This window comes from Alkalimonas collagenimarina (genome assembly GCF_030717845.1).
In the GTDB taxonomy this organism is placed as follows: domain Bacteria; phylum Pseudomonadota; class Gammaproteobacteria; order Enterobacterales; family Alteromonadaceae; genus Alkalimonas; species Alkalimonas collagenimarina.
In genome coordinates this window covers 1-57,671 of sequence record NZ_JAUZVZ010000022.1, presented here as the reverse complement: position 1 = coordinate 57,671, position 57,671 = coordinate 1, and the positions used below count along the sequence as shown (strand labels likewise).

The window sequence follows — 57,671 nt, the reverse complement described above, 5'->3', positions numbered from 1 at the left end:
AGAACCAAGATTACACGAAGTACTGCATTAGCCGTTTAGGTTATTGAGCAACCTTTGCCAATTCTGCACGCATGGCACTGATGGTCGCCTGATAATCTGCACTATTGAAAATTGCAGAGCCAGCCACAAACATATCTGCTCCTGCGGCTGCTATTTCTGCAATATTATCTGTTTTCACACCGCCATCTATTTCCAACCGAATCGGGCGACCAGATTGATCAATAATACGCCTTGCTTGTTTCAGTTTGTCCAAGGTAGCAGGAATAAAACTCTGACCACCAAACCCGGGGTTCACCGACATCAATAACACCAGATCCACTTTATCTAACACATGCTCCAGCACATGCAGTGGCGTGGCTGGATTAAACACCAAGCCCGCTTCACAGCCTTGCTGCCGGATCAGTTGCAACGTTCGATCTACATGACGCGATGCTTCCGGATGAAAGCTGATGATACTGGCGCCTGCTTCAGCAAACTGTGGCACCAAGGCATCCACAGGCTCAACCATTAAATGCACATCAATAGGAGCGGTAATACCATAATCTCGAAGTGCCTGGCACACCATAGGCCCCATAGTAAGGTTGGGTACATAATGATTGTCCATCACATCAAAGTGCACAACATCGGCGCCAGCTGCCAGCACTTTGGCAGTATCCTCACCAAGCCGCGCAAAATCAGCAGATAAAATAGAAGGTGCAATTAAGTAGGGCTGCATTACAATTCGGTCTCCAACCAGTGAGCTAGGCGCTACTTTACTGAATTTGCGCATAAAAAGCACCCGAAACCGATGCACAAAAATCAGGCAGCCACGCACCAAAACAGCCCATAACCACACAAAGGAAAGTGTTAAATAACAAATAAACCATTGATTTTATTTTGGTAAATTTTGTGGCATGCATCTTGGTAGTTCCATGTGATAATCAAAACATAAGGGACAACTACCATGAAAAAAACGCTATGCGCCAGTGCACTCCTCCTTGCTTACTCCAGTTCATTTGCTTTACAAGCCAACGAGGTTGGTATAAGTGCTGAAGTCAGCGGTATGACGAAGTACGTGTTCCGCGGTTACCAACTGACCGATCACTTCCATATCCAGGGTTCGATTGAAGCTGATTACAACGGGTTTTATGCTGGTTTTTGGGGCACGACCGATCAAGAACTGGGATCGGAAACCAACTTATACATTGGTTACGGCTTCGACGTAAGCGACAGCATCAGTCTCGATGTCGGTGTGCTGCAATACCGGTTCGATGGCATTGATGAAGACTATCTTGAGTATCATCTGGGCATTGATTTTGGTCTGGCAGCAGTTACCTTTTATTACGATGAGTTTGATAATATCTATATAGAAGCAGGGACTGACTTTGATCTTAACGACCAATGGAATGTGGGCTTGCATGTAGGTTGGGAAGATTCAGTGTCTTTGTATGATGTTGGGATCAGCTTAAACTATGCCATCACCGATACACTCACCGCATCCGCCTTTGCCACCAAAAAGGAAGATGGTGACCGTGCTATTTTCTTTGGTCTGACTGCTTCATTTTGACTAGTCAGTCAGCAGAAAAGTAAATAACTTGTATCCCTGGGAGCTTTCTGATATGGTACATCTGTTAAAGGAAGCACCGAGGGTTCAGTGATGAAAGGCATTGTACAACAATATAAATTTGCTGGTCTGTTTTTGCTTGCCGCACTAGTTGCTGGCATCAGCTTCAAACTATTGCCTGCTCATCAATTAAACTGCAGTACCCAGCAGGCTCAACTTCAGTGCCAACAGAGTCAGGACTGGATAAGCTGGCTAAAGGGGCAGAGCCGTTCATCACAATTTCACTTTGTTGACTTTTTGGAATTGCTAGACAGGATGTTGCCCGCAAGCACCGGCAATTCAGATGGCAAACAGTAAATCTCCCCCCCTCAAGCAAGTCATTAAAGCTGTACTTGGAGCCTTTATCGGAGTCCAATCCGAGCAACAGCGCCAACAGGACTTTACCACAACCAACCCTCTACCCTACATTATCGTTGGTGTTGTTATGGCCATTATGTTTGTTGTAGCCGTCGTGCTTGTTGTATCTTGGGTACTGCGTTAATCACATCTGCCGTGCGTAACTTTGGCTGATACAAGGCAAAAATCTCTGCTACTTTCTTACGACCATGACCTTTTTGGCTAATAGAGCGCCCTACCTGAATGGGATAGAGTTTTGCCTGCTGATAGATCTTGCGGGTCAGAGTAGTATCATGGTTGCTGATTAAAACAGTGGTACCTTGCCGGCAAGCGCTTTCTGCCAGATTAGCCAACTGTGCCTGATCATCCAGGTTAAACCCTTCTCGCGCATAGCTAGTGAAACTCGCCGTCTTACTTAAAGGTACATAAGGAGGATCGCAATACATTACCGCATCTGATGGGACCTGAGCGAATACTTGCTGGTAGCTGGTGCAGTAAAACTCAGCTTTTTGTGCCTTTTCAGCAAAAAAATACAATTCTGCCTCAGGGAAATAAGGTTTTTTGTAACTGCCAAAGGGGACATTAAACTTACCGCTTAAGTTGTAGCGGCAAAGCCCGTTGTAACCATGCCGATTAAGATAGAGAAATAGTACCGCACGCTCATAACTATCGTTACTATCATTGAATCGTTGTCGTAAACTGAAATAACTTTCTTTTTGATTGCCTGATGCAACGAAAAAGGCTCTGGCATCGTCAATAAATTGCTTTGGTTGTGCTTTGACAATACGATACAAGCTGATCAAATCTTGATTGATATCGTTCAGTTGATAATGCTCATAGTCAGTATTTAAGAAGACTGAACCAGCGCCGACAAAGGGCTCCACCAGACAGCGTGCCTTTGGCAAGTATTGTGACAATGCATCGACTAAATTGTATTTACCACCGGCCCATTTTAAAAATGCTCGCTGCTTCTTTTTCATAAATTGCCCGAATCATCCTGCAGCCGTTGCTGAATTTCCTGCTGTAGCGTTCTTAGTGATTTTGCAAATGGCGTCTCAGCTTGCAACGCATCAGAGAGCTGATTACGCTGATTGCGAGCTGTCACGGCATCATCAAACGGAGCCATGACCACAACCCACTGCAGCTGATTGCCCTGCCTGCGCCGGTACAAATGCATGGTGAGTTCAGAGTAGCGGGTCATTAGACGCTGAGCTGCAGCCTCTGAAGAGAAAGCACCCAACTGCAACGCAAAAGCACCAGAATCCATCGCCAGTAACTCAGCCTCCTGATAACGATAAGGTGTAGAAGTATCTTCTGATGTTGACGTTTGGTCTGCCTCCATGTCAGCCGGCAGAGCTACCTGAGCACTCGTAGCAGCAGTATTTTCCGTCTCTTGTGTCTCATCAGGGCTAAGCACAGGCGCTTCAGGAACCACCTGTAGCGTATCCTGTTCCGATAACTCTGTTGCTATGATCTCCGGCGTATCTTCAGGTTCAGAGCTGACTTCAGATTGAGGAGCACTCTCTTCATCAGGCAATTGTGTCGCGTCGATACCATTGTCAGCAGCGACGTCAGTACGTCGAGGCAACGCCGATTGCTGGTGCAATGCTGGCGCTTGAAAACGTTGAGTCACCTCATTATCTGCTGGCGGCACATCGACTACAGATTCATTGCTATCATGCATCCACCAATAACCTGCAATAAACAAAGCTCCCACGACTGCAAGTGCCAATGAGGCTAGTCGATAGCGCATGGCACTATGGCCTGAAGTCTGCACATCAGAATCGGCTTTCGACTCAACAGCGATCGTATCTGGTTCTAGCAAACTATGCAGGTTGCCTGCGGCATGCACCAATCTATCTTCGATCGACCAAGCTGAAATAGCGGACTCAGGCAACAATAGGCGAACATCCGCAGCCGTAATTTCAGGTATCGTTAGATTAACATCCGCTTCGGTCAATACGTCAGGGCCGGTGGTAATGATATGCACTGGATGAGCACGCAGCATTGATAAGCAACTGAGTGGCAATTCACGCTGACTATCCAACACCCATGCCAGAGGTTGACTGTGAGGCAGCTCTAACTGCTCCATCAACGAGCTTTCGTAGTCACTAAGACCAAACCACTGTTGTAGAAGTTGTTTCTGACAATCTTGAGTGGTCATGCCTGGTTGAGCGGAGAAGTAAGCCAAGTTCATCTCATCGGATAATAGCTCTGCTAACACCAGACTCAAGGTTGTTTTACCAGAGCCAGCCTTTCCGACTAAATGGATGTGTTGAAAGCCATTAAACTCAAGCTGGAAAACAACTCTCTCCAACAACTCGCGTTGCGATGGCAGTAAGGTGGCATGGGCATGAAGCTTAGCGATTAAAGGCGAGTTTGGCATTCAGGCAAAAATACTCTGCAGTTCACTATCATTTACGTCATCAATCACCTTACTATAGCCAAAGGCCGTAGGTAACACAAACCGCATCTGACCCGCCCGAACTTTTTTATCGGTTTTCATAAACGGCATAAAATCAGCAATAACCATACCTTCAGGTGGTTCAATCGGTAGCCCGAAACGCTGCAATAAAGCGCAGATACGATCCAACTCAGCTTGTGTCAGCCAACCACGATGCATTGACACTCTGGCAGCCATCACCATTCCTGCAGCAACAGCTTCACCGTGCAACCAACGGCCATAACCCAGCCACGCTTCGATGGCATGACCAAAGGTATGGCCAAGATTTAATAAGGCGCGCTGCCCCTGCTCCGTTTCATCCATCGCCACAATATCTGCTTTCATCTGGCAACAGTGCTGCACCATGCGACCAATCACTTCAGAATCAAGTGCCTGAATCGTACTGGTATGCTGTTCCAGAAAGCTAAAAAAGTCTGCGTCAGCAATCAAGGCATATTTGATCACTTCCGCCATTCCAGCTGCAAATTCACGGCTGGGTAAGGTGGTCAACACATCAGTATCAATGAGTACCTGCTGAGGCTGCTTAAAAGCACCAATCATATTTTTCCCAAGTGGGTGATTGACTGCTGTTTTTCCACCTACAGAAGAGTCAACTTGAGACAATAAGGTCGTTGGGATCTGAATGAAGTCAGCACCGCGCTGGTAACAGGCAGCAACAAAGCCAGTGATATCACCAACGACCCCGCCTCCTAAAGCCACCAACAAACCATCTCGAGGAAACTTATGCTCCAACAAGAAAGTCATGATATGACCGAACTGCTCGAGTGTCTTATAAGCTTCGCCATCAGGCAATAAGAAGGTATGTAATTGGCTCACTTCAAAAAGAGACTTGACGGACTCAAGGTAGAGCGGTGCAACGGTATCATTACTGATAATGATCACATGACGATAAGTACGAAGTAAGCACTCTGGCTGCTGCAAGAGTGAGGGAGCGATATCAATCGGGTAGCTGCGTTCACCCAGTTCAACCTGAACACGATGCATAAGCAGCTACTCCCTTTTTAAATGCGATTAGAAACCTAACTGTTCAACAATTTGACTGGCAACTGCCCGAGCACTTTGCTCATCAGTACGCACGGTGAAATCAGCAATCTCTTCGTACAAAGGATTACGCTCTGCAGCAAGGCGAGTCAATACTTCTTCCGAATCTTCTTCGGTTTGCAGCAGTGGCCGACGTTTATCACGCTGCGTGCGAGCCACCTGTTTTTCGATTGGCGTCTCAAGATAGACCACAATACCACGAGCGGATAAGCGATTCCGGGTTTCTTTACTGGTGACTGAGCCACCACCGGTCGCTAACACGATGCCCTGCATTTCGGTTAAGTCTTGGATGACGTTCTCTTCACGGACCCGGAACCCCTCTTCACCTTCCAAGTCAAATACCCAGGCGATGTCAGCACCGGTTCTGCGCTCGATCTCCTGATCAGAATCATAAAAATCAAGATGCAGCATGTCTGCCAAATGACGGCCAATTGTGCTTTTGCCAGCACCCATGGGACCTACAAGGAAAATATTACGTTTTTCTGCCATATGTAGTAGTGCTAATTCGTTATCTTGGTGAATTACGGTCAGGAACTAAGGCTCCCACGAAGATTTTAAGCGCTGAATTATGTCAGTATTGGCAGCAGCTTGGCAAGCCTATTTGAAAAAAATAGCCATCCGGGCACAATTACAATGCTGACAGGCGATAAAACCGCCTGTCAGCTAAGATTACTGGCCTTCTGACAGGATACGAGGTGTGACAAAAATAAGCAGCTCGGTTTTTTCATTAAACTCGCTGGTATTTTTGAACAAGCGACCGACATAAGGGATATCGCCAAATAACGGCACTTTGGATACAGCAGAGATTGCCTGTTGCTGATAGATACCACCCAAAACAATGGTTTCGCCATTGTCGACTAACACCTGAGTTTGAATACGTTGAGTGTTAATTGCTGTGGCAGGTCCTGTTGGCGTTTGTACAGTATCGCCACGTGTATCCTGTGTGATGACCAGATCCAAAATAATACGATTATCCGGGGTAATTTGTGGCGTCACTTCAAGGCTTAATACCGCTTTTTTGAAGGTCACCGTAGTGGCACCACTCGAGGCGGCCTGCACATAAGGGATCTCAGTACCTTGCTCAATCCGCGCCATTTTTTGATTTGAAGTGGTTACTCGGGGACTGGCAATGATTTCAGCTTTGTTTTCTTGCTCCAACGCGGATAACTCTAAGTCAAGAATGGTCCCATCGGATAATTTAGCGACATGAAACGCAATGTTACCGGCGGGATTTTGTACCGGCAGATTCACATTCCATCGTTGATCCAAACTTGGAACCACGCCCCCGGCGATGGTATTGGCACCAGCGGCAGTACCCGATGTGCCTTTGGTACGCTGCTGATCGCTAAATCCCCACCGGATCCCCAAATCCTCTTGAACATTATCAGTCACTGTGACCATGCGCGACTCTATCAAAACCTGCCGTACTGGAATATCTAAACGTTCAACCAAACGACGAGCATTCTCGATTGAGCGGGTGGTATCACGAATCAGAATAGTATTGGTTCGCTCATCGACAGTAACCGCACCTCGTGAAGTCAGCAGACTGGTGTCTTGATTGCGCAATAAAGAAGCAATATCAATTGCTTTCGCATAGTTGATCACCAAAAAGTCTGAATAAAGAGGTTCGAGATTCTCTACATCCAGTTGCGCCTGTAACTCTCTGGCTTCACGACCAGCCAGTTCGTCCGTTGGGGCAACCATCAGGATATTACCATCCATTCGCTTATCAAGGCCCCGGACTCTTAGCACAATGTCCAGTGCCTGATCCCAAGGGACTCCATCCAGACGTAGCGTGACATTACCCGTTACCGAGTCACTGGTGACCAGATTAAACCCATTGTAATCCGCAATAATCTGCAACACGGTTCTTACCGGAATATCTTGAAAATTCAATGAAATAGCCTGGCCTTGATAGTCACGTCCACCCAAGATACTACGTTGGGTTTCATCCCGTTGCACATCTAAAGTGAAAATGTTATCAATTTGCTGATAGTTATGGGTAAAAGCCCCACTTGGCTCAATCACCAAGCGGCTGACACCATCCTCATGAAAGGTTTCAATTTGTTTGACGATCGTGCCAAAATCCATCACATCCAATAGATAGAGCATATCATCCGGGATACTGGTGTTGTGAAAGTCGACATGTAGTTTGCCAGCACGCTCAGATACGTTTACAGCTGCGGTATTATTGCGTAAAAACACCAAAACCCGACCTTCACCACGCTCGCCCCGGCGGAAATCAATGGCCTGAATGTCGTTCAAGCTACGCGGCTTGATGTCGCTTTGCTGACCAGGTACCGACACACCATCACTTTGTGTAATGTGAAGATAAAATACATTATCCTCTTGTCTGGTTTGGTAGAGGCTTAAGTGATCCAGATAAATCACAGCCCGGGTACCATTGTCTTCGTCATACGACTGGATCCGTTGGATCCCAGCACGCTCAACATCAATATTAGCCAGTGCATCATCTAAGCCTGTTTGTCCGAAGAACAATTCAATCCGGGCAGGTTGATTAAACACCTGAACTTCCGGTGTGGCTGTTATTCGGTCATTGAACACAAACTCTAGCTCAGTCTCTCCACTCATTAGCGGGCTGTACCGTACATCATTCAGTATGGGTTTCGCGCTCGCTGGAACCGCTACAAATAGCAAAAGCAGTGCAATCTTTTGCATGGCGCATATAAAATGGCTTGTCTTTGTTTTAGTAATTTTATCCATAATAATCTACACACCTGTTAATTGACAGACTCAACCATCTGCAGCATTGTTGTTCGTTCTTTCCAGCAGCCTGCGCCATCTGGGATCAATTCAAGAAGTTCAATATGAGTCGGCGCTACCGCAACGACCCGGCCATGATATAGCCCAACATGGTTATCGATGGTAATTCGGTGCAATGTTTGATCGGATGCTTGGATCAATGCCCACAGGTTACCTGCATCCCCCAGCGTTCCTCGCATCGCTAAGTTATCAAGTGCAAAAACCTCAAGCGGCTCTTTCCGACGACGAGGGTCTGGATGCAAACAATCTTGTTGCTGGACAAACTGTTGCTGCAGGGCTTCAGCTACAGGCATAGCAAAAGGGCTTCTCGACGTTGAGCCTCTGTACGCAACATGTTCAAAATCGGTAATTTCAGGCAAAGGCTCTACTCTTGGACGCACCCCTGATTTCACTTCATTTTCAAATTCATGCAAATCAGACATATCATCAAAACAGCCCACCAATAAAATAACTGAAGCAACTAACCACAATAGCCTCATTGGTCAGCCTCCTTGTAGCGGTATGTTTTTGCTACTACATTAAAGCGAAGCCGGCCGTTATCTTCTGCTTGAACCGTAAAGTCATGCAAACTCACAATGCGAGGAAGCTTAGCCACTTCACTGACAAAATTGCCAAACTGATGATAGTCGCCAATGACATGGATCCCTATGGGCAATTCGGTGTAAAACTCCTTTTCAATTTCAGGCATCCAGTGAATACGAACAAAGTTAAGCCCACTGGTCGTGCCTACATAGGTGATATCGTCCAAGAGACCTGGCGTCTCATGAGTAGCAGGCAGCTGTTTTAATAAGTCAGCAAAGGTTTGTTCCATTTCTGCCATTTGCTGCTTGTATGGCTCGAGATTCACTGCAGAAGCATACTTGGTTCGATAACTTTGTTTTAATTGAATTTCTTCATTTTGCGCTGCTTTTAGCGCATCAATTTTACTGCTAACCAGCATGTAGTAGCTCAACGCGGCGATCGCAATAGCCACCATCACGGCAAAAATCAGCTTGACCACCTGCGGCCAACTGCCCATGTTATCGAGGGTAAGCTCATTGACATCAATTTCAGATAAATTGAGATTTAACTTCATTGAGCTTCTCCTTGCAGCGCTTCGAAGCCTTGCACCCGCACATGCATTTTAAAGTCACTTAACAACCGCCCCGGAGCACGCCCGGTTTCAATAAACTCCAACAGCGGCTCACTGAGTAATTCAGAGTCTTCAACTTGCCGGATCATGTTGGACAAGCGATTATTCGACTCACTTTTCCCAATCAGCAACAAAGCCGAGCCTTTTTTCTCCAGGCTGGTCAGATACACCCCTGATGGAACAACTTTTACAATTTCATCCATAATCTGGGTGCCCAGATTTCGGCTACCTTGCAACTGTGAAATCAGTGACATACGTTGTTGCAGATTGTTTTTCGTTTCATTTAGGTTGCGGATTTCAGCAATTTTTCGGTCCAAAGCCGCAATTTCTGTTTGCAAATATTGGTTGCGCTTTTGTTGGCCATCTAATCGAGCGCTATAGATTGAACTGATCAGAAAGACAGTAAGAAAACTAAACAACGCCACTGCCGTAATAATGCTTAGATATTGAGTTTGCTGCTCTTTGCGTGCGGCCTCACGCCAGGGCAGTAAGTTTATATGTGCCATGACGAAAAACTCCGTAATGCTAATCCAGACGCCACCATCAGTTGGGGGCTTTGCTCGTTTAGTAATTCCTGATCAATAGCATTGGCGACTTTCATCGCACCAAACGGATTGGCTATCACCGTATGGATACCCAACTCATCGGTCAGTAACTTGTCAATCCCTTCTAACAAGGCGGTACCGCCAGAAATAACTAAATAGTCAATGCTCTCTTTACCACTGGTGGTTAAGTACATTTGAACGCCACGCCGGACTTGTTGCAACAACATAGTTTGAAACGGCGCCAGTACTTCAAAGGTGTAGTTTGGCGGAAGATCCCCACTGACCTTGGCCTGCTCCGCTTCATCGTAATTCTTATTGTAGTACGACAAAATGCTGCGAGTGTATTGTTCGCCACCAAACACCTGATCGCGGGTATACAGGGTTCGGCCCTTTTCAATGATCGACAGCAACGTCATGGTGGCGCCAATATCAACCATGGCCACTATTTTATCGGCGGCATCTTCAGGCAATTGCGCCATACACAGGTTGGCTGCTCGACTGAGCGCATAACTTTCAACATCAATAACCTTGGTAGCAAAGTGGCCATGATCGAGCGCAGCGACTCGCGCTTCAACACTTTCAGTCCGGGCTGCACTGAGCAGTACATTGACCTTTGATGGATCAGATTCATTGATATCGAGCTTTTCGAAATCCATGCTGACTTCATTCAATGGATACGGGATTAAACTATCTGCCTCTACTTCTATCTGGCTTTCCAGTTCAGCGTCGGTTAAGGAGACATCCATAAAAATGACTTTGCTAATCACCGTTGAGCCAGATACTGCAGCGGCCGCATACTTGATTGTTCGCGGGATTTTTTTACGGATTTTGTTGAGTACATTACCAACGGCTTCAATATCCTGAATCTCGCGATCCGACATAGCACCTTTGACCATAGGCTCAATGGCGAAAGCTTCCAGTTGATAGTGGTCTTGTTGCTGACTAAGCAACACGGCTTTTACCGAGTGGGAGCCGATATCGATGCCAACCATCATTGGAGACTGTTTTTGAAATAAGCGTTTCATCATAGCGAAAAGCAGCCGTAGTTATTACAATTGTTATTGTTATACAATCTAGCTTAGATCCTTTTTTAAGGAATAAAAAGAGTTTATTCAAAAAGAAACAACTATATACTAGAGATCTGATGTCAAAATTGACAGATGTAATAGAGGCGAATAGGTGTTCTGGCTTAAAAAAATTGTAATTCTGTGCCTGATAGGCTTGATGTTGGCAGTAGCGGCTGTTTTGCTTGCTTATTGGTATGTAAAAGATGATTTGCCAGATGTCAGCTCACTGCAGGACGTCCGGTTACAAACGCCGATGCGAGTTTTTACCGCTGATGGCGAGTTGATGTCGCAGTTTGGCGAGCAGCGCCGGATCCCATTAACATTGGATGAAATGCCTCCGCAATTGATCCAAGCCTTTCTGGCAACCGAAGACAGCCGCTTTTATGATCACCCCGGTTTTGATGTCATAGGTATGATGCGAGCAGCCATTGTCGTAGCCAGCACCCGCGATGCAAAACAAGGCGCAAGTACCATCACCCAGCAGCTAGCCCGGAACTTTTTTCTTACTCGTGAGAAAAAGGTTATTCGTAAAATTAAGGAAATTTTCCTGGCGATCCGCATTGAGCAACTGCTAAGCAAAGACGAAATTCTCGAACTGTACCTGAATAAAATTGAGCTAGGTCACCGCGCTTTTGGGGTTGGTGCTGCCGCTCAAGTCTATTTTGGAAAAACCATTGATGAACTCACTCTTGATGAAATCGCCATTATTGCTGGTTTGCCTCAGGCACCATCCATCTTAAATCCGGTACGCTCACCCAGCAATGCCCGCAATCGCCGTAATATTGTGTTGGGGCGTATGCTAAGCATGAATTACATCGATCAAACACAATATCAGCAAGCACTACAAGCACCTATTACCAGTCGACGTCATGGCGCACAAATCACGGCATCAGCTCCCTATATTGCTGAAATGGTTCGGCAGGAAATGGTGGAAAGATTTGGCGAGGAATACGCCTATAACGCGGGCTTGCAAGTCTATACGACTATCAATAAATCCACTCAGGATTCCGCCCGTAAGGCGCTCCAGAAGAACCTATACGATTACGATGAGCGCCATGGTTACCGTGGCCCTGAGGCTGTTTTATGGCAACAGCAAGACAATCCATCTGAAGAACAAGACGCCGACACACCATGGGATGAAGATCGCATTCTGAGTTATCTGGCAGAGCAGAGCTCCATTGAAGATTTACATCACGCCGTGGTGCTTGCTGTTGAAGCGCAGCAAGCTCAAGTCGTTCGAGCAGATGGCCAACAACTGACTCTCGACTGGGATGGCCTAAAATGGGCTCGTGCTTTTATAACAGATCACCGACAAAGCCATGCTCCTAAGCAAGCCGCTGATATTTTGCAACCTGGTATGCATGTACAAATCCGCCACAACGGTGATGACTGGCAGCTCAGCCAAATGCCCGAAGCAACCAGCGCTTTGGTTGCTATGGACCCTAGAACTGGAGCCATACAAGCACTGGTTGGTGGTTTTAGTTTTGCTCAGAGCCAGTTCAACCGTGCAACCCAAGCCAAGCGACAAGTAGGCTCTAATATCAAGCCATTTATCTATTCAGCTGCGCTTGAGCATGATTATACACTGGCATCTGTTATTAACGATGCCCCCATACATCACTGGGATCAGGGGGCCGGTATTGCCTGGCGCCCACGCAACTCACCCGCAGTTTATGATGGGCCTATCCGGGTTCGGGAAGCATTGGCTAAATCAAAGAACGTGGTCTCCGTACGATTAATGCGCGGCGTTGGTATCGATGATTCCATCCAGCACTTAAAACGTTTTGGTTTTGCAGAGACGGATTTGCCACGAAATGAAACTCTATCACTTGGCTCTGCCTCATTGACTCCTGTAGAACTGATGACCGGTTATGCCGTCTTTGCCAACGGTGGTTTTTTGGTGAAACCCTATGTCATCGAAAAAGTATACAATGAAGAAAATGAGCTTATTTATCAACATCAAGCGGTCATTGCATGTAGTGACTGTGGGTTTGATACGCCGGTAGAAACAACAGAAGTGCTGGATACCGAAGCGCAATTGGCGCAGCTCTTTGCTGAGCCTCAACTCGATGAGGCTGCCCCTGCTGCAACAAGCCCTAAACAAGCACCGCGAGTAATTTCTGAGCAAAATGCCTTTTTAATCACCGAAGCACTAAAGTCCAGTATTTGGGGTGGTGGCCACTGGAACCGGGGTACCGGCTGGAACGGCACGGGCTGGCGAGTACAAAGCTTAGAGCGCCGAGATATTTCAGGCAAAACGGGGACAACCAACGATTCAAAAGATACGTGGTTTACCGGCTACAACCGCCAGATTGTCACCACCTCGTGGGTTGGCTTTGACGATTCAAACCGCAGCCTTGGCCGGGCAACCTGGAATGCTAATTTTGATCGCAATCAAAGCAGTGGTGTTGAAGCTGGGGCGCGTACTGCGTTGCCCGCCTGGCTGGAGTTTATGCGGTTTGCGATGCAAGATATGCCGGTGGATCAGGCTGAAACCCCAGCCGGCATATCATCAGTCCGTATTGATCTGGAAACAGGCTTACTGAGCCGGGCGAATGATCATACCAGCCGCTTCGAATTTTTTGTCCGAGGTACAGAGCCTACTCAGTATGTACAGCCTGGTACGCCTGGTTTCTCATTTGATGACGATGAACCTGCAACAGAATTGCTGGAAATATTTGACTAACCGATACACTTAGCTGAGTACAATAAGCTAAAAAAGCCAGCAGAGATGCTGGCTTTTTTATGCAATAACTTACGAACAGCTATTGCTGAGCAGCAAGCCAGACTTTGGCGTGAGTCAAAGCAGACATCACCTGCGCAGGGCTGGTGCCACCCAGAGCATTGCGGCGCGCCATACCGGCTTCCAGCGTCAGGGCTGGGTAAACATCGTCACGAATCACTGGAGAAACCTGTTGCATCTGCGACAACGTCAATTGCTCAAGTGGTATCTGCTGCTCGGATGCAGTCAGCACCAATTGGCCAGAAAGATGATGGGCATCCCGAAATGGAATGCCTTTACCCACCAAATAATCAGCCAGATCAGTCGCATTACTGTAACCTAGTTCCGCCGCTTGGCGACAGACATCGACCTTTACTGTCAAATGCGGCAATACCGTTGCCAGCACCTGCAACGATTGCTGCCATTGCTGCATCAGATCAAAAAAGCCCTGCTTGTCTTCTTGCATATCCTTGTTGTAAGCCAGCGGCAATCCTTTCAAGACATGTAAAATGGCTACCAATTGTCCCAGGATACGACCGCTCTTGCCGCGAAGCAATTCGAACACATCCGGATTTTTCTTTTGTGGCATCAGGGATGATCCACTACTAATAGCATCACCTAACTTGAAAAAGCCAGCTTCCCCGGAACAGAAAAACACCACATCTTCCGATAAACGAGAGACATGCGTCATGCACAAACTCGCGGCAGCACTAAGCTCAACAACAAAATCACGATCAGAAACTGCATCCAGACTATTGGCGGCGGCACTGTCGAACCCCAGCTCAATAGCCAACCAGTTCCGATCGACCGGCACACCAGTTCCGGCCAAAGCCCCTGCGCCTAGCGGGCAAACATTTAAACGTGCTACCGCATCATCAAGCCGACCGACATCACGCTTCAGCATCTCCACGTAAGCCAATGCCCAATGCGCCACCATCACCGGCTGAGCGCGCTGTAAATGAGTATATCCCGGCATCACGGCATCACCAGCGGCTTCGGCAAAGTTGATCAACGCCTGCACACTGGCCAATAAGCTATGCCGAACCGCTTGCGCCGCATCACGAGCCCACAAACGCAGATCAGTCGCAACCAAATCATTACGGCTTCGCCCCGTATGAAGTTTTCGCGCAACGGCACCCAACTGCTCGGTTAACTGTACTTCAACCCAGCTGTGAATATCTTCTTCACCGCTATCGACTGGCAAGGTAGGATCTTGCTCAAGCTTCAACGCCAGCTTTTGCAATGCCTGCTGCAATTGCTCTGCTTCTTGAGCAGTGATCAAGTTGGCCTCAGCTAAACCTGCCGCCCATACTTTGGATGCAGCAATGTCCTGTTGTGCTAATTGATAATCGAAACCAATGGAGTCATTAAAGGCTTTAAACTCCGCCAGGCTAGCCTCGGTAAAACGTCCGCCCCACATCGCCATTACGGTTACTCCTGTGCTTTTTTATCGGCTGCATGCATCGCACGAATGCGGCTGGCTAAGCTGTACAGACGAATAAAGCCTGCAGCATCCTGCTGGTTGTAGACTTCGTCGTCTTCGAAGGTGGCAAAAGCTTCTGAGTACAGACTATTGACGGAACGGCGCTTCGCCACCGTCACCTGCCCCTTGTAAAGCTTCATCACCACATCACCGGTTAAATCCTTCGCCAAGCTACTCGCTGCAGCCAGCAAAGCATCTTTTAGTGGCGTAAACCAGCGACCATCGTAGACCAGTTGCGCAAACTGCAGGGCAATGTCTTCCCGGTAATTCAATGAGCTGCGATCATAAACCAAAGCTTCTAAGCCTTTCAGACCCGCCAGCATAATGGTACCACCCGGTGTTTCATAACAACCGCGTGATTTCATGCCCACCAAACGGTTCTCTACAATATCAATGCGGCCGACACCATGCTCAGCACCCAGCTCATTGAGTAATGTCAGAGCCTCTACGGGGTTCATAGCATGCCCGTTGATTTTAGTGAGCTCCCCTGCCTCAAAAGACAACTCAACATAGACGGGATGATCCGGTGCTTGCTCTGGTGATTTGGTCCAGGTCCAGACTTGCTCCGACGGCTCACACCATGGATCTTCCAGCTCACCACCTTCATGCGAGATATGCCATAAGTTCGCATCACGGCTGTAAATTTTAGTGGCCGACGATGTGGTCGGTATATTTTTTTCTGCCAGGTAATCCAACAACGATTGTCGTGAACTAAAGTCCCATTCGCGCCAGGGCGCAATCACTTTCAGTTGAGGCGCCAGTGCCGCAAAAGCACTTTCAAAACGAACCTGATCATTGCCTTTACCAGTGCAACCATGACTGAGGGCATCCGCGCCTACTTTTAACGCCAGTTCCACCTGAGCTCGTGCAATCACGGGTCGCGCCATCGAGGTACCCAGCAAATACTGGCCCTCATACACAGCTCCGGTTTTCAGCGTTGGGTACACCACTTCCTGCATCAGTTGTTCACGTAAGTCCACTACATAGCAGCTGGAAGCACCCGAAGCGATGGCTTTCTCTTCCACCCCAACCAGTTCATCGTCCCCTTGGCCGACATTGGCAACAAAAGCGACCACTTCACACTGATAATTTTCTTTCAACCACGGCACAATCGCCGACGTATCTAAACCACCGGAATAGGCTAAAACAACCTTCTTTACACTCATTGGGACCTTATGCATTGTGACCTCATGCCAAAAGTTGGACCAGCACGGCATTTTGCACGTGCATTCTGTTTTCTGCTTGTTGTAACACCAGTGATGCGTCGCTATCAAGCACTTCGCTGGTTACTTCTTGCCCTCGATGCGCTGGCAAGCAATGCATCAGATAAGGGACAGACAAACGTTGCAACAATTCGGTTGATACCTGATAAGCCGAAAAACGGCGCATCAGCTCCGCTGGGTCGGCTTGATCGCCCATCGATAACCAGGTATCGGTATACAGTGCTTGAGCGCCAGCCGCAGCCGACAACTCATGACTAAGCTGGATGCTTCCTCCCGTGCTTGCAGCAATCTTTAAAGCTCGCTGCAGTTCATGCCCATCCGGGCCGAAGTTTGGCGGCGTAATAATCACCAGATCCATACCGCAGAGCGCAGCACCAAGCATCAGTGAATGACAAACATTATTGCCATCGCCAACATAAGCTAGCTTAACCGTCGCTAAATCGCCACATTGCTCATGCAGTGTCAACAAATCAGCCAAAGCCTGACAAGGATGATACAAGTCACTGAGTGCATTCACTACAGGAATACCGCTACTGGCAGCGAGTTTCTCTAGTGTCTTCTGCTCATAGACCCGGGCAACAATGGCATCAGTCCAACACGCTAAATTACGGCCAAAATCTTCTACACTCTCACGTTGGCCAATGGCACCATTTTGCTGATCCAGATAGACACTATGACCACCTAATTTATGGATGCCTACATCAAAGCTGACACGGGTGCGCAACGATGGTTTTTCAAATAACAACGCGATACTTTTTCCGGCCAGAGCTTGCTGGTACAGCTGAGGCTGGTGCTTAATCTGTAATGCAAGCTGCAACAACTGATGCAACTGCTCTGGTTGCAACTGGTGCAACGACAATAACTGGTTCATCGGTTTCATAGGTGCACTCAATCCCTTTATTTCACGGAGATACGGGTACCAACCGCATCTCCGGTTACCAAAGCCAACAGAGCGTCCGGCTGCTGCCAACCCGCGACGATAATGCTATCGTTTAGTACTTTGGCCGTATCTAATGCAGCATCCAGCTTGACCTTCATGCCGCCTTGAATCTCGCCATTGCTTACCATTTCAGCAGCCTGAACACTGCTCAACTCAGCCACTACATTACCGTGACTGTCTAAAACCCCGGCAACATCGGTCAGCAATACCAGCTGCCCATGAAGCAGTTGACATAATGCTGCGGCAGCTAAATCGGCATTTATGTTCAATAATTGGCCAGCCTCATCATGACCAATAGAGCTGACTACCGGCGTCCAGTCTGCAGCGAGCAGCTGCTGCAATAAAGCAGGATCAGCCGGCACTGGGTGAGCAACGGCTCCGAGCCGGGAATTTCGTTGAAAATGGCAACTGCCTCCAGCGGCCAAGGTTAAGCCAACCGGGCGTAAACCTGCCGTATCGGCCAGACCAACCAGCTCAGCATTAACGGCGCCCGCCAGCGCACCACAAATCACCGGCATTTGCTCAGGCGGTGAAACGCGCTGGCCATCCAGTTTTTCTGTGGTAAAACCAAATTGCTGTAACCACTGATCAACCTGAGCACCACCGCCATGCACCAGCAACAAAGGCCGCTGCCGCTTTAACTGACGACAGATCTGCAACAAGGCAGTTAATGCTGAAGGATCCTGCAATAAGCGGCCGCCCAGCTTCAGCACTAAAGTTCGTGAATCACTCATAAGGATCACCTGCTAACAGACCTGAAGTTTCAGACCATTGATACTTTAAATTAGCCAGTTGTATGGCTTGCGCTGCCGCCCCTTTTAATAAGTTATCGATGGCGGCGACAATCACCAACTGCTGCCCCTGCTGCTGCCAGAAAAGATCGCAAAATGGGGTACCAGCGACATCAGCAACATTGGGGGATCTATTCAGCAAACGAACCAGAGGTTTGTGCTGATAACTATGCTGAAAAGCCGCATCGACCTGCGCCTTAGACACATTTTCTGCCAAGGTCACCACGATGGTCGCCAAAATACCCCGTTTAAAATTACCCAGATGTGGAGTAAAAACTACCGAGCGCCCAAGGCACTGCTCAATTTCGGGCCGATGTCGATGCGAAAAAAAGCCGTAGGCAGCCAAACCGACTTCACAAAACGATGTCGATAAGCTTGCTTTACGTCCGGCTCCCGACACCCCACTTACTGCGCTAATGACTGGTACCGAATACTCAGCCAGCAACTGTTGTTTAACCAGTGGCAGCAAGGCCAATGAGGACGCGGTTGGGTAACAGCCCGCCACCGCAAATAACGATTGCTCTAACTCATCTTGAGTGATCCATTCAGCCAAGCCATAAGGCGCTGAGACCAAATACGCTGGATGCTGGTGCTGGTAACCATAAAACTCTGGGTACAGAGCCGGATTTTTTAGCCGAAAGGCACCCGATAAATCAAAGACGGTTAAACCAGCCTGCACTAGTTTAGGCGCCAGTTGCTCACTGGCTTCATGCGGTAACGCCAGAAAAGCCACATCGGCTCTCTGTGCCAGATCCGTTAACTCGCTATCTCGCCAGGGTTCAACCAACAGGTCGACTTGTTGCTGAAACCGAGGATACAAGCTGGAAAAAGGTTCAGCTGTGCGCCCTTCGGATGCATAAGCAGCCACTAGCTGCATGGAGGGGTGTTGACTGAGTAAACGCACCAACTCTGCACCACTGTAACCAGCCGCACCCAGCACGATAGCCCGCTTTTTAACCGATATAGAAGAAGTGCTCTGTGACATGAAAAATATTCCGCTAAGTACAAGCGGCTAGTCTACGCAGGAGCACAAGGAAAAACAAGAATTTTTATGCTGATTTTGTGAATTTATATCCATATACCAGAAAGACTTTTCAATCACCCTGGCAGGAGTAGATGACCCGGTTATGGCAACCAAGCTCATCCACTTCCAATGGCTATATCGCCGAGTCACCTCAGGCTGTTTGTGCAGACTGAACCTGAGGACGTACTCCCAACATGTGGCAAATAGCATAACTCAGTTCACTTCGGTTGAGGGTGTAAAAGTGAAATTGATCGATGCCCTCCCGGCTCAGCACCTTAACCATTTCCATGGCAATATTAGCAGCCACCAGATTACGGGTCGTCGGGTCATGATCCAACCCTTCGTACGCCTTATGCATCCAGTTGGGCACGGCAACATTGGTTAGGTTGGCAAACTTAATCAGTTGCTGAAAGTTGGTGACCGGCAGTATGCCTGGAATGATGTCCACGTCGATGCCAATGGCCGCACAACGATCGCGGTAGCGCAGAAACTTCTCTACATCAAAGAAAAACTGGGTAATCGCTCGTGAAGCGCCTGCATCAACTTTGCGTTTCAAATTTAATAAATCAAATTGCGCATTCGGTGCTTCCGGGTGCACCTCTGGATATGCTGCGACCGAGATATCAAAGTCGGCCACCGAACGAAGAATCTCAACCAGATCTGAAGCATACAACGCAGGCTTCTCTGTCGCACTTGGTGGCAAATCGCCTCGTAATGCAACGATATGGCGGATACCGCTATTCCAGTAGTCACGGGCAATCGACTTTAACTCATCGACCGATGCATCCACACAGGTTAAATGTGGCGCTGCAATCAAGCCAGTACGCTGCTTGATGGATTTAATGATGTCATGGGTACGATCACGCTCGCCAGAGTTGGCACCATAAGTGACCGACACAAAGCTTGGAGCCACAGGAGCTAACCGCTCAATCGACTGCCACAGTGTCTGTTCCATCTGTTCTGTTTTTGGTGGGAAAAACTCGAAACTGACCTTCGCCTTCCCTTGAACATCGTGCAAATTACGATTGATTGCTTCTAAAAATTGCGCATGAGCAAATGACATGTTACGACTGCCTCTCGAGTAATAATTCGGTTTGAGTACATGGCTTTTCTACCACGAACTGACGCACTAAATGCGCTAAATCAGCGTGAACGCCACCAGCAGTGACCGTGCGTCCAGCGCCAGGCCCTTGGATCACCAAGCCAGTGTCCTGATACCACTCTGAGTGGATGACAAAAATATTGTCGCAAGGCTGAATACCGGCAAGTGCATTATCTGCCGACACGGCCACCAGCTTTACCTCAGCGCGTACACCGGCTGCCGTGATTTCTAGCTCACCGGTATAACGAAGCACCTGTTGTTGTTGCTGAGCCTGTTGCACGGTAGCTTGCATTAGCGCATCAAAATCAGCACGTTGTTGCCAAAAAGCATCCCAACTAGCACCTGCCATTGTTTCAGGCAACAACGGCGTCAACTTGATGTGTTCAAGATCCAACGACAAACCAAGCTCGCGCGCCAACACTAACAACTTGCGCTGGACATCACGACCGGATAAGTCTTCCCGTGGGTCCGGCTCGGTATAGCCTAGCTCCTTCGCTTGCAACAATAACTCTGAAAAGGGAGTACTGCCATCATACTTACAGAGCAACCAAGATAAAGTACCCGAAAAAATGCCACTGATCCGCTGAATACGATCACCGCAGCTGAGCAATTCCTGAATAGTTCGCTGCACCGGTAAACCTGCCCCAACCGTCGTATTACTCAACCATTGCAGCTGATGGTCAGCCAACTGCTGAACTATCGCCTGATACTGCGACTGCGGTAAGGTAACCCCTTGTTTATTTGCACTAATGATATGACAACCTGCAGTAATAAACTCAGGGTAACGTTCAGCCAATTGCTGACTGGGCGTTAAATCAATCAATACCTTGGGGCTATCGAGTTGCGCAATATATGCCAGTAGTGCTTGATGCTGCAGAGGCTCCGCCTGTTGCAATATTCCTTCGACGTCCAACGACTCCAATTCGGGTGCAAATAGCATCTGTCTGGAATTGAACAATGCCGCAACCTCTAATCTGGCTTTTATGCCAATTTTTTGCTGGTGGCCAGGCAGTAACTTTAGAAACTCAGCACCGACATTACCGGTCCCGGCCACGATGATTTGAATGCTTGGTCGGGGCTGCGTACAGCAATCATGTAATTCAGATAGACTCATGGTCGATAACTCCGTGTCAAACAGCCAAATGGCTAACACCTTTGTTTGATACACATGCAGTGGCTGCAATGCATGGATGCATGCTTGTACATCCGCAGGCAAATCCTCGCGCTGTGCCTGCTTTGGTTTCAACCAGGCCACCGCGTAATAAGGCTGGGTATCGTGGACGGCATGCACATCCAACTCAGCCAGCAATTGCACCGCTTTGCTTGCAACGGCCTGAGGAACGAGCCACAGATGTCCTTCCGCCGTATGCGATAGCTCAATAACCGGCTGATGCAACTCACGCGCCAACCAGTCTGCATCATAGCCATGGGTATCATGCACGCTTAGCAACACGACCTTTGACAAATCCGTGACGAAGCTGGCGGTACAATCTTGCTGTGGCACGATCTGGCAACCAGAGCGTTCAGGTTGAAAACTGGAGCGCACTTCTAACCGGGTCTGGCTGTTTTGCAGCGGCGCCAGCGTCCTGGCATGCAGCACTGGGTTGCCTAACTGAGCCAGTAAACAGGCTTGACGCCAACTCACTTGTCGATAAGGAATTGCGGCCGTCAAACGGCGGGGATCGCCGCTATAGATCGCATCAACATCCGTCCAGATATGGACCTGTTCGGCTTGGATTAGCCGTCCTAAAATAGTGGCAGAATAATCACTGCCATTGCGCCCTAAGGTTAAGCTATTTCCTGCAGGGTCACGAGCAATAAAGCCAGTGACGATTTGGATGCCATTGCCTCGTTGAGCTTGTAAGCGTTGTTCTGATTCATCCCAACGAATTTGATGGTGTTCTACTGTCAAGAAATGGCGACTATCGAGCCAGTCAGCACCCACGCCAAGCTGGCGCAATAAACGGCTGAGCAATAAGGCCGATAACGACTCGCCAAGTGCCAGTGCATCGACCTGTTGGCCTGTTTGTATCTGCGTGGGCAATGCTGCTAACCACGACTGTAACTGAGCTAACACTTCATCCGCCCATGCACCGGTTAAAGTATTCATCACCAGTTGTTGCAGACTTTGACCAAGTTGCTCAATGGCGCGTGATAAAGCAGAAGGAGAATCGGCTAATTCAAGCAAAGCACAAAGTTGATCGGTTGTTTTACCGGGCGCAGACACCACCACCCAACACTCCGATAGTTGCTGCTGTTTGATAATGGCAGCTACGGCCTTAAAACGGCTCGCATCCGCCAAGCTGGTACCACCAAATTTATGCACTTGGCTACCAGCAGGCCAATAGTGTCGTGGTTGTAGTTGAGTTGTCATCTGTTCACCATAAAGCAGTTAATGCCGGATTCAAGCGGCATTCGGCCGAGTCAGCATGGTCGCTTGATGGGCTGGCGGCTGTCGTCCCTGGCTTGTGATCGGCAGCATCCGACGCGTTCGTGTTGACAGAGGCCGCTAATTGCTGAAAAGCAGCATCTAAATCAGCCAATAAGTCATCAATGGCTTCAATACCAACGGACAAACGCAGTAATGTCGGACCTATACCTGCCACCTGCTGAGCTTCTGCACTCATGGATGCGTGCGTCATGCTACCTGGATGACAAATTAAGCTTTCAATACCACCCAAGGATTGCGCCAGAGTAAAGCATTGCAACGCATCGAGGAATACCGGCAACTGAGCAGGTTCAACCGCCAAGTCAAAACTTAGCATGGCGCCAAACCCTTGCTGTTGCTGCCTGGCAATCGCATGCCCGGGGTGATCAACCAGACCAGGGTAATACACCTTGCTCACCAAAGGCTGTTGCTGCAAATAAGCCACCACCTGCTCTGCGTTGCGCTGATGTTGTTGCATTCTGGGTAACAAGGTTCGCAGCCCACGCAAGGTTAAGTACGCATCAAACGCGCCACCAGTGATACCCAGACAGTTGGCCCACCATTTAAGTTCATCACCGAGCGTTTGATCGGCGCAAATTAAAGCACCTGCTACCACATCACTATGACCATTAATGTATTTGGTGGTTGAATGCACCACGATATCGGCGCCTAACGCCAAAGGCTGCTGCAATAAAGGTGATAAAAAGGTGTTATCCACCACTACAAGCGCGCTCAGTTGCTTCGCAAGCACGCAGGCAGCTTTAATATCGGTGATCTGCAACAGTGGGTTGCTTGGCGTTTCCAACCAAATCATCGCGGGCTTAATCGCCTGAATACGCTGCTGCCAGTCCGGTTGCTGAAAGTTGATAATTTCCAGTTTAAAACTACGCTTACGCTCAGCCAGATTGGTAAACAATCGATAGCTACCACCATAACAATCATGCGGTATCACCAGAGTATCTTCTGGCGTCAACAACTGCAGTGCGAGCACACAAGCCGACATGCCTGTATTTGTGACAATCGCCTTGCTCCCCCCTTCAAGCTCAGCCAAGGCTTCAGCTAACAGATCTCGTGTTGGATTGTTGGAACGGCTGTAATCGTATGGGCCAGCTTGCCCTAACGCTTTTAAACGATAGGTCGTCGTCAGATACAACGGTGGAGTCACGGCTTCATGTGCAGTATCTTGTGCAATACCCGCTCTGGCAGCAATGGTAGCAAATTGACGTTGTGTCATGACAGACCTCATAATTACACTTAGATGTTTAGACGTCTAAAAGTATAACCAGATAAGCGGCGATGTCAAAACTTTTCTCTGGTAAGCTTCGTATAAGCGAGTTATTTCTGTACCACTATTTGACTGTGGGTCAGAAAGAGTTAAAATTTCGGCACTTGCTGTCACCAAGGCGCTATGGATTTCTTTATTGGTGATTCAGCACTCGACAACAACAACTACAAGGTATTGTTATGGCTAAATGGAATGGTGAGTACATTCATCCCTATGCAGAGCACGGTAAAAAATCAGAACAAGTAAAAAAAATTACCGTATCTATCCCTTTGAATGTATTAAAAGTTTTAACCGATGAGCGTACGCGTCGTCAGGTCAACAACCTGCGTCATGCTACCAATAGTGAGCTGCTGTGCGAAGCCTTTTTGCATGCATTTACTGGCCAGCCATTGCCAACTGATGAGGATCTACGCAAAGACAGCCCTCACCAAATCCCGCAAGAGGTCCGTGACATTCTGACTCAAATGGGTAAACCTATCCCAGTAATCATCGAAGCCGATGATGCAGAAGAATAAATCAGCCTTAAAGTGGCAATAAAAAACATAAAAAACCGCAGTGTTTAAAGCCACTGCGGTTTTTTGTCTTGACAGCAAAGCTTGATTTAATGCGCCGTTCTACACGTCAGCACGTTTAATTCTGGCCACTCCTGATGCAATCGCCGCATCTGACACCGCTTTTGAGACCCGAGGTAACAACCGTGGATCCATCGGTTTTGGAATAATGTACTCAGGACCAAACACCAGTGAGCTTACCTCTGCCGCTTTCAACACCGACTCTGGTACTGGCTCCTTGGCAATGCTTCGAATGGCATGCACCGCAGCAATTTTCATCTCATCATTAATTTCACTGGCGCGCACATCCAGAGCACCGCGGAAAATAAATGGAAAGCACAATACATTATTGACCTGGTTAGGGTAATCAGAACGCCCTGTGGCCATAATAATATCCTTACGGGTGGCGTGAGCCAGTTCAGGTTTAATTTCCGGATCCGGGTTGGAACAAGCAAAAATTACGGGCTTTTCTGCCATCAACTTTAATGCTTCTGGCGGTAAGACATCAGGCCCTGATACTCCAACAAAAACATCAGCACCTTGCAACGCATCTTCCAGTGTCCGTTTATCGGTATTGTTAGCAAAGAGCTGCTTGTATTCGTTCAAATCGTCTCGACGGGTATGGATCACGCCTTTACGGTCCAGCATATAAATATACTCGCGCTTGGCACCACACTTGATCAGTAGTTCCATACAGGCGATAGCTGCAGCCCCTGCTCCCATGCACACGATAGTGGCATCGGCAATATCTTTGCCCTGAATTTCTAATGCATTCAACATACCTGCGGCGGTAACAATGGCCGTACCATGCTGATCGTCATGAAAGACAGGGATGTTACAGCGTTTAATCAGCTCTTTCTCGATTTCAAAACATTCTGGTGCTTTGATATCTTCTAAATTGATCCCGCCGAAGGTATCAGCAATATTGGCGACCGTATTGATAAATTCTTCAGTGGTGCGGTGGCTCACTTCAATATCAATCGAATCAAGGTTAGCAAAGCGCTTAAACAATAAGGCCTTACCTTCCATCACTGGCTTAGACGCCATAGGGCCAAGGTTACCCAACCCTAAAATGGCCGTGCCATTAGAGATCACTGCTACTAAGTTTCCTTTGGCCGTGTATTTATAGACATCATCCGGATTTTCAGCAATGCAGCGTACTGGCTCAGCAACGCCTGGGCTGTATGCCAGCGCTAAGTCGCGAACCGTTTCAGCTGGTTTGCTGATTTCAATGCTGATTTTTCCTGGGGTAGGTTCAGCGTGGTATTTGAGTGCTTGCTCTCTAAAATCGGACATGATGTTCAGTTCCTAAACAGTTGTAGGGTGCAAAAATGTTCACTATCGGCTATGTATGGCGGGACTGCAAAACGGTACTTTGTTGTATGGTATTTTATAGGGAGTCGCCACAGAAGAGTATCTCTGTCACGCACCTCGTACCAGTGCAAACCTTACCCATTAGATTAGTATATATACTCTAGAAGTAAAGCCATCCAAAACTGTTATAGCAAGTTTTACTGCCGACGCCAAGCACCCCAGACACGACAACGTTTGGCGAGTACCATAAGATGCAAAACGACTGAATGAAGATGCAGTTCAAACTAAAGAAAAACCAGAGTCTATAAGACTAGCGCTCTGGTTTGGGTGCATAAAACTTTTTTTTCATCAATCAAAGGTAGGTTCACTTTCTTCGACCCGAAAAAAGCGGATAGCTAGTGGATAGTTTTTGACGATACCCTCTTTTGCTTTCAAAGCACCTATAATGGTAAATACAATGGAGCATATAACAAGAGCAAATAACATTGGAATGCCGATCAGAATCATCGTTAGTGTCAAAGCGATAAAGAAATACACCAACACACTTAAAACCCAATTGAAAATGACCTTGCCTTGCTGATCGATGTAGTCATCATCTTTTTTCAGTATCCACATCACTAAAGGCAGGACCCAACCCAAAAAAGGTAGTATAAAGGCACAAAACTGAGCTAAGTGCATCAACATGGAGTAATTATAGCTATTCTCCATGATCTGCTCGAAACTAGTTGTTGGTTGGTTAAGCAGCTTTTGCTTTTGCTCAGTAAACTCCTGCTCCGTTAAAATACCCTTTTCTTTTAATGCATTTAACTTTTCAAGCTTGTCTAGATCCATGGCAGTATCCTCGCAGCAATCAGGCTAGCTACCACGTTAACCAATCACCAGATAAACAGCAACTAAAAGTTAACGTTCCCAATAGGCCTCTTCCAGACTATCTTCGCGCTCAGGCAAGCCTCTACTCAGTCGTGAGGCATATTGCACTAAGATTTCATAGCTCACCCGGTTGGCGTACTTACAGATCTGGGCAAAGGAGGAGTAACAAAGATAAGGCAGTTCATGCTTGCTGGACAGTGGTTGTAGCTGTCGGTGGTGGTGGTTGGCAGCCATATCGTGCAGTACAGCAGCCAGTGCCCCGTCACCTGCACCATTGGTATTCGCGATACGCTCAGGGCCACCCATGTAGGGATCAATGTGCGAATAAACCTTCACCGGTTGCTGACAATCGCGTCGCAGCATGGGCCGGCTGAACTCATAGCGATTAAAGTCGGCTAATGCCCCTGATTTAATAGGATGCGTGGTCTCACGTTGCACCGAAGCATCGGTATAACCACACAAGTAAAGCCCCTCAGCTCCTGCGGTAATCAGCACCATATCAACCCAATCCAGAATTTTCTCTGCCGCCAGCAAAGGCTCAGACAATCCGGTCAGGGCTTCCGCTTCCTGTTCGTTCATCGCTAAAATTTGAATATGATGTTCAGCCGTCTGCTGAATGGTCGTTCGTAACTCTTCGACCAGATGTCGGGTGCCCAAACTCATCACTACCGGCACCTGCTGTTGATTCGCAAGCTCTAAACTATGCTGCATAGCAGCAATGATGGGTTGGCCAGTGGCTCGAAGCGGATAAGCACTCAGCACCAAAGCAGATGCATTGGTCACCAAATCGGCCGGAATAGACGTCTGCGTCAATTGATCCATGTCACCGGGATCAATCACAAAGGTACGCTCGCCATCAGGCGTGATCAGCGTGATCCCACGGCCAATGTCGCCTGCCACGCCATGCAAATGATTCAGATCGACTTTGCTGCTGGTATGACATAAATAATGATAGGCTGGTGAGCCCAAAGTAATATTGGCCGACATCACACCCAGCAATACCGACTTGTCATCGGCCAAAACTGAGTAGTTGTGAATAGTATTACCAATGGTGCCACCAGCAAAATGATCAGAAATCGCCTGACAATGCAGTAATTCCTGATAAATGGCATCAGCCTGCTGATGCTCAACCAAATTGGATAACCCTTTGCCGATACCATAGCGCTGCAAAAACTCATCACTGACTTTGGCCACGACATCAACAATAACTTGATCCAGACCGACCACATAGGTATCCAGTGCTGGATCTACCTCAAATCGAGGTAACTCAGGCTTAGGAGCAGATACCGGGAAATAGTGTTTTATTTTTCGATGGCCTGGAAACTTCATCCGTTGACTCAACTCTGCCGCTGACAAAAAGGGCGCTAGTGTACTCGATTGTCAGTATTCAAGCCACTTGTTCACGCTGGAATAGCAGCTCAGTATCACTGGAAGCCTCTTCATTGATGCAATAACCAGCGCGATCAAATGCTTTTAACTGCGATACCGAGCTGACTTGATGTTCAATCACATAGCGTGCCATCAAACCACGGGCCTTTTTGGCATAAAAGCTAATGATTTTATAGCGATCATTTTTCCAATCTTTAAACTGCACGTTAATCACTGTGCCATTCAGCTTCGCAGGCTTGACCGCTTTAAAGTACTCCTGTGAAGCCAAATTCAGTAACAGGTCAGTATTCAATACATCCAGTTGCTGATTCAAATGATCGGTAATGCGCTCTTGCCAGAACTCATACAGGTTTTTTCCCGCAGCAGTCTCCAGGCGGGTGCCCATTTCCAGCCGATAGGCCTGCATTAAATCCAGCGGTCGGAGCACACCATACAAGCCGCTTAAAATCCGTAAATGCTGTTGCGCGTAATGCAACTCATCGGCAGACAAGCTGGCAGCATCGAGTCCCTGATAGACATCGCCATTAAACGCATAGAGTGCTGCGCTGGCATTATCGGGCGTAAAAGGCAGCTGCCAGTCACTAAAGCGGGCGGCATTTAAGCCAGCTAATTTATCACTCAGCTTCATTAGCTTAGCAATATCCAACGGCGTCAATTCGCGACACACCTCGATCAATTGTTCACTTTGAGGCAATAAATCCGCCTGAGTGTAATCGGTAACTGGCGCCTTGCGCTCCATATCTAGATCTTTTGCCGGGGAAATCACCATTAACATTATTATCTGTCCTTCCGATAAAAAAGAGGATTTAACTTGCTGAATTTGCAGTGCTGCCATTTAACTGTGGCAATTTATAGGGCACCGCCAGTTTCTGATACACCGAAACAAAGCGCTGCTGATTTGCACCTTGTAATGTCGCAGATTGCAGCAGTTGGGCGATAAGTAACACCGCATGTTGCAGACTACTGGCATAGGGTAACTGTGCCAGCGTTTGCCATAAGCTCAAGGCTAAACTCATATTAGCTGGCATGTACAAAAAGCTTTGCCATAACCGACTAAAAGCATGGTTATACGCTTGCTGTCGATAATCATCTTGCCCTTTTTGCATCTGTTGTTTTATTTTCTGACGCAGAACCTTACCTTGCTGCATAGCATGCTGACTGTACTGCTGTTGCAAGGCGCCTATCAATGAGGGATCGACTCTAGCCTGCGTAAGTTGTTGCAATACTAGTTCGTGCTGCTTCGTGTCGCCAAGCGCCAGCTGCAACATTGCCAAGTCCATCACAGCTTCCATCGGTAGTTGTGCTAAATGTTCTGGTGTTGCCGATGCAACCGCTTGCTGTGCCGGTACCGGATCGCCTTGCAACACAGCAATTCTGGCTTGTAGCCATTGCAGCTCAAGCTGAAGCTCATCCGTTTGGAAGCGCTTGGGCAGCTGCTGCAGGCACTCTTCCGCTTTAGACAGTTGCTGACCAGGTTGTAATGATTTGCTTTGCTGTAAGTGTGTTAGCCACAGCCGGGCTGGGTTTAAATAATGCTGAGCAGAATCCAATGAACTGTAACGAACCTGCTGGCTTATTTTCGTCCAGCCTCGTATCGCATCATCCACTTGACCGCAGAGCGTATGTATATAAGTTTGCACTTGCATGGCAAGTGCCTGACGAGGCAAAGCACGACCTAATTCGTAGCTCACTTCTAATGCTTGCGCTGTATTATTTTGCTGTAGATACAGCCGGATTAGCCAATCCAATGCTTCAGAGCGAGTGTCTTCTTGCTTACTCAGCTCAAGCAAGCTGTACTCGGCTTCATCCAACTGTCCTGCTTGCATACTGGCAATGGCCAACCCTAATGCAGCCCAGCTCAACTGACGTTTTTGTAAAATTTGTTGATACAGTTTGGTAGCTTTGTCTGGCTGATGGTGTTGCAACAATAACTCCCCTTTCAAGCGAAGCGCATGCAACGCATGAAGCGGACTATCTTTGACCAACTGCTCACTCAACTCAATCGCTTGCTCAGGCTGGCGTTGTTGAATGGCCTGATAGACCTTACGAAACGCCATCCGCTGTTGCACCGCCCGGGCCAATCGCTTCTCTAGCGTCATGTAAGTGAAAGGTTTAAGTATAAAACAATCCGGTTGCCGCTCCAGCATCCCTAATACCGGCATGCGAATGGATTCTGCACTGATCAACGTTACGCAACAATTTAACTTAATCAACTCCCGCTTTTTAAGCTCACTAAAGAGCTGAAACCCATCCAGTCCATCACCTAACTGAAAGTCAGCTACAATAAAATCAAACGAGTGTAATTCTGCCTTACTAATGGCAGCGCTGGCATCGGATACAACAGTAATGTGTTCGAAACCTATCTGTTGTAACATGCCACGAATGGAAGCTCTGACCGGCTCACAATCGTCGACCAATAAGATTCGTTTACTTTGATAAAAACTGCTTTGGAAAATCATGGACATCCTGTGTAACGTTTCCAGGCTAAGGTTATCGATTCACGCCTTTGTACTGTTATGGCACTATAGTTAGTTCAGTCTGGCCGTGCAATCAGTTTACTCACCGCCATTCTTGGAATGCTGCAGGAATAATGTTGTAATTTTCCTACATTTATTTATGATAAACGCTGAAAAAATGATTATTCGGCATATTTGATGGTAATTAAACAATATGAGCACACTACTTGAACAGTTAAAAGCAGTTACTACCGTAGTTGCCGACACCGGCGACCTGGCATCAATCGCTCAATTTCGTCCTGTTGATGCTACCACCAATCCATCACTGTTGTTAAATGCCAGTCAGCAAGAGTTTAGCAAAGACCTGCTGGCATCAGCAATCAACTATGCGCAGCAGCATGCAGAATCGAATCAGCAAATCGCATTAGCATCTGATAAGTTTGCTGTTGAAGTGGGTACCGCCATCAGCAAGCTGGTACCTGGGCGAGTTTCAACTGAAGTAGATGCTCGCTTATCCTTTGACCGTGATGCCACTATTGCCAAAGCACGGCAATTGATCGCCATGTACCGCGAAAATGGTATTGGCGCTGATCGTGTACTGATTAAAATTGCATCGACCTGGGAAGGTATTCAGGCAGCACGTGTGCTGGAACAAGAAGGCATTCAGTGCAACCTGACATTACTATTTCACAAAGCACAGGCCATCGCATGTGCAGAAGCCAATGCGTATCTGATTTCTCCTTTTGTCGGACGCATTCTCGATTGGTATAAAGCACACACTGGCGAGGATTACACGGCGGAAACCGATCCCGGAGTGTTGTCAGTACGAGATATTTATCGCTACTACAAAGATCATGGCTATAAAACCATCGTCATGGGTGCCAGCTTCCGAAACATTGGTGAAGTACTGGCCTTGGCGGGCTGCGATCGCCTAACCATTAGTCCGGCTTTATTGACTGAACTTGAACAGCACGAGAGTAAACTCACTGTACACCTGCATGACCAAGGCGCGACAAAGGCTGTGCCAGCCGTCATGACTGAGGCTGAGTTCCGCTGGGCCATGAATGAAGATGCAATGGCCACCGAAAAACTGGCTGAAGGGATCCGCAAATTTGCAGCCGACCAACGCAAACTTGAACAACTGATCCAATCTCAATTAACGGCTTAATTCAGACGGGTTTATTATACCCAAATGGTTTCACTAAAAGGAGTAAGACAATGAGCCCCCAGTGGTCAGAGCTACAGCAACTGGCAGCACAACCTTTTTCACTTCGTCAGGCATTTGCCGATGATCCTAAGCGTGCTCGTCGTTATCAATTGCAAGCCTGCGGTATTTCATTAGATTACTCCAAAAACCTGATCAATGATCAACGCTGGGCCTCACTGCAGGCACTGGCAAAGCAGAGTGATATCTTACCATTGCGACAACGCATGTTGGCTGGTGAGGCTATCAATCATACCGAGCAACGCAGCGTCGGCCATATGCAATTGCGTTTACCGGATGCAGCCATTAAGCAGCTGACCGATCAAGCCTTAGCTGCTGATATTCTTCGTTGTCGCGATAGGATGACAGCGCTAGTCAATCAATTGCACCAAGGCAGCTACCTCGGGTACACCGGCAAAGCCATCACAGATCTGATTTGGGTGGGGATTGGCGGCTCTTTACTGGGCCCACAAATGACCTGTGAAGCATTACGTCCATTTAGCAAAAGCCCCGTACGGATCCATTTTGCCGGCAACATCGATGGTGCCGTTGTCAGTGATATCTGTCAGGATTTGGATCCTGAAACCAGCCTGGTGGTGGTGGCTTCAAAGTCTTTTGGTACGGAAGAAACCCGGCAGAATGCGTTAAGCCTTCGCCATTGGTTCACACAATCAGGGGCCGATAAAAAAGCGATTGCATTGCACTTTTGGGCAACTAGTTCAAATATCGAGGCCGCTGCTGAGTTTGGCATTCAACCGGAGCATATCCTGCCAATGTGGGATTGGGTTGGAGGCCGCTACTCCATTTGGTCGGCCATAGGTTTGCCCTTGGCTTTGCAATTGGGTATGGCACAATTTAATGCTTTTCTGGCTGGTGCTCATGCTATGGATCAGCACTTCTTAGAGGCCGATTTAGCAACCAGTATGCCAGTGACTTTGGCCTTGCTTGGAGTGTTGTATATCAATGGCATGGGTTGTCAGAGTCAGGCACTACTGCCATACAATCATTATCTGCGCCTGCTGCCATCTTATGTGCAACAACTGGATATGGAAAGCAATGGCAAGCAAGTGGATCATCAAGGCAATCTGCTGCCCTATGCCACCGCTCCGGTCATTTGGGGCGATGCAGGCACCAATGGCCAGCACGCCTACCATCAACTCTTGCATCAAAGCCAGCAGCTGATCCCAGCTGATTTTATTCTGGCGGCCAAACCTCAACATCAGCAGCCAGATCACCAACTTCGACTGGCCGCGCATTGCTTTGCGCAAACACAGGCCCTGATGCAAGGAAAAACCGTTGCTGAAGCGACAGCTGAATGTCTGCAACAAGGCATGACACCGCAACAAGCAGCCACATTAGCACCGCACAAGGCGTCTCCGGGTAATAAACCCAGCAACACGCTCCTGCTGCCCGAACTGTCCCCTTACTATCTGGGAGCTTTGATCGCCTTGTATGAGCATAAAGTATTTTGTCAGGGCGCAATATGGCAGCTCAACTCGTTCGATCAATGGGGTGTTGAGTTAGGTAAGCAGTTATCGGGTCCTATCTACCAAACGTTGAGTAAAAACGAGCATCCCCAGTTTGATAGCTCAACCAACCAACTGATCGCCATCATGCGAGGACATCTGACCAGTCACCAGAATGGCTAAAATGTCATCATACTGTCACGTTTTCGCTTTATTTTTGTCTCTCGCTATGGTACACCTTTGTTGAAAATAACAACAACATCAGAGAGGCAGCTTAAATGGAAAGCTTCGAAGACTTACTGAATATGTTGGAGCGACCAGCGCAAAAAGCCCGTAGCACGGGCAAGCGTAAATGGCGTGAAATTGAAGCCATGAAAGAGCGACAGCGGTTAAAGCGTGAACTGGCCGATATGGACTGGACCATCGAACCAGAACTGGATGACATTGAATTATTTTAACAAAAATGCCCATATCTCACGATGTGGGCATTTTTTGTAAGAGCTAATCCAGGTTAGCTCTGGTTCTAGGTGTCATCTGCCTGGCCTTGTCAAAGTTCACCTATAGCTGGTAGCTGCCAGTCTATGGTGCTTTGCCCGTGGGCTACCAGAGCGGCATTGGTATCACGAAAGTGATTGCAACCAATAAAACCGCGATGGGCAGATAATGGCGATGGATGTGGTGCCGTCAATATCGTATGTTTAGTGGCGTCGATCAACCGGGCTTTGCGGCCAGCATGCGCGCCCCACAGCAAGAAGACCACATGTTCAGCCTGCTGGCTAACAGCAGTAATGACCTGATCGGTAAATTGCTCCCAGCCTAGATCACGGTGCGAGTTGGCTTGATTAGCCACCACAGATAAAGCGGTATTCAACAACAGTACCCCCTGCTCTGCCCATGCTTGCAAACAACCATGCTTAGGTGGCTGAAAGCCGCTGTACTCCTGCGCCAGCTCTTTGTACATATTACGTAGCGATGGCGGGATCGCCACGCCAGGCCGGACCGAAAAAGCCAGGCCATGCGCCTGATTGGGCCCATGGTAAGGATCTTGCCCCAACAGCACGACTTTCAACTGCGAAAAAGGCGTGAACTTGAACGCATTAAACATCTCGCTATCAGCTGGGTAGATCACCTGCCCAGCTGCTCGGTCTTGCTTAATTTGTGCAAGAATGCGTTGAAAGTAAGGCTGCTGCTTTTCAGCACCTATCACCTGCTGCCAATCAAGCATGGGAATCCAACGTTTGCAGGACCTGCGCTAATGCGGAGAAATCTGCCGCGATATCAATGCTCAGACTGGTCTCTCCCTGGCATTTGGCCAATACTGGCGGCAATGCAATCGGGCAGCCTAAAATATTCTCCACTTGCTCTTTAAACTTAGCCGGATGCGCCGTACCAAGAAAAATTCCTACTTCATCAGGTTGCAAGCTTCGCTTTAACGCTTTATAGGCAACGGCGGCATGAGGCTCACTGACATAGCCATCTGCTGCCAGTTGGCGCATGCCCAGCTGCGTATCATCTTCATCCACAGCAACCGCTTCCAGCTCAGCCCGCGAAATCACGCCCTGCTGTAATAACGCTTCGACGCGAGGCCAATTATTTGGAGAACTGATATCCATCGCATTCGACAATGTCGCTTGTGTCAGGTTGGGTTGCCAGGCACCATCACGCCAATAACGTGGCACCGTATCATTGATGTTGGTTGCAGCCACCATTCGCTTAAAAGGCAAGCCCATGGCTTTGGCAATTAACCCGGCAGTGACATTGCCAAAGTTACCGCTCGGCACGGCAAACACCACATCCTTGCGCCGCTCTGCTGGTACCTGAGCCATTGCTTCAAAGTAATAACAGACCTGTGCCAACAAACGGCTGATATTGATCGAATTGGCCGAATTGATATTCAACTGCTTCACCAGAGCTTGATTATCAAATACCTGTTTCACCAGTGCCTGACATTGATCAAAGTCACCATCTACCGCTAGCGTAGTAATGTTCTCACCCAAGGTGGAAAACAGCTTTTCCTGCAAGCTACTGATTTTTCCCTTAGGGTAAAGGATCACAACTTGAACACCGGGCTGACGGTAAAAGGCCTGCGCCACTGCAGCGCCGGTATCGCCTGAAGTTGCCGTAACAATGGTCACTCGCTCTTGTTGCTGCGCTTTGGCCAGCGCCTGCGCCATAAAACGAGCACCAAAATCTTTAAATGCTAACGTTGGGCCATGGAATAACTCGAGACAATACAGCTCCCCTTTCACCCGCTGCAAAGGCGCAGGAAAGGTAAACGCCTGATCGATCATCTGCTGAATCTGTGTTAGCGGCAATTCATCGCCAAATAACGCGTGCATAATCCTGGTACTACGCTCCACCAGAGGCAGTGCTAACAAAGTATCACAATCCAACTGAGGCCAGTGCGTTGGGAAAAATAAGCCTTGCTGCTGGCCCAAACCAGTACGAACGGCTTCAAGAAATTGAACTTGTTCCTCAGGAACTTTTAAATTAACTAACTGCATGGGTTTCATCCTTTAGCACTTGTGCGCCATTCGGGGATAATCGACAAATATGCGTCATGGCATCCTGATTTTTGGCATAATTCATAGCCAGATAGCGTGCAGCATCTTCTGCTTGAGCATCCGTCTGACACAGGGCAAACACTGTCGGGCCTGCACCAGAGATACCAACATGAGCCACACCAAGCTCAGTCAATGCCTGACGGATGGATGGCAACTCTGGCATTAGTAAAGCTCGGGCAGGTTCAGCGATCACGTCCTGCAATGCAGCTAACGCATCCGCTTCATCCTGACAATAAAGCGCAGATACAAAACGACTGAGGCCAGCGGCAAACTGAATGCTGGTTGCCAGCTCCAATTGTGCAGGGATCGCGGCTCGGGCGGCTTTGGTCGAAAGAACCGTACCAGGATAGCTCAGTACCACTCGCCAATGCTCAAACCAAGGCAAGCTGCGGCATAAGGTTTTGCTTTCTGGTAGCATCAATTGCAAACCACCTAAATAGGAGGGAGCAACATTATCGTAATGCACCGAGCCACTGACGCCACCCTCAGCTTCCGCCATCAACTGCAATAAGGCTTGTGGACTGAGCGGCTGGTTAAAATAATGATTAAAAGCATAACATGCCACCACGATAGAACAAGCACTCGATCCCAAGCCACTACCTACCGGTAACTCTTTGTGCAAATGAAGAGCCAACCCGGGTAACGATCGTCCGATCCGCTGCTGAAAAAGCTGGTAACAACGTAACACCAGGTTATCACTGCTATCTTCTGGCAGTTGATGTCGATATCGCCCGGTGATACGAAGCTGAGTAACGGCCTGCTCACCGCAGATCTCAAGTTTATCACCCAGTAAGGAGCCATCTATAGGTGCAAAAGCAGCGCCAAGCAGATCAAAGCCGACGCTGAAATTACCGGCAGACGCCGGAGCAAAATAAGTAGCCATAGCGCCTCACACCTCCTGCTGCCAGGACAAGGTCCGCAACACATCGCTAAATACGCCTGCTGAAGTCACCGCCGCACCAGCCCCATAGCCTCGCAATACAAATGGAATAGGCTGATAGTAACGGCTGTGGATCGCCAGCGCATTCTCGCCATCCTTTACTTTTGCTAGCGGATGATCGGGTGCCAATGCTTTGATCGCAACCTGGCATTGACCATCACGGATCTCACCAATGTATCGCAGAACCTTGCCTTCAGCTTGCGCTGCCTCAACTCGCCTGGCAAAGCTAGCATCAGCTTGCGGTAAACGAGCCAGAAAATCATCTATGCTGCCACTGGCATCAAAATCAGCGGGCAATACAGACTCAACACGAACTTGATCCAGCTCTAGCTCTAAGCCAAATTCACGAGCCATAATCAGTAACTTACGAGCCACATCCATACCAGATAAATCATCACGTGGATCCGGTTCGGTAAAGCCCATCGCTTTGGCTTTTAAGGTCACCTCAGACAAACTCATGCCCTGCTCCAACATACCAAAAATATAGGAGAGTGAGCCCGATAAAATGCCTTCGAAAGCCAATAACTCATCACCTGCATTCAACAGGCCTTGCAAGGTATCAATGACCGGCAACCCAGCCCCTACGGTGGTTTCATACAAGAAACGCCGACGGTGCTGCTGCGCTGTCTGCCGTAGCTGGCGGTAGTATGCCATGCTGGCGGTATTTGCTTTTTTATTCGGCGTCACCACATGAAAACCGGCCGCTAAAAAATCAGCATACTGAGCAGCGATCACCTCAGAGCTGGTGCAATCAATCAGCACGGGATTAATCAAATGTTGCTGTTGCACAAACTGATTCAATGTCGCCAAAGAGAATGTTTGTTGACTCGCACTGAGCTGTTGTTGCCAATCAGATAAATCAACGCCCTCCGGTTGCAATAACAACTGCGTGCTATTTGCAATGCCATAGACTTTTAATTTCACATGACGCTGTTGTAGAAAACCTTGCTGCCGTTCAATCTGAGCCAATAATTCTGCCCCGACCACACCGCAACCAACTAAAAATACATCGATACTAGGCACATGACTAAAGAAGTTCTCGTGGCAAACCTTCACCGCATCCTGGCAAGCAGACTGCGCGACCACGGCTGAAATAGAGCGCTCACTGCTATCTTGAGCAATCGCCACCACATTGACACGTGCCTGTGCCAAAGAGGCAAAAAACTTGGCAGCAACCCCACGATGCTGTCGCATGCCATCCCCAACCAGACTAACGATGGCCATATCAGCTGAAATATCCAATGGTCGCAACAAACTGCCTTGTAGTTCCAGTTCAAACTCTGACTCCAGCGCTTTCTGAGCTGCCGTTAAGTGCACTTGGGGAACACAAAAACTGATGCTGAACTCAGATGATGATTGAGTAATCAAATTCACCGAAATATGCGAGCGCGCCATGGTAGCAAACACTCGGCTTGCCATACCCACGACGCCTTTGAGACCAGGTCCTGATACCGTGATCAATGCGAGATGCTGCAAACTGGAAATGCCTTTAACCAAGGAGTCACCACCGCCTTCAGCCGCAATACAGGTTCCTTCCGCTTGTGGGTTCAGCGTGTTCTTAATGTAGCAGGGAATCGAAAACCGAGCCAAAGGGCCAATGGTTTTAGGGTGCAGCACTTTGGCACCAAAATAAGAAAGTTCCATGGCTTCATCGTAGGACAAACGCTCAATCAGCTGGGTTTGCTTGACCTGACGAGGGTCAGCACTGAAGACGCCATCCACATCAGTCCAGACTTCACAGGATGCCGCCTGAATACTCGCCGCCGCAATTGCCGCAGAATAGTCCGAACCATTTCGGCCCAGCAGGCAAAGCTCACCCTGCGCATTGCTAGAAACAAAACCAGCCAACAGATACACTTGAGCTGCCTGACGGGCCAGTGCCGCTTTGAGTGCCTTTTCAGAGCTGGCAATATCTGCCGAGGCATTCAGGTAGTCACCCTCGCTGCGGATACACTCAGCTGCAGACAACAGAACTACAGAAAGGGCTTTCGCCTGCAACAGTGCCTGCATCAAAGTGACACTAAATTGCTCACCCAAACCAAGCAACTGTGCCTTGATGTGATCCGGGCAATGCTTTAACAATTGCACACCTTGCAGTCGCTGCTGCAACAAGGTCATTTGTTGATCCATCACCAGACGCGCAGGTTCCAGCAATTCGTGGCCTACAATGGCAGTGGCATCCGTCAGCAAGTGCTGATAGCGTTGTTGCAGGTTACCTAGTAAATCCTGATACTCTGCCCCCATATAAGCTAAATCAGTTAACTCAACCAGTAAGTTGGTCACCCCCTGCGGGGCTGATAATACCAGACAAAGGTCCGTTTCCGAGGCGGTGTCTGCGACAATGGCGGCAACATCCTGAAAGCGTGCAATCGACGCCAATGACGATCCCCCAAATTTTAGCACTCGCATGTTTTACTCCTGAATTCATTCAACGTGTTTGCGATATTGTTATTGGACCTGGTTGAGTCATAGGGTCTAATGCCCTTTAACAAAAAACCCGTGACGGATGAGGTCACGGGTTTTCAGATGACAATGCACCACCGACCTCCTACCCCGTTAGGGTGGTGGTAATAATAATGGTCGTGGTGAGAGTCAGTATTTTTTTCATAGACACCATAATGCACGGACTTGTAGACGTCTGTCAATAGTTAACGGCCAATCTTACGGATTTACTTTTTGTACGAAGTCTTGCAACTGCTCGCGGTACTTGGTGCTTCGATTGCGTCCTTGTCGCTTCGACACATACAAAGCAATATCGGCACATTGCAACATGTCATGCGCGTCTTTATGGCGATGCGTATTCAACTCGGCAACCCCCAGGCTGATGGTGGCTCGTATCTGTTGCTGATTGAATAGCATCTTATGTTCTGCCACCGCCTTGCATACTCGTTCAGCAACGTCCGATGCACCTTGCAACGCTGTATTCGGCAGAATAATGCCAAACTCTTCCCCACCATAACGGCCAAGATAATCCGACTCCCGCAACAAGCTTTGAATAAAACTGGCCAACTCAATCAACACAAAGTCACCACCAAGATGCCCATAGTCGTCATTGAGTTGTTTGAATTTATCCAAATCAAACAGGATCAGCGATAAAGGTTGCTGATAGCGTTTGGCCCGTAGCAGCTCAGTTTGCAGTAAATCCTCCCAATGGGCACGGTTTAGCACCTTGGTCAGCCCATCCAGCCGGTTGGCTTGTTTCAGAGCCAGCATGTTTTGCTGTAACTCTTGCTGATAGATGCTGACATCGGTCGCATCCTCAATCAATAGACAAACAAAGGTCTCTTTCGTTTTTGGATGCTGTAGCGGCAACATGGTGCAATTTTGCATCATGTAATCAGTGCCGCCACTGACAGGCCGCAAATGAGGCAGTTTCACGATATAAGGACGCTGCTCCCAGGAGCTAAATGTTGGGGCATTGAGCGCGATAACACTATCTAGTTTGCGTGTTAACCAGGCTTCAGGCAAGTCAGTAAACACATCAAAAACACAGCGATTTCGTACCTCGACTAAAGGTACCCCAAGCCGTCGCTCAATAAATTGGTTGTAGTAACTGATGGTATAGTCGGTCGTCAAAACTAACACACCGCTATTCAGCTGATTCAGGATTGGCAAGGCTAACCAATGAGCATCCATCAGAACTCCTGCAGAATGAGGTCGAGCTGATGTTGCAAGGTTTCCAAAGCACTGCCGGGGATCAACAAAATCATTTCGCAATCAAAGGCATAATCAGTTACCTGATAATGAATATTCACTTGCAAGGCGGCTGTCCAACGCTCTGACAGCTCCTTCAGGCGCTGCTTTAATTCAGAAGGCTGGCAGCTCAGTAACCGAGGCGCACTGTAAGATAAACTGCTGTCAAGTTGGGCGGATAAACTGTTTAAAAAAGTGGTGGTCAGGATCGAGCTGATATCGCTCAGCATTTCCGACTCACTGGTGTCATCTTGCTGATACCCGAGGATACCCGCTAACTGATGCGTACTGGCCATTTTGTACAGCAGCATGGCTTCGCCTTGAATACCAGCTGATCCCATAAAGCCTTGGCTCACCAGGCGGGTATCATCATCGACATACATTCTCGCCAGTTGCTCTGGTACTGAACTAGCTTCGACCACCTGTATTGCCGGTACCTGTAAATGAATAAATGTATTTAAAAAACGCGCTAACTGATCACTGGCCCCGCCCATGGCAACATTCATCAGCTCCTGCAAAGCATCTTGTTGATCAGGCGTCAATATGACCATCACATCAATCCATACTGGTGTAAAATGACAGCTAGCTTGTCACTGTTTACCGGCTTTTGGATAAAAGCCAAGGCACCCAGTTCAGTGACCCGCTTTTGCATTTCTGGCTGAATATCAGCAGAAATCACGATGACAAAGCACTTAAGTTGCCTGGCTTTTATCGCTTCCAATACACCAACGCCATCCAGCTCAGGCATGGTCAAATCGAGGAAAACCAGCCCAATTTCATGCTGTGCTAAAACGTCTAAGGCCTCATTGCCATTCGAAGCAGTTAGGATCTCCGCATCGAAATCCTCAGGTAAACTCTTTTTGACTTGTTTACGTGCAAGTACAGAGTCATCACAAATCAAAGCCTTTAAGGTCATGAGTTCGGTTCTCTTGATAAAATGCGTTTCTTATTGGTGTTATTACATCAAGCCTAGCTGGAATACTATACAGAAGCTAAATACAATGCAAGCCACCACAAAGTCTGATACTTTATCAATAATTCAACGAAATATCTGAAAATTAAGCTATAGTCAAAAGATACTTTCATCCCGTATTCCGTCGAATAAAGCATGGCTAAATGCAGTAGTGAAGACCATAAAAAATACCGTGAAAGTATCGTATATTATAATTAAAACGAAGCGTCATCCTGCAGCGTTATAGCATGGGACACAACACGCTACTTATTCGCTGTTTTAAAAAGGTTATCTATGCAGCAAAAAGGTTTGTCTCGCACATTATTGACTAAAGTTTTGTCGGTTTATTTTATTCTGACATTTGTAGTCACCCTAGCGCAAATTGGTGCCGAGTACTTTAATACTAAACGCTACATCAATAGTGAACTATCCACACTGCAACAAACCTTTTCTGGTAGCCTGACGCGTGCCATATGGGAGCTGAATACTCAGCAAGCATTGGTTATCGCTGATGGCTTACTTGCCATACCTGCCGTAGAAGGAATTATCGTGCGTGATGATAGTGGTACTGTCATTACTCAGCTCGGCCGACATGTTGATATTAGTGAACGGCATGGCACCCAGTTAGTGCGCGAAGGTATTGAACTTACCGAGCAACAATCCGGCCTTTTTGGCTACACCTTTCCACTTATTTTTGAGTTTTCTGGTCGGGCTACTCAGGTTGGTGATGTCACCTTGTTCTCCAGCCGGGCAATTGTTATTGATCGCATTAAAGTAGGCATCTTCTTTCTCATCGGCAATGCCATGCTCAAAACTACTTTTCTTATCATTCTATTTTTAATTGCATTTCGCCAATACTTAACCGAACCATTATCTCAGCTTACGCAACAGATTGAAGATTTGGAAATGGATCATCTCGAAGGCGTCAACATTTCTACCAAGCAACAAGAAACCAGCTCTGAGCTGGGAGTGATGGCCACAGCCTTTAACCGTTTAATTCGTCGGGTGCAAGATTACAAATCCGAGTTGGAAAGTACACAAAAGGAATTGCTGATCAGCAATGAGAAACTTGACCAGCACAATCTGGTACTGGAACAAGAAGTGGCACGTAAGACATCCGGCCTGAGTCAGGCCATGATGGATTTACAACAACAAAAACAACAACTGGAAACAAAACAACAAAGCCTCAAAGAAGAGATCGAGCGGCGCCGTCACATTGAGCATGCACTTCGCAATAAACAAACTGAATTGGAAAATCTGGTCGAGGACTTAAAACAAACACAAGATCGGTTGGTACAATCTGAAAAAATGGCAGCTCTGGGCGGTCTGGTGGCCGGTATCACGCATGAGGTCAACACACCCGTCGGCATTGGGGTCACCGCAACCAGTTTCTTAGCTGAAAAAATTCAGATATTACAACACGCTTACCAAGAGAAAACCTTATCGCCAAAGCATTTGGAACGCTTCATCGGTGAAGCCAGCGAAACAACAAGCTTACTGGAAACCAACCTTAGTCGTGCCTCAGATCTGATTGCGAGCTTTAAACAAATTGCTGTGGATCAAACCAGTGAAGCCATTCGAACTATCCAGCTGGATCACTACTTAAAGGAAGTGGTTCGCTCCTTACAACCTCACTTTAAAAAAACCAAGCATCAAGTCGAAATAAACTGTCCCGCTGAACTACAGCTGACCTGCCCGGCGGGGGCGATTTCGCAGATTTTTACCAATCTGCTGATGAACTCATTGATCCATGGCTTTGAAGGTATTGAACAAGGAGAGATCCGCATTACCGTGGTCGATGATGAGAACTATGTCGATATTCGTTACAGTGATAATGGTAAAGGCTTAACGGAAGAACAGCTTGAAAAATTATTTCATCCTTTTTTCACCACCAAACGTGAATTAGGAGGCAGCGGTTTAGGCACCCATATTACCTACAATCTTGTGCGCCAAACCTTGAAAGGCAGTATAGAAGTGCAGAGTAAACTTGGTGAAGGCCTGCATTATCACATTCGGTTTCCCAGAAAAAATGACCATTGATTTTGGTTAGGGCGTTTATCTTTCTCGTTTGCTCACGTTATACTGGCCACTTTCCCGTTGTCTCAGAGTATCTTTATGTGGTTTAAAAATCTTCGCGTTTATCAATTAAATACCCCTTTAACACTTAGCATTGACGCCATGGAGCAAGCATTAGCAGAGTTCCGCTTTAGTCCCTGTACCGGCCAGCAAGCATCCAGTTCCGGTTTTACCGCTCCTTTTGAGTCGACCCAAAACTTCTGCTATCAGAATCAGCAATTTATTTTCTTTGCTTTAAAGCGACAAGAGAAAATTTTGCCCGCCGCCGTAGTGCAAGATGAAATGCAGCCTCGGCTGGATGCATTGGAGCAAGAGAAAGGCCGCTCCTTAAGCCGTAAAGAAAAAGACAGCCTAAAAGAAGACGTGACCTTCGAGCTGCTGCCAAGAGCTTTTAGTCGTTCGCAAACTATCTTTGCTTGCTTCGATGAAACAAACCAGCGCATTTTAATCAACACCAGCAGTAGCAGCAAAGCAGAAGATATGCTGGCTTTGTTGCGTAAAGCGTTTGGCTCACTGCCAGCACTTCCTTGGCTGGACCCCTACAAACTCAGTGCCAAATTGCAACTATGGTTACAGAATCAAGCATTGCCTAATGGCTTTACCTTGGGGGCAGAAGTAGAGTTAAAAGCGCCGGATGAAGAAGGTGCTAAAGTTCGTTTTAGTAATCACATTCTCACCACCGACGATGTACAGAGTCATCTGGAAGATAAGCTGGTAACCCGGCTTGAGCTGGAGCAAGATGAACGTCTGAGCTGGAAAGTATGTGACGATGGCAGTATCAAGGGCATTCAGTACCATGACAGCATCAGTGGCCATAACGATGAGCTGGGCTGGGAAGATGAAGAAGCTCGTTTAGCAGCAGACACCTTGTTAATGTGCTCAACACTGGCAGAAAGTCTGGATCAATTGGCGGATTCAGTCAGTGCGAGCGCTGATTTAACGCCTTAAAGCATAAGTACGGTCATGCTCTCTCGTTTGCCTTCAGGCAAACAGAGAGCGCACATCCTGATAAACAGCGGCGATAAGCGGCTCCTGCATAAAATCTGCATCAGGGATCAGCCCTTGCTCAATGTATTGTCCCATCAAGAACTGCTGCTGCTCAACCTCTGGAAATGCTTTATTCACGATGGTCGCTATGCGGATAAAGTCGGTATAATCTGGCGAGTCAGACGTTTTAGCCACCTGCCACTCAGCGACTACCTGCTGGTACAACTCGGAAAACCCCCAGGCTTTCATAATAGCCAAACCAATTCGTGGTGAAAGCTTCACCATAGCATGCCGCATAAATCCCGGGTGGCCAAAAACATCTTCGTGCTTTTCTGCCTCCGTTAAAATCGGCAGTAGACCGATATGGTGTAATAAAGCGGATAGCGTCATCACATCAAGGCTTAACTTACAACTACGCTGCTGCGAACGATAATAACTCAAGCAGGCCACGGCAACACTGGTAACCTGCACGGTATCACGCCATGCTTTATCCATCATCTGCTGAATATGGCTGTTTTGACAAACAAATAGCTGCTCCATCGCCATGGCCGTGGCAATGGTTTTAATCTGACTTAAACCAATGCGGGTCACCGCCTGACTTAAGGTCCCCACTTTAATCGAGCGGCCTAAAAATGCACTATTGGCAACACGCAACATGCGCGCAGCTAAAGCTGGATCCATGCTGATCACCTCTGCCATAGTGGCAAGGCTAACTTCAGGGTCATCGGCAGTTCGCCGAACACGTAAAGCCACCTCAGGTAAGGTTGGTAACAGCAAACTATCGGTTCTTAGCTTTTCAGTTAATATGGTAACCAATGCATTTTCTGCAGACATACTTCACCTCAATATCTAGCGAAAAAAATCATGGCCGGCCCGATGTATCTTCCGGCCAAACAGGCAAGGATTGCTGCCAGTGAAACAGCTTCTGCTGCACTTTTTGTTCAGTGTAAGGCAGCATAGGTGCATAACCCCAAACTGGAGCAGGCCATGCAGTATCATCAGTAAATCTGGCAATATGGTGAATATGTAATTGTGGCACTATATTACCCAAGGCCGCAATATTTAACTTGGCGGGTTGAAATTGCTGCTGCATCCACTTACTCAAACGCCGACTCTCGAGCTGAAGTTGCAGTGCATCTGGCTCAGATAAATCAATAAACTCTCGCAGCGCTTTACGGCGCGGTACCAAGAGGAACCACGGGTACTGTTGATCATTCATTAATCGCAACTGGCATAACGGCCAGTTTTGCATAAAATGGCTATCCTGCTCCAATCTGGGGTCTAATTGGAAATCATGGTAACTAGACATTGGTTACGTCCTTTTCTGCTATGGATTGCATCTGCAACAATACGTCCTCACAGCGCTGAACGACTTGCTGATGCGCCAGTTGCTCCAGCTCTGCAGCCAGTTCAGTGATCGTAGGAAAGTCCATACTACCAGCACTGCCTTTTAAACTATGAGCCTCAAAGGCCAGTCGGTCCCAGTCTTGCAATTCGAATGCCTGTTGTAATTGTTCGATCAGACCCGGCAATTTCAGTTTAAAGCTTTGTTTTAATGCCTGTATCACTGGATCTTGTGCCAGCTTCTGCTCCAGTTGCAGATGGTCTTCTGTTGATAGCTCGGTTCGGAACGATTTTACTACCGTCAGGAACTGCTGCTGATTAATTGGTTTGGATAATACGGACTGGCAACCAGAGCGTTTATAACGCTCGATATCTTCGCTCATCACATTGGCAGTGACCGCAATAATAGGTGTTTGAATGCCCGCATGGCGAATCAACTCGGTCGCCTCTTCACCCCCCATTTCTGGCATTTGCATATCCATAAAAATAAGATCAAAATCAGCACTCAATACCTGCTCAACGGCTTGATGTCCATTTTCAACCATCACATAAGTCGCATTGACCTGCTGCAGTAAGATGCTTAATAGTAGCTGATTATCCGGGTTGTCTTCTGCAACCAAAATATGCAATGCGCTTTGCTGATGCGTCAATGGTTCAGTCAGAATAACTTCTGGTGGTTGGTAAGACTGCACTAAGTGGCTATCCATGCCGGTACAATCCAGCAGGATCTCAAAATTACTGCCAACCCCCTTCACGCTCTCAACAAAGATATCCCCGCCCATCTGCTGAACAAGCTTTTTTGAAATACACAGGCCAAGCCCCGTGCCACCAAAGTGGCGCGTAACGGTAGAGTCTGCCTGTACAAAGGGCTGAAATAAGCGTGATAGCTCGGACGGAGCGATACCAATTCCGGTGTCTTTCACCGCAATTCGAAGCTGTTGGCTCATCAAATCATGCTCGACCCGAATGATGATCTTGCCTTCCTGCGTAAACTTAACCGCGTTACTGGTTAAATTGAGCAGCACCTGCCGAAAACGAACTTCGTCAGTTTTTAGGGTTTCAGGCAATGGGAATATCCACTGAAGCTCACAATCCAAGCCTTTTGCTACCGCCTGATTGTGTGTCAATTGGTACACATCATCGATAATTTCCAGACAGTTAAACGTTTCAGCCTGCAATTCAAGTTTATCCGCTTCAATTTTAGAAAGATCCAGAATATCGTTGATGAGGTTTAATAAGTGCTGACTGCTTTTAAGTACCCGATGCTGATAATCTTTGATTTTTTCGACATCAACTTCCTGTACGCTTTGCTCACTAAAGCCAATAATAGCGGTTAAGGGTGTGCGGATTTCATGGCTCATATTGGCAAGGAATACGCTTTTTAAGCGGCTGGCTTGTTCTGCCGTCTCTCTGGCAATAATAAGCTCGTGGTTCGCAGCAGCTAAATCGTCATTAGCCCGTGCCAAGTCCTGCGTCCGTTTTAATACCTTTTCTTCAAGCTGCTGTTTATATGCACGCTCACGTTCACGATACACCCTAAGCTGTCGTACCATGACATTAAATGCAGCAAACATATCGCCCAATTCATCTTGCTTTAATACCGGTAATAACGTCGATAAATCACCGCGGCCGACGGCTGTTTTTGCTTGCGTGAGCTTACGAATGGGGCCAAAGACATGGCGGATCAACAACCAGTAAATACTAAAAGGAAGCAATAAACAAACACTCAACAACAACCCGCCGATAACCCATGGGATCTGCATGGTGCCATCCATAAGCTCCTGCTGATTAATCCCTAATAACAGCTGGAAATCCCCCGGCAATTCAGCACCTTTCAACAACATTGATTGGCCTAGTAGCAAGCCCTTTTCCATCTCAAGTTGTTGCATACTCTTTTGAATGGTTCTGAAATGACTCGGAGCAAATGTACTACCAATTAACTGTGGACGATCTGAAAAAGCAATGGTTGCTGAGGGACTGATCATTAAAGAGACGCTGCCTGGTGTTAAGCTCTGTTGCAAGATGTCACGCAAATTTTTCGGATCAACACCAAGTACCAAGTACCCCCAAAGTAATCTGGAGTCAGTGCCTTCCTGTTGAGGGCTGTACACTTTATGGGCAATAAACAAACGTTGTTCGGTAGTGTCACTTTCTGGTGCAAAGAAAAAAATATCTTCCCGGATCATGCTCTGCAGACGCGTTAGATATCGTTGACGAAACCGAGTGGAGCGGCCCTCATCCGACTGCTCAGATACCAACAGCTCAACCTGACCGTTCAAACGCAGTAACTTGAGGGAATACGACTCACCTTGTGAGTCGATAAAAGCCGTAAACCTCGCTTGCAAGGCTTCAGGCTCCGATGCGGCAGATAATAGAAATTGCTCTATCTCTTGACTGGACGCCAACGCTTGGATCTGTTGGCGGTACGTGGACAGTTCGTGATTAATTGCCAGCTTTTGCTCGGCTAAAAAGTGGCTGGCGGTTAGATTTGCTTGTTGCCAATAGTACAACTGACTGTATTTAATCGCCAAAATACCAAACAGCATAGCCGGAAATAACAGCAAGGGTACTAAATAAATCAGTAACGTCTGTCTTAAGCGCATTGCCAGTCCATTTGCATCTTGAGGCTACTATTAGTCGTATAGTTAAAATCATGAATGAACAGCATACCCAGCATTTAACATCAGGACAAGCGTTGTTGTCTGCCATCATATATCAGGCCAGTGGCTCTGCACGAACATGAGAGCCGCTGGCCGGTACTCAGCGAATGGTCTGATCCGATAACACCGATGCCAGCATCGTGATCAAGGGTGCTGCTGATGGCTTGCCGTGTATCCAGTCGCCACCATCGACGCCACTGCCCGCAATATCTAAGTGTACATAAGGAATAGGCTTCATGTGGTATTGTCCATGGTCGGCCAGCCCGGAAGCCTCGACCAGAAACGCCATGGGGAACTGGTGGCCGCGCACCGTAATGGATGACGCTGCATTGTTGCAACTTAACACATCTTCAGCACTGCTTTTTGCTTGAATAAACTGATAGTCCTCTCGACGACTGCGCGATATTTCACAAGGGTCGCCCCACACATCGCCAAACTGCTGCATGCGAAGCGATAGCCCTAAGGCACGCGCCGGGCCATTTTCAACCAATGCCGTGTAAGGGCCAACTGAACGAGCCGCATGACCTGTTAAAGTAGCAACTGAAAAGATCTGTGGTGCCACTTCATCGGTTGCTTGCTGGCGTAAGTGCGAGAGTAGGTCAGCCAATACCAGACGTCCTTCAGCATCGGTATTGCCAATTCGTACCCGTACCCCGGCATGGCTCGTCAAAATTTCATCTGGTACAAACGCATCCGAGCCAATGCTATTACGAACGGCTCCAATTTCCGCAACTACTTTCAAGCCTTCAGGCTGCAGCTTGGCAATCGACAACATAAAGCCTGCCACCGCAGCACCACCGCCTTTATCGCGGCTCATACCCGCCATGCTACCGCCTACTTTTAAATCAGCGCCACCGGTATCGTACACCAACCCTTTTCCTGCCAAAAATACACTTTGAGCTATGGCACCTTTCGGTGTGTAGCTAAGGCGGATCACAGCTGGCCTATGCCTCGGCACCACCAATGAACTTCGAGCAACCGCCATCAGCAGTGGATAATCTTGTTGCAATGTTTTGATATCGGTTACGACCTCAACCTCGACCGCACTGCCGGAGAACGTCTGCTGACAATAAGCAGCAAAATTCAAAGCACTCATGCGTTCTGGCTCTGTACCTGCTAAATCACGTGCTAACCGGCGTCCTGACTCAATAGCCATCAGCTCTTCAGCCTGAGACTCAACGAGACCAACCATAGCAATGGACTGCACCGGTTCCAGCTTTTCTTCACCAACTACTTCACGTCCTTCTAGCGGTTGCCACAGCGCCTGACACATCGCCAGATAACTGACTTCGATTGCATGCTGGTACAGTTCATTGTGGTGAGGTTGCACCCACACCAATGGAGCAGTAGCTCCCATCTCCTTTGCCAATACTATGGCTGCTTTAGCAGCATCCGCATAACTACGAACATCGTCGTAATCACGCTCTAAAGTACCGACAGGGGCAAGGATCAAGCGGCCACCCGGCATGCTACTGCATGGCATTGCTACCAGCTGCTGACCAATACGTTGATCAACGCCCTGAGCTGATGCTATGGCGATTGCTATCGTGGACAGCTCATCGGCTTGTAGGTCATGCGCCAACACAATCAAGGCATCCCAGCGCTCATCTTGCAATGACGCTGTTATCGAGTCTGCGGTAAAAAGAGTAGGATAAGACATAACAGCTTCCAGTAATTCAAAAAGCCATTATTGAAGAAAACTGCATCAGGAACAACCAGTATCCGTCAAAGAGGCAACGGTTACTGGCAGTCCTGCTTTACAGTATTTTGACGTGAAGCAACTAGATAATTTTATTCTCTTGCCAGAACTTTTCTTTTGCCATGCGCTGCTGTCGCTTTTCACATGGGTTATCACAGTCGCAGGCTTTTTCAATACCCATACTCCCTAAGCCACCACAACTGCCAGCCAAGGTTTTCCGTTGCACCAAAAAACCAATGGCCATGCCTAGCACCACCAAAAGTAAAATTGCAAACGTCAGTAGAAAGGTACTCATCATCTATTTGGCTCCTTACTGCAAAAAAGGTTCAAAAGCACGGCTGCTGAGCTCTTCAAAACCATCATCGGTTTTAACCACAATCAACGCAGCCAAACTATGAGTATCTGCAAAGGCAATGGCTTCATCGGCGTCCATGAGCATTAGTGCGGTTGAATAGGCATCAGCGGTCATGCATGACTCATGCAACACCGTACTAGAAACGACTCGATTCTGGATGGGCTGGCCAGTTCGCGGATCCAGTATATGCGAATGACGCACGCCATCCTGTTCAAAATAGTTCCGATAATCACCTGATGTAGCCAAGGCTTTGTTGTCGAACTCAAGAATACGTTGCACCGAGCGCTCACCAGACACTGGTCGCTCTATGGCAATACGCCAGGGGCTTCCGTCAGGTTTAGGGCCACGCACACGAATTTCACCACCAACCTCCACCAAATAAGCGGTAATGCCTTCTGCCTCCAACAAATCCGCCACACGATCAACGCCATACCCTTTGGCAATGGTCGATAAATCAGCCGACACCCGTGGATCTGCTTTGCTCAGCCATAATCCATCGAGTTGCAGGTTCTGATACCCTACATAGGGTTGGATCTCTTGGTATTGCTCAGCGGTTGGAGCTTTCTCAATGCGGCCCTGTGCACCAAAGCCCCACAACTCGACCAACGGTCGAATAGTGACATCCAGCAATCCACCGGTTTCTTCAGCCACTTTGAGTGCCTCAGCCATCACTTCCGCAGTGGCTTCTGACAGCAAAAATGGTTGTGTGCTATGCCAGCTATTAAAGCGCATCAGCTCGGAATCAGGGATATAGGTCGACATCAACTGATTCACCAACTCCAACTCAGCATCAATTCTTTGCTGTAACTGGGGTAAATCAACTACTTGCGAGCCGGTAAATAAGGTCACCACATAGTAGGTTCCCATAGTCCGCCCTTCTAACCGCTCAGGCGAAACTGAAGGGGTTTCCTCAACCGGACTGCAAGAAAGTAAAATGGCCAGCCCGAGAAGGGCCAGCCAGTAATTGCGTGCAAATTTCAACATGATGTAGGGTTAACCACCAAAGTCATCAAGCATTATATTTTCGTCTTCAACACCTAAATCTTTCAGCATGTTGATGACAGCTTTGTTCATCATTGGCGGGCCACACATATAGAACTCACAATCTTCAGGTGCCTTATGATTTTTCAAATAATTCTCATACAGCACATTGTGAATGAAGCCAGTGTCGCCTTCCCAGTTATCTTCTGGTTGCGGATCAGACAAGGCCACATACCATTCGAAGTTGTCATTTTCTTTCGCCAACATGTCGAAATCTTCTTCATAGAACATTTCGCGCTTAGAGCGGGCTCCATACCAGAACGACATTTTGCGCGTTGACTTCAGGCGTCGAAGCTGATCAAAAATATGCGAGCGCATTGGCGCCATACCAGCACCACCACCAACGAAGACCATTTCAGCCTCAGTTTCTTTGGCAAAGAACTCACCAAATGGCCCTGAAATTGTCACTTTATCGCCTTTTTTCAAGCCCCAGATAAAGGAAGACATTTTACCACATGGCAGTGAAAGGTTGTTTGGCGGCGGTGTCGCAATCCGCACATTCAACATAATGATACCTTCTTCTTCCGGGTAATTGGCCATGGAGTAAGCACGAATAGTTTCTTCGTCGACTTTAGACTCAAGACTAAAGAAGTTAAAGCGCTCCCAATCACCACGATACTCTTCCGGAATATCGAAGTCTTTGTATTTCACATGATGTGGTGGCGCTTCAATTTGTATGTAACCACCAGCACGGAATGGCACGGACTCGGTACCAGGAATTTTCAGCACCAATTCTTTGATGAAAGTCGCTTTGTTATCGTTGGAGATGACTTCACAATCCCACTTACGAATACCAAAGACTTCATCTTCCACTTCAATGTCCATGTCGCCTTTTACATTGACCTGACAGGACAAGCGACAGCCTTCACGAGCTTCTTTTTTGGTGATGTGGTCAAGCTCCGTCGGTAAAATTTCACCGCCGCCCTCTTTCACATGAACCGTACACTGACCGCACGAGCCACCACCACCGCAAGCGGATGATAAGAAGATGCCTTTATCGGCCAATACACCAAGTAACTTGCTACCTGGCTTCGTTTTGATTGCTTTTTCCGGGTCACCATTGATGGTGATGGTGACTTCACCGCTGGCAACCAGTTTGGATTTCGCGGCTAGAATGATGAATACTAAGGCCACAACGACCACTGTAAACATCACTACGCCAAGAATAATCTCTTGCATGGTTTTTTCCCTCTACTGCTGCTTACAATGAAACGCCGGAGAACGACATAAAGCCCAAGCCCATCAGACCCACCACTAAGAAGGTGGACGCAAGGCCACGCATACCAGCAGGCATATCCGAGTACTTCAATTTCTCACGAATACCTGCCAGCAAGGTAATAGCTAAAGCCCAGCCTACGCCGCTGCCTAAACCAAATACCACGCTTTCACCGAAGCCATAATCACGCTCTACCATGAAGGCAACACCACCGAAGATAGCGCAGTTCACCGTAATCAAGGGCAGAAAAATCCCCAAGGCGTTGTAAAGTGCCGGAAAGAACTTATCCAAAGCCATTTCAAGGATCTGCACCATCGCAGCGATAACGCCAATATAGGTGATAAAACCAAGGAAGCTCAGGTCAGCATCTGGAAACCCAGCCCACTCCAAAGCACCTGGTGCCAGCAGATTGTGATACACAATGTTATTGATTGGCACGGCCAGACCTAATACCACAATAACAGCAACGCCAAGACCAAAGGCAGTGGTTACTTTCTTTGATACCGCCAGAAAGGTACACATACCAAGGAAAAATGTCAGTGCGAGGTTCTCAATAAACACAGCACGAACAAATAAACTAATATAATGCTCAAATCCCATTTGTCAGCTCCTTATGCCTGCTCAACTTGCTCAGGACGGAACGTCCGCAGCACCCAAATGAAGAAGGCAATAATGATGAAAGCACTTGGTGCCAACAACAACATACCCATCGGTTGATACCAACCACCTTCACTGACCAGTGGCATAATCTCCACACCAAAAACAGAACCTGAACCACCAAGTTCGCGGATAAAGGCAACCACCATCAAGACTAAGCTGTAGCCGAGCGCATTGCCCAGGCCATCTAACAGACTCATGCCTGGCGAGCTCTTCATAGCGTACGCTTCCGCACGGCCCATGACGATACAGTTGGTAATGATTAAACCAACAAATACTGAAAGCTCTTTCGATACATCGTAAGCGTAAGCTTTCAACAACTGATCGACAATGATAACCAGGGACGCAATGATGGTCATTTGTACGATGATCCGCACACTCGATGGGATATGGTTTCGAATGACAGAAATAAAGAAGTTGGACAACGTCAGTACAAAGGTCAGCGCAAAACACATCACCAAGGCAGTTGCCATCTGAGTTGTCACGGCCAAGGCGGAACAAACACCCAACACCTGAAGCGCTATAGGGTTATTTGCAAAAATCGGCCCAAACAGTACGGTTTTAATTTCTTTTGCATTAGCCATTGTTCAGTGCTCCTTGATGAACCTTGCTCAGGAAAGGACCAAAGCCCTGCTCCCCCATCCAAAAGGTAAAGGTATTTTGGACACCATTGGCAGTCAGCGTGGCACCAGACAAACCATCAATGTGATGATTAGGATCTGAAGCATTGCCCGGGCGCACAATATTCAGAGCGAGGTTACCTTGCTCGTCAAAGAGTTTTTTCTCTTCAAACTGACCAATCCAACGCGGGTTCTCAATCTCCCCACCTAAACCGGGTGTTTCACCTTGCTCATAGTAATTCATGGCAATGATAGTATTGCCATCGGTTTCCAGAGCAATAAAGGCATGCATGGTTGACCAGAGGCCATAGCCATGAATTGGCAACACCACTGAAATCAGCTCATCTTCTGCATTGGTGACCAGATACACCGGCGCATAATGTGGTTTGCGACGAATGGAAGCCACATCATCTTTTTTGTTCAACTGAGTACTTAACTCGTTATCACGCCAGGAAGAACGGTAATCAAACTGCGCCGGATCTTTATCGGTAAACTCACCGGTAGCCAGATCGATAATACGCTCTTCAACATGCTTGGCAAATAACTCACGAACTTTGGCAGGTGTTGCTGCACCCTCCAGAATTTTCGCACTGCGAAGAATGTTCGTTTGCGCATCCAGCAGCTGATTGGCTTCCTGAACCGGCCGCAGTTGCACTGCGGCTGTGGATACAATAAAAGCACAGACCAGACATAATGAAATGACCACAATCAGTGTTTTACTGATGGTATCGTTGTTACTAGACATTGCGTGCCAGCCTCCGTTTAATATTGGCCTGAGCCACGAAGAAATCAAATAATGGTGCGAACAGGTTGGCGAATAAAATCGCCAGCATCATGCCTTCCGGATAGGCCGGATTGACTACGCGGATGAGAACCACCATCACGCCAATCAAGATACCGTAAGCCCACTTACCCTGATTGGTAAAGGACGCTGAAACCGGATCCGTTGCCATAAAGAACATACCAATCGCAAAACCACCAATCACCAAATGCCAATGCCAGGGCATCGCGAATAAATGGTTGGTGTCTGAGCCAATGCCGTTAAACAGTAAAGCCGTCAGTACCATCCCCACCATGACACCCAGCACTATACGCCAGGATGCAATGCGGAAGTAAATCAAGGCCAAACCACCAATCAGCAGAGCTAAGGTGGATGTTTCACCAACAGAACCGGGGATAAAACCTAAGAAAGAATCCCACCATAGTTGCATGTTGCTGTAATCCAGCGAAGCATACAGTGTATTGCCCGTTTGGCCCGCTTCATACGGCAAACCTTGCGCCTGGCTCAATAAGGTAGCACCTGAGTAACCATCCGCTACTGTCCACACGGCATCACCAGAGATTTGCGCTGGATAGGCGAAGAACAAGAAAGCACGGCCTGCCAGAGCTGGGTTCAAGAAGTTACGACCCGTTCCACCAAACACCTCTTTTGCCACGACCACACCAAAGGTAATACCCAGAGCAACTTGCCACAATGGGATAGTCGCTGGCAGGATCAATGCAAACAGAATTGAGGTAACAAAGAAGCCTTCGTTGACTTCGTGCTTACGGACCGAAGCAAACAATACTTCCCAAAAACCACCGACAATGAAGGTCACTGCATAAATGGGCAGAAACCAACATGCACCATAGAGCATTTTCATGCCCCAGCCGGAGTTTTCCGTCAAGCTGCCACCCAGCATTTGGAAGACACCCACCTGCCATGTATCAGGCGTGGCAAAGCCATCAGCCAGCGCGGCAACCGCTTGGTGACCGACATTAAACATTCCGAAGAACAGGGCTGGGAACAGTGCTAGCCAGACAAAAATCATGATACGTTTCAGGTCAATGCTGTCACGCACATGTGCACCGTTTTTGGTCACGAGACCTGGAGTGTATAAAATGGTAGCGACAGCTTCGTACATCGCATACCACTTCTCGTATTTACCGCCTTTTTCAAACTGCGGTTCAATGCGTTCTAAATAATGCTTTAAACTCATGATTAGCCTTCCTTCTGGATCGTCGTCAGGCAGCTACGCAGAATGGAGCCGTAATCATACTTGCCAGGGCACACAAAGGTGCACAGTGCCAAGTCTTCTTCGTCCAGTTCAAGGCAGCCAAGTGACTGAGCGCTGTCGGTATCACCCGAAACCAGATCACGCAACAATAAAGTGGGCAGAATGTCCAACGGCATGATCCGCTCGTAATTTCCGATCGGTACCATGGCACGAGATGATCCATTGGTGCTGGTGGTCATATCAAAGCGTTTTTTAGGGTTGATATGAGATAGATAGGCACGGGTAATGGAAAACTTTTCACTACCCGGGGCAATCCAACCAAGGAACTCTTTATTGCTACCATCAGCCAAAACAGACACTTGATTGTGGAAGCGGCCAAGATAACCATGCACGCCGTGAGCAGTTGTACCAGACAGTACCGAACCTGAAATAATACGATGCTCACCGTCAGTAAGTTCACCAGCGGTTAGCTCTTCGAGTGAAGCACCCAGCACTGTTTTCACCAGACGTGGATTTTTCACTACAGGACCGGCCAGAGAAATAACACGTTCAACCGGCAACTCTCCCGTGGTGAACAACTTACCCGCTGCGATAACATCTTGGTAGCCCAAATGCCAAACAACGTGATGAATGGCAGCACCTTCCAGAAAGTGAATATGGGTACCAGGCAAACCGGCCGGGTGTGGGCCGCCAAACTCAGCCTGCTCAACACCAGAAACCGATGGTAACTCAGTACCTGCCTGCTTACACAGATAGATTTTGCCATCCGTCAAGTGGGTTAGTACTGTTAAGCCATGCTTAAATGCTTCAGCTTCAGCGTTAATCACCAATGCAGGATCCGCAGCCAAAGGATGCGTATCGATAGCCGTGATAAAAATAGCTTTTGCAGTGCTATCTATCGCTGGTGTTTGGCTGAATGGACGGGTACGAAACGCAGTCCATAAACCTGAATCAACCAGGTTTTTGCGAACCTGGTCTGCTGTCAGGCTGCTGAGCTGATCTGCACTATACTTCTCGAATTGCACGGCATCAGAGCCGCCCACTTCAATCACCACAGATTGCAAAACACGCTTGGCACCACGGTTAATTTCCACAACGGTTCCTGAGGCAGGCGCAGTAAAAACAACACCAGGGGTTTTCTTGTCTTCAAACAAGCCCTGACCTTTTTTTACGGTATCGCCTACTTCAACCAACATCGTTGGCCGCATACCATTAAACTCTTCACCGAGTACGGCAACGCGTTTAACAGCAGGCCCGTCAGTTATGTCTTGTTTAGGACTGCCCGAAAGGGGAATGTCCAAGCCTTTTTTGAGTTTTATCATACGTACTTGCACTACTAGTTTGGGAAGAAACGGTTTAGTTTTTCAGCTGCATATCACGCAGCGCACCCGATTGATACTGGAACTTTCTGTAAAAAACAGGCTCCAATTTCGGATACACGTATTAATGGCGCGGATTTTAACATTAAAAGCCGTAGCTATCTATGTCATCCTGAAAATTTATCACCTCAAGAACAGTTGTCTTCTAGTCTAGATAATTTGTGTGAATTTTCATCAAATGTGCTTTATTTTAGCGTTAAGCCACACACTAACCAAGCAAACTTTAGTGGTAGTCCATGCCTTCTTAGCCATAAAAAAAGCCACCTAAGGT

General features: G+C 47.8%; 52 protein-coding genes. 10 read left to right on the top strand and 42 right to left on the bottom strand.

Translation table 11 applies throughout. From position 1 onward, the window contains the following. Positions 1-40: 40 nt before the first annotated feature. On the bottom strand, positions 41-715 hold the full coding sequence (rpe, locus tag Q3O60_RS13975) for a ribulose-phosphate 3-epimerase (protein WP_305894571.1): 675 nt from the start codon (positions 713-715) through the stop codon (positions 41-43). A gap of 228 nt (positions 716-943) precedes the next feature. Here rpe and Q3O60_RS13970 point away from each other — a divergent pair, with 228 nt between their 5' ends. The 3 genes from Q3O60_RS13970 (at position 944) to Q3O60_RS13960 (ending at position 2,084) form a co-directional block, all read left to right on the top strand. Further along, positions 944-1,546: a TorF family putative porin gene (locus Q3O60_RS13970; protein WP_305894557.1), complete on the top strand. Its 603-nt coding sequence runs from the start codon at positions 944-946 to the stop codon at positions 1,544-1,546. A gap of 90 nt (positions 1,547-1,636) precedes the next feature. After that, complete coding sequence (locus tag Q3O60_RS13965) at positions 1,637-1,900, top strand: hypothetical protein (protein ID WP_305894556.1); 264 nt, start codon at positions 1,637-1,639, stop codon at positions 1,898-1,900. Continuing rightward, positions 1,887-2,084 (top strand): DUF2970 domain-containing protein, encoded by a 198-nt coding sequence (locus tag Q3O60_RS13960; RefSeq protein ID WP_305894555.1) that lies wholly within the window; start codon positions 1,887-1,889, stop codon positions 2,082-2,084. The genes Q3O60_RS13965 and Q3O60_RS13960 overlap by 14 nt, the downstream gene beginning before the upstream one ends. Here the strand turns inward: Q3O60_RS13960 and Q3O60_RS13955 are convergent. The 9 genes from Q3O60_RS13955 to Q3O60_RS13915 all read right to left on the bottom strand — a co-directional run bounded on the left by Q3O60_RS13955 (position 2,035) and on the right by Q3O60_RS13915 (position 10,933). Continuing rightward, positions 2,035-2,919 (bottom strand): Dam family site-specific DNA-(adenine-N6)-methyltransferase, encoded by an 885-nt coding sequence (locus Q3O60_RS13955; RefSeq protein WP_305894554.1) that lies wholly within the window; start codon positions 2,917-2,919, stop codon positions 2,035-2,037. The two genes, Q3O60_RS13960 and Q3O60_RS13955, sit on opposite strands and share 50 nt — an antisense overlap. After that, entirely contained in the window at positions 2,916-4,325 is a 1,410-nt protein-coding gene (locus Q3O60_RS13950; protein WP_305894553.1) for an SPOR domain-containing protein, read from the bottom strand. The genes Q3O60_RS13955 and Q3O60_RS13950 overlap by 4 nt, the downstream gene beginning before the upstream one ends. Continuing rightward, entirely contained in the window at positions 4,326-5,387 is a 1,062-nt protein-coding gene (gene aroB / locus Q3O60_RS13945; RefSeq protein WP_305894552.1) for a 3-dehydroquinate synthase, read from the bottom strand. It lies immediately after the preceding gene. Positions 5,388-5,414: 27 nt separating this feature from the next. Next, positions 5,415-5,933: a shikimate kinase AroK gene (gene aroK, locus Q3O60_RS13940; RefSeq protein ID WP_305894551.1), complete on the bottom strand. Its 519-nt coding sequence runs from the start codon at positions 5,931-5,933 to the stop codon at positions 5,415-5,417. A gap of 180 nt (positions 5,934-6,113) precedes the next feature. Next, the gene (locus Q3O60_RS13935; protein ID WP_305894550.1) at positions 6,114-8,168 is read right to left on the bottom strand and encodes a type IV pilus secretin PilQ; all 2,055 of its coding nucleotides are present in this window, start codon (positions 8,166-8,168) and stop codon (positions 6,114-6,116) included. 17 nt (positions 8,169-8,185) lie between these two features. Continuing rightward, positions 8,186-8,707, bottom strand: a complete 522-nt coding sequence (locus Q3O60_RS13930; RefSeq protein ID WP_305894549.1) for a pilus assembly protein PilP — start codon at positions 8,705-8,707, stop codon at positions 8,186-8,188. Next, positions 8,704-9,303, bottom strand: coding sequence for a type IV pilus inner membrane component PilO (locus Q3O60_RS13925; protein ID WP_305894548.1), 600 nt, complete (start codon positions 9,301-9,303; stop codon positions 8,704-8,706). Before Q3O60_RS13925 ends, Q3O60_RS13930 begins: the two co-directional genes overlap by 4 nt. Next, the gene (locus Q3O60_RS13920) at positions 9,300-9,866 is read right to left on the bottom strand and encodes a PilN domain-containing protein (protein WP_305894547.1); all 567 of its coding nucleotides are present in this window, start codon (positions 9,864-9,866) and stop codon (positions 9,300-9,302) included. Before Q3O60_RS13920 ends, Q3O60_RS13925 begins: the two co-directional genes overlap by 4 nt. Then, positions 9,854-10,933, bottom strand: coding sequence for a pilus assembly protein PilM (locus Q3O60_RS13915; RefSeq protein WP_305894546.1), 1,080 nt, complete (start codon positions 10,931-10,933; stop codon positions 9,854-9,856). Before Q3O60_RS13915 ends, Q3O60_RS13920 begins: the two co-directional genes overlap by 13 nt. A gap of 151 nt (positions 10,934-11,084) precedes the next feature. Between Q3O60_RS13915 and Q3O60_RS13910 the strand changes: the two genes are divergently transcribed. Continuing rightward, complete coding sequence (locus tag Q3O60_RS13910) at positions 11,085-13,658, top strand: penicillin-binding protein 1A (protein WP_305894545.1); 2,574 nt, start codon at positions 11,085-11,087, stop codon at positions 13,656-13,658. A gap of 79 nt (positions 13,659-13,737) precedes the next feature. Here Q3O60_RS13910 and argH read toward each other — a convergent pair whose 3' ends face one another. The 8 genes from argH to metB form a co-directional block, all read right to left on the bottom strand. Next, positions 13,738-15,120, bottom strand: coding sequence for an argininosuccinate lyase (argH, locus tag Q3O60_RS13905; RefSeq protein WP_305894544.1), 1,383 nt, complete (start codon positions 15,118-15,120; stop codon positions 13,738-13,740). Positions 15,121-15,125: 5 nt separating this feature from the next. Beyond that, positions 15,126-16,343: an argininosuccinate synthase gene (locus Q3O60_RS13900; protein WP_305894570.1), complete on the bottom strand. Its 1,218-nt coding sequence runs from the start codon at positions 16,341-16,343 to the stop codon at positions 15,126-15,128. Positions 16,344-16,365: 22 nt separating this feature from the next. Then, positions 16,366-17,280, bottom strand: a complete 915-nt coding sequence (locus Q3O60_RS13895) for an ornithine carbamoyltransferase (RefSeq protein WP_305894543.1) — start codon at positions 17,278-17,280, stop codon at positions 16,366-16,368. Between the two features lie 17 nt (positions 17,281-17,297). Further along, positions 17,298-18,074, bottom strand: a complete 777-nt coding sequence (gene argB, locus Q3O60_RS13890; RefSeq protein ID WP_305894542.1) for an acetylglutamate kinase — start codon at positions 18,072-18,074, stop codon at positions 17,298-17,300. Next, complete coding sequence (argC, locus tag Q3O60_RS13885) at positions 18,067-19,116, bottom strand: N-acetyl-gamma-glutamyl-phosphate reductase (protein WP_305894541.1); 1,050 nt, start codon at positions 19,114-19,116, stop codon at positions 18,067-18,069. The genes argB and argC overlap by 8 nt, the downstream gene beginning before the upstream one ends. Before the next feature lie 190 nt (positions 19,117-19,306). Beyond that, positions 19,307-20,218 (bottom strand): methylenetetrahydrofolate reductase, encoded by a 912-nt coding sequence (gene metF, locus Q3O60_RS13880; RefSeq protein WP_305894540.1) that lies wholly within the window; start codon positions 20,216-20,218, stop codon positions 19,307-19,309. A gap of 1 nt (position 20,219) precedes the next feature. Next, on the bottom strand, positions 20,220-22,631 hold the full coding sequence (gene metL, locus Q3O60_RS13875; protein ID WP_305894539.1) for a bifunctional aspartate kinase/homoserine dehydrogenase II: 2,412 nt from the start codon (positions 22,629-22,631) through the stop codon (positions 20,220-20,222). 4 nt (positions 22,632-22,635) lie between these two features. Then, entirely contained in the window at positions 22,636-23,919 is a 1,284-nt protein-coding gene (gene metB, locus Q3O60_RS13870) for a cystathionine gamma-synthase (protein WP_305894538.1), read from the bottom strand. Positions 23,920-24,149: 230 nt separating this feature from the next. Between metB and metJ the strand changes: the two genes are divergently transcribed. Further along, positions 24,150-24,485, top strand: a complete 336-nt coding sequence (metJ, locus tag Q3O60_RS13865; protein ID WP_305894537.1) for a met regulon transcriptional regulator MetJ — start codon at positions 24,150-24,152, stop codon at positions 24,483-24,485. A 99-nt stretch (positions 24,486-24,584) separates the two neighbouring features. Here the strand turns inward: metJ and Q3O60_RS13860 are convergent, their stop codons facing one another. The 5 genes from Q3O60_RS13860 to Q3O60_RS13840 form a co-directional block, all read right to left on the bottom strand. After that, on the bottom strand, positions 24,585-25,817 hold the full coding sequence (locus Q3O60_RS13860; RefSeq protein WP_305894536.1) for a malic enzyme-like NAD(P)-binding protein: 1,233 nt from the start codon (positions 25,815-25,817) through the stop codon (positions 24,585-24,587). A 366-nt stretch (positions 25,818-26,183) separates the two neighbouring features. Continuing rightward, the gene (locus tag Q3O60_RS13855) at positions 26,184-26,666 is read right to left on the bottom strand and encodes a magnetosome magnetite crystal formation protein family (protein ID WP_305894535.1); all 483 of its coding nucleotides are present in this window, start codon (positions 26,664-26,666) and stop codon (positions 26,184-26,186) included. A gap of 69 nt (positions 26,667-26,735) precedes the next feature. After that, positions 26,736-28,034, bottom strand: coding sequence for an inosine/guanosine kinase (locus Q3O60_RS13850; protein ID WP_305894534.1), 1,299 nt, complete (start codon positions 28,032-28,034; stop codon positions 26,736-26,738). Between the two features lie 58 nt (positions 28,035-28,092). Next, entirely contained in the window at positions 28,093-28,869 is a 777-nt protein-coding gene (yaaA, locus tag Q3O60_RS13845; protein ID WP_305894533.1) for a peroxide stress protein YaaA, read from the bottom strand. A gap of 31 nt (positions 28,870-28,900) precedes the next feature. Further along, positions 28,901-30,553 (bottom strand): response regulator, encoded by a 1,653-nt coding sequence (locus tag Q3O60_RS13840; protein ID WP_305894532.1) that lies wholly within the window; start codon positions 30,551-30,553, stop codon positions 28,901-28,903. 211 nt (positions 30,554-30,764) lie between these two features. On the opposite strand from Q3O60_RS13840, the gene tal reads away from it, so the two are divergent. The 3 genes from tal to Q3O60_RS13825 all read left to right on the top strand — a co-directional run bounded on the left by tal (position 30,765) and on the right by Q3O60_RS13825 (position 33,678). Then, on the top strand, positions 30,765-31,718 hold the full coding sequence (tal, locus tag Q3O60_RS13835) for a transaldolase (RefSeq protein ID WP_305894531.1): 954 nt from the start codon (positions 30,765-30,767) through the stop codon (positions 31,716-31,718). A gap of 50 nt (positions 31,719-31,768) precedes the next feature. Beyond that, positions 31,769-33,403: a glucose-6-phosphate isomerase gene (pgi, locus tag Q3O60_RS13830; RefSeq protein ID WP_305894530.1), complete on the top strand. Its 1,635-nt coding sequence runs from the start codon at positions 31,769-31,771 to the stop codon at positions 33,401-33,403. 95 nt (positions 33,404-33,498) lie between these two features. Beyond that, entirely contained in the window at positions 33,499-33,678 is a 180-nt protein-coding gene (locus tag Q3O60_RS13825; RefSeq protein ID WP_228589426.1) for a DUF3545 family protein, read from the top strand. 89 nt (positions 33,679-33,767) lie between these two features. Here the strand turns inward: Q3O60_RS13825 and ung are convergent, their stop codons facing one another. The 7 genes from ung to Q3O60_RS13790 all read right to left on the bottom strand — a co-directional run bounded on the left by ung (position 33,768) and on the right by Q3O60_RS13790 (position 41,333). Further along, positions 33,768-34,445, bottom strand: a complete 678-nt coding sequence (gene ung / locus Q3O60_RS13820) for a uracil-DNA glycosylase (protein ID WP_305894529.1) — start codon at positions 34,443-34,445, stop codon at positions 33,768-33,770. Further along, a complete protein-coding gene (gene thrC, locus Q3O60_RS13815) occupies positions 34,438-35,724 on the bottom strand; it encodes a threonine synthase (RefSeq protein ID WP_305894528.1) in 1,287 nt (428 codons plus the stop codon). Before thrC ends, ung begins: the two co-directional genes overlap by 8 nt. Continuing rightward, entirely contained in the window at positions 35,711-36,667 is a 957-nt protein-coding gene (thrB, locus tag Q3O60_RS13810) for a homoserine kinase (protein ID WP_305894527.1), read from the bottom strand. Before thrB ends, thrC begins: the two co-directional genes overlap by 14 nt. Positions 36,668-36,673: 6 nt before the next feature. Then, positions 36,674-39,133 carry a bifunctional aspartate kinase/homoserine dehydrogenase I gene (gene thrA / locus Q3O60_RS13805; protein ID WP_305894526.1) on the bottom strand — a complete coding sequence of 820 codons (2,460 nt, stop codon included), beginning with the start codon at positions 39,131-39,133 and terminating at the stop codon, positions 36,674-36,676. 252 nt (positions 39,134-39,385) lie between these two features. After that, positions 39,386-40,360: a sensor domain-containing diguanylate cyclase gene (locus Q3O60_RS13800; protein WP_305894525.1), complete on the bottom strand. Its 975-nt coding sequence runs from the start codon at positions 40,358-40,360 to the stop codon at positions 39,386-39,388. Continuing rightward, entirely contained in the window at positions 40,360-40,968 is a 609-nt protein-coding gene (locus Q3O60_RS13795; protein ID WP_305894524.1) for a chemotaxis protein CheC, read from the bottom strand. Before Q3O60_RS13795 ends, Q3O60_RS13800 begins: the two co-directional genes overlap by 1 nt. After that, positions 40,968-41,333 carry a response regulator gene (locus tag Q3O60_RS13790; RefSeq protein WP_305894523.1) on the bottom strand — a complete coding sequence of 122 codons (366 nt, stop codon included), beginning with the start codon at positions 41,331-41,333 and terminating at the stop codon, positions 40,968-40,970. The genes Q3O60_RS13795 and Q3O60_RS13790 overlap by 1 nt, the downstream gene beginning before the upstream one ends. A 330-nt stretch (positions 41,334-41,663) precedes the next feature. Between Q3O60_RS13790 and Q3O60_RS13785 the strand changes: the two genes are divergently transcribed. Continuing rightward, entirely contained in the window at positions 41,664-43,409 is a 1,746-nt protein-coding gene (locus tag Q3O60_RS13785; RefSeq protein ID WP_305894522.1) for an ATP-binding protein, read from the top strand. 75 nt (positions 43,410-43,484) lie between these two features. Beyond that, the gene (locus Q3O60_RS13780) at positions 43,485-44,393 is read left to right on the top strand and encodes a recombination-associated protein RdgC (protein ID WP_305894521.1); all 909 of its coding nucleotides are present in this window, start codon (positions 43,485-43,487) and stop codon (positions 44,391-44,393) included. Between the two features lie 33 nt (positions 44,394-44,426). Here Q3O60_RS13780 and Q3O60_RS13775 read toward each other — a convergent pair whose 3' ends face one another. From Q3O60_RS13775 to Q3O60_RS13720, 12 genes are all read right to left on the bottom strand, one after another. After that, the gene (locus tag Q3O60_RS13775) at positions 44,427-45,266 is read right to left on the bottom strand and encodes an HDOD domain-containing protein (RefSeq protein WP_305894520.1); all 840 of its coding nucleotides are present in this window, start codon (positions 45,264-45,266) and stop codon (positions 44,427-44,429) included. Between the two features lie 28 nt (positions 45,267-45,294). Then, positions 45,295-45,741 (bottom strand): HIT domain-containing protein, encoded by a 447-nt coding sequence (locus tag Q3O60_RS13770; protein WP_305894519.1) that lies wholly within the window; start codon positions 45,739-45,741, stop codon positions 45,295-45,297. Beyond that, a complete protein-coding gene (locus Q3O60_RS13765; RefSeq protein ID WP_305894518.1) occupies positions 45,734-48,379 on the bottom strand; it encodes a hybrid sensor histidine kinase/response regulator in 2,646 nt (881 codons plus the stop codon). The genes Q3O60_RS13770 and Q3O60_RS13765 overlap by 8 nt, the downstream gene beginning before the upstream one ends. Positions 48,380-48,536: 157 nt before the next feature. After that, positions 48,537-50,096, bottom strand: a complete 1,560-nt coding sequence (locus Q3O60_RS13760) for a M17 family metallopeptidase (RefSeq protein WP_305894517.1) — start codon at positions 50,094-50,096, stop codon at positions 48,537-48,539. 121 nt (positions 50,097-50,217) lie between these two features. Beyond that, the gene (gene nqrM, locus Q3O60_RS13755; RefSeq protein ID WP_305894569.1) at positions 50,218-50,430 is read right to left on the bottom strand and encodes a (Na+)-NQR maturation NqrM; all 213 of its coding nucleotides are present in this window, start codon (positions 50,428-50,430) and stop codon (positions 50,218-50,220) included. 15 nt (positions 50,431-50,445) lie between these two features. Then, the gene (locus Q3O60_RS13750) at positions 50,446-51,474 is read right to left on the bottom strand and encodes an FAD:protein FMN transferase (RefSeq protein ID WP_305894516.1); all 1,029 of its coding nucleotides are present in this window, start codon (positions 51,472-51,474) and stop codon (positions 50,446-50,448) included. Positions 51,475-51,483: 9 nt separating this feature from the next. Then, the gene (gene nqrF, locus Q3O60_RS13745; protein ID WP_305894515.1) at positions 51,484-52,710 is read right to left on the bottom strand and encodes an NADH:ubiquinone reductase (Na(+)-transporting) subunit F; all 1,227 of its coding nucleotides are present in this window, start codon (positions 52,708-52,710) and stop codon (positions 51,484-51,486) included. A gap of 22 nt (positions 52,711-52,732) precedes the next feature. Next, complete coding sequence (gene nqrE / locus Q3O60_RS13740; RefSeq protein WP_305894514.1) at positions 52,733-53,347, bottom strand: NADH:ubiquinone reductase (Na(+)-transporting) subunit E; 615 nt, start codon at positions 53,345-53,347, stop codon at positions 52,733-52,735. Positions 53,348-53,358: 11 nt separating this feature from the next. Next, positions 53,359-53,988 (bottom strand): NADH:ubiquinone reductase (Na(+)-transporting) subunit D, encoded by a 630-nt coding sequence (locus Q3O60_RS13735; RefSeq protein WP_305894513.1) that lies wholly within the window; start codon positions 53,986-53,988, stop codon positions 53,359-53,361. Continuing rightward, entirely contained in the window at positions 53,981-54,769 is a 789-nt protein-coding gene (locus tag Q3O60_RS13730) for a Na(+)-translocating NADH-quinone reductase subunit C (protein ID WP_305894512.1), read from the bottom strand. The genes Q3O60_RS13735 and Q3O60_RS13730 overlap by 8 nt, the downstream gene beginning before the upstream one ends. Then, on the bottom strand, positions 54,762-56,003 hold the full coding sequence (locus Q3O60_RS13725) for an NADH:ubiquinone reductase (Na(+)-transporting) subunit B (protein ID WP_305894511.1): 1,242 nt from the start codon (positions 56,001-56,003) through the stop codon (positions 54,762-54,764). The genes Q3O60_RS13730 and Q3O60_RS13725 overlap by 8 nt, the downstream gene beginning before the upstream one ends. Before the next feature lie 2 nt (positions 56,004-56,005). Continuing rightward, positions 56,006-57,343, bottom strand: coding sequence for a Na(+)-translocating NADH-quinone reductase subunit A (locus Q3O60_RS13720; protein ID WP_305894510.1), 1,338 nt, complete (start codon positions 57,341-57,343; stop codon positions 56,006-56,008). Positions 57,344-57,671 lie beyond the last annotated feature (328 nt).

Bases quoted from the DNA above. Each gene is read 5' to 3' on its own strand.
- Q3O60_RS13895 (WP_305894543.1), bottom strand. From the start codon at position 17,280: ATGAAACCGATGAACCAGTTATTGTCGTTGCACCAGTTGCAACCAGAG.
- Q3O60_RS13840 (WP_305894532.1), bottom strand. From the start codon at position 30,553: ATGATTTTCCAAAGCAGTTTTTATCAAAGTAAACGAATCTTATTGGTC.
- Q3O60_RS13750 (WP_305894516.1), bottom strand. From the start codon at position 51,474: ATGTTGAAATTTGCACGCAATTACTGGCTGGCCCTTCTCGGGCTGGCC.
- Q3O60_RS13860 (WP_305894536.1), bottom strand. From the start codon at position 25,817: ATGTCCGATTTTAGAGAGCAAGCACTCAAATACCACGCTGAACCTACC.
- Q3O60_RS13795 (WP_305894524.1), bottom strand. From the start codon at position 40,968: ATGGTCATATTGACGCCTGATCAACAAGATGCTTTGCAGGAGCTGATG.
- pgi (WP_305894530.1), top strand. From the start codon at position 31,769: ATGAGCCCCCAGTGGTCAGAGCTACAGCAACTGGCAGCACAACCTTTT.
- Q3O60_RS13825 (WP_228589426.1), top strand. From the start codon at position 33,499: ATGGAAAGCTTCGAAGACTTACTGAATATGTTGGAGCGACCAGCGCAA.
- Q3O60_RS13775 (WP_305894520.1), bottom strand. From the start codon at position 45,266: ATGTCTGCAGAAAATGCATTGGTTACCATATTAACTGAAAAGCTAAGA.
- metB (WP_305894538.1), bottom strand. From the start codon at position 23,919: ATGACACAACGTCAATTTGCTACCATTGCTGCCAGAGCGGGTATTGCA.
- Q3O60_RS13965 (WP_305894556.1), top strand. From the start codon at position 1,637: ATGAAAGGCATTGTACAACAATATAAATTTGCTGGTCTGTTTTTGCTT.
- Q3O60_RS13850 (WP_305894534.1), bottom strand. From the start codon at position 28,034: ATGAAGTTTCCAGGCCATCGAAAAATAAAACACTATTTCCCGGTATCT.
- Q3O60_RS13930 (WP_305894549.1), bottom strand. From the start codon at position 8,707: ATGAGGCTATTGTGGTTAGTTGCTTCAGTTATTTTATTGGTGGGCTGT.
- nqrM (WP_305894569.1), bottom strand. From the start codon at position 50,430: ATGAGTACCTTTCTACTGACGTTTGCAATTTTACTTTTGGTGGTGCTA.
- Q3O60_RS13790 (WP_305894523.1), bottom strand. From the start codon at position 41,333: ATGACCTTAAAGGCTTTGATTTGTGATGACTCTGTACTTGCACGTAAA.
- nqrF (WP_305894515.1), bottom strand. From the start codon at position 52,710: ATGCAAGAGATTATTCTTGGCGTAGTGATGTTTACAGTGGTCGTTGTG.
- Q3O60_RS13735 (WP_305894513.1), bottom strand. From the start codon at position 53,988: ATGGCTAATGCAAAAGAAATTAAAACCGTACTGTTTGGGCCGATTTTT.
- metJ (WP_305894537.1), top strand. From the start codon at position 24,150: ATGGCTAAATGGAATGGTGAGTACATTCATCCCTATGCAGAGCACGGT.
- Q3O60_RS13720 (WP_305894510.1), bottom strand. From the start codon at position 57,343: ATGATAAAACTCAAAAAAGGCTTGGACATTCCCCTTTCGGGCAGTCCT.
- rpe (WP_305894571.1), bottom strand. From the start codon at position 715: ATGCAGCCCTACTTAATTGCACCTTCTATTTTATCTGCTGATTTTGCG.
- thrC (WP_305894528.1), bottom strand. From the start codon at position 35,724: ATGCAGTTAGTTAATTTAAAAGTTCCTGAGGAACAAGTTCAATTTCTT.
- Q3O60_RS13730 (WP_305894512.1), bottom strand. From the start codon at position 54,769: ATGTCTAGTAACAACGATACCATCAGTAAAACACTGATTGTGGTCATT.
- aroB (WP_305894552.1), bottom strand. From the start codon at position 5,387: ATGCATCGTGTTCAGGTTGAACTGGGTGAACGCAGCTACCCGATTGAT.
- nqrE (WP_305894514.1), bottom strand. From the start codon at position 53,347: ATGGGATTTGAGCATTATATTAGTTTATTTGTTCGTGCTGTGTTTATT.
- ung (WP_305894529.1), bottom strand. From the start codon at position 34,445: ATGCTTGATTGGCAGCAGGTGATAGGTGCTGAAAAGCAGCAGCCTTAC.
- Q3O60_RS13855 (WP_305894535.1), bottom strand. From the start codon at position 26,666: ATGGATCTAGACAAGCTTGAAAAGTTAAATGCATTAAAAGAAAAGGGT.
- Q3O60_RS13800 (WP_305894525.1), bottom strand. From the start codon at position 40,360: ATGGATGCTCATTGGTTAGCCTTGCCAATCCTGAATCAGCTGAATAGC.
- argB (WP_305894542.1), bottom strand. From the start codon at position 18,074: ATGAGTGATTCACGAACTTTAGTGCTGAAGCTGGGCGGCCGCTTATTG.
- Q3O60_RS13960 (WP_305894555.1), top strand. From the start codon at position 1,887: ATGGCAAACAGTAAATCTCCCCCCCTCAAGCAAGTCATTAAAGCTGTA.
- tal (WP_305894531.1), top strand. From the start codon at position 30,765: ATGAGCACACTACTTGAACAGTTAAAAGCAGTTACTACCGTAGTTGCC.
- Q3O60_RS13725 (WP_305894511.1), bottom strand. From the start codon at position 56,003: ATGAGTTTAAAGCATTATTTAGAACGCATTGAACCGCAGTTTGAAAAA.
- Q3O60_RS13780 (WP_305894521.1), top strand. From the start codon at position 43,485: ATGTGGTTTAAAAATCTTCGCGTTTATCAATTAAATACCCCTTTAACA.
- thrA (WP_305894526.1), bottom strand. From the start codon at position 39,133: ATGCGAGTGCTAAAATTTGGGGGATCGTCATTGGCGTCGATTGCACGC.
- Q3O60_RS13920 (WP_305894547.1), bottom strand. From the start codon at position 9,866: ATGGCACATATAAACTTACTGCCCTGGCGTGAGGCCGCACGCAAAGAG.
- argH (WP_305894544.1), bottom strand. From the start codon at position 15,120: ATGGCGATGTGGGGCGGACGTTTTACCGAGGCTAGCCTGGCGGAGTTT.
- Q3O60_RS13785 (WP_305894522.1), top strand. From the start codon at position 41,664: ATGCAGCAAAAAGGTTTGTCTCGCACATTATTGACTAAAGTTTTGTCG.
- Q3O60_RS13760 (WP_305894517.1), bottom strand. From the start codon at position 50,096: ATGTCTTATCCTACTCTTTTTACCGCAGACTCGATAACAGCGTCATTG.
- Q3O60_RS13900 (WP_305894570.1), bottom strand. From the start codon at position 16,343: ATGAGTGTAAAGAAGGTTGTTTTAGCCTATTCCGGTGGTTTAGATACG.
- Q3O60_RS13925 (WP_305894548.1), bottom strand. From the start codon at position 9,303: ATGAAGTTAAATCTCAATTTATCTGAAATTGATGTCAATGAGCTTACC.
- argC (WP_305894541.1), bottom strand. From the start codon at position 19,116: ATGTCACAGAGCACTTCTTCTATATCGGTTAAAAAGCGGGCTATCGTG.
- Q3O60_RS13955 (WP_305894554.1), bottom strand. From the start codon at position 2,919: ATGAAAAAGAAGCAGCGAGCATTTTTAAAATGGGCCGGTGGTAAATAC.
- Q3O60_RS13915 (WP_305894546.1), bottom strand. From the start codon at position 10,933: ATGATGAAACGCTTATTTCAAAAACAGTCTCCAATGATGGTTGGCATC.
- metF (WP_305894540.1), bottom strand. From the start codon at position 20,218: ATGTCATTTGCTCATGCGCAATTTTTAGAAGCAATCAATCGTAATTTG.
- aroK (WP_305894551.1), bottom strand. From the start codon at position 5,933: ATGGCAGAAAAACGTAATATTTTCCTTGTAGGTCCCATGGGTGCTGGC.
- yaaA (WP_305894533.1), bottom strand. From the start codon at position 28,869: ATGTTAATGGTGATTTCCCCGGCAAAAGATCTAGATATGGAGCGCAAG.
- metL (WP_305894539.1), bottom strand. From the start codon at position 22,631: ATGACAACTCAACTACAACCACGACACTATTGGCCTGCTGGTAGCCAA.
- Q3O60_RS13970 (WP_305894557.1), top strand. From the start codon at position 944: ATGAAAAAAACGCTATGCGCCAGTGCACTCCTCCTTGCTTACTCCAGT.
- Q3O60_RS13770 (WP_305894519.1), bottom strand. From the start codon at position 45,741: ATGTCTAGTTACCATGATTTCCAATTAGACCCCAGATTGGAGCAGGAT.
- thrB (WP_305894527.1), bottom strand. From the start codon at position 36,667: ATGGCTACTTATTTTGCTCCGGCGTCTGCCGGTAATTTCAGCGTCGGC.
- Q3O60_RS13765 (WP_305894518.1), bottom strand. From the start codon at position 48,379: ATGCGCTTAAGACAGACGTTACTGATTTATTTAGTACCCTTGCTGTTA.
- Q3O60_RS13935 (WP_305894550.1), bottom strand. From the start codon at position 8,168: ATGGATAAAATTACTAAAACAAAGACAAGCCATTTTATATGCGCCATG.
- Q3O60_RS13950 (WP_305894553.1), bottom strand. From the start codon at position 4,325: ATGCCAAACTCGCCTTTAATCGCTAAGCTTCATGCCCATGCCACCTTA.